Source organism: Sphingobium xenophagum NBRC 107872, from assembly GCF_000367345.1.
Lineage (GTDB): Bacteria > Pseudomonadota > Alphaproteobacteria > Sphingomonadales > Sphingomonadaceae > Sphingobium > Sphingobium xenophagum.
In genome coordinates this window covers 1-57,671 of the sequence record NZ_BARE01000017.1, presented here as the reverse complement: position 1 = coordinate 57,671, position 57,671 = coordinate 1, and the positions used below count along the sequence as shown (strand labels likewise).

Annotated in this window: 54 protein-coding genes and 2 tRNA genes (1 of these 56 running past the window's edge); 22 read left to right on the top strand and 34 right to left on the bottom strand. The window is 64.0% G+C overall.

What is annotated here, in order from left to right:
• The 4 genes from SX1_RS25015 to SX1_RS09875 all read right to left on the bottom strand — a co-directional run.
• Positions 1–34, bottom strand: partial view of a methyl-accepting chemotaxis protein gene (locus SX1_RS25015; protein WP_303620896.1) — the 5' end (the start) only. It extends 620 nt beyond the left edge of the window; the window shows 34 of its 654 coding nt (coding positions 1–34); it begins with the start codon at positions 32–34; its stop codon lies beyond the left edge, outside the window.
• An 81-nt stretch (positions 35–115) separates the two neighbouring features.
• The gene (locus tag SX1_RS09885; protein WP_017183964.1) at positions 116–1,333 is read right to left on the bottom strand and encodes an argininosuccinate synthase; all 1,218 of its coding nucleotides are present in this window, start codon (positions 1,331–1,333) and stop codon (positions 116–118) included.
• Positions 1,334–1,474: 141 nt separating this feature from the next.
• On the bottom strand, positions 1,475–2,464 hold the full coding sequence (locus tag SX1_RS09880; RefSeq protein ID WP_255209738.1) for a hypothetical protein: 990 nt from the start codon (positions 2,462–2,464) through the stop codon (positions 1,475–1,477).
• A 141-nt stretch (positions 2,465–2,605) separates the two neighbouring features.
• The gene (locus tag SX1_RS09875; protein WP_026149643.1) at positions 2,606–2,800 is read right to left on the bottom strand and encodes a DUF4169 family protein; all 195 of its coding nucleotides are present in this window, start codon (positions 2,798–2,800) and stop codon (positions 2,606–2,608) included.
• 97 nt (positions 2,801–2,897) lie between these two features.
• Between SX1_RS09875 and SX1_RS09870 the strand changes: the two genes are divergently transcribed.
• Positions 2,898–3,887: a LacI family DNA-binding transcriptional regulator gene (locus SX1_RS09870; protein WP_019052880.1), complete on the top strand. Its 990-nt coding sequence runs from the start codon at positions 2,898–2,900 to the stop codon at positions 3,885–3,887.
• 16 nt (positions 3,888–3,903) lie between these two features.
• Here the strand turns inward: SX1_RS09870 and SX1_RS09865 are convergent.
• A tRNA-Gly gene (locus SX1_RS09865) sits at positions 3,904–3,977 on the bottom strand.
• Positions 3,978–4,087: 110 nt separating this feature from the next.
• Between SX1_RS09865 and SX1_RS09860 the strand changes: the two genes are divergently transcribed.
• The 3 genes from SX1_RS09860 (at position 4,088) to SX1_RS09850 (ending at position 7,256) form a co-directional block, all read left to right on the top strand.
• Positions 4,088–5,008: a LysR family transcriptional regulator gene (locus tag SX1_RS09860; RefSeq protein WP_026149642.1), complete on the top strand. Its 921-nt coding sequence runs from the start codon at positions 4,088–4,090 to the stop codon at positions 5,006–5,008.
• A gap of 112 nt (positions 5,009–5,120) precedes the next feature.
• Entirely contained in the window at positions 5,121–6,236 is a 1,116-nt protein-coding gene (locus SX1_RS09855; protein WP_019052879.1) for a DUF47 family protein, read from the top strand.
• A 21-nt stretch (positions 6,237–6,257) separates the two neighbouring features.
• A complete protein-coding gene (locus SX1_RS09850) occupies positions 6,258–7,256 on the top strand; it encodes an inorganic phosphate transporter (protein ID WP_017183959.1) in 999 nt (332 codons plus the stop codon).
• A 62-nt stretch (positions 7,257–7,318) separates the two neighbouring features.
• On the opposite strand, the gene SX1_RS09845 is transcribed toward SX1_RS09850, so the two are convergent.
• Complete coding sequence (locus tag SX1_RS09845; protein ID WP_019052878.1) at positions 7,319–7,516, bottom strand: hypothetical protein; 198 nt, start codon at positions 7,514–7,516, stop codon at positions 7,319–7,321.
• A 140-nt stretch (positions 7,517–7,656) separates the two neighbouring features.
• On the opposite strand from SX1_RS09845, the gene SX1_RS09840 reads away from it, so the two are divergent.
• Both SX1_RS09840 and SX1_RS09835 read left to right on the top strand, forming a co-directional pair.
• Positions 7,657–9,066 (top strand): helix-turn-helix domain-containing protein, encoded by a 1,410-nt coding sequence (locus tag SX1_RS09840; protein WP_019052877.1) that lies wholly within the window; start codon positions 7,657–7,659, stop codon positions 9,064–9,066.
• A gap of 225 nt (positions 9,067–9,291) precedes the next feature.
• A complete protein-coding gene (locus SX1_RS09835) occupies positions 9,292–11,067 on the top strand; it encodes a sensor domain-containing diguanylate cyclase (RefSeq protein ID WP_019052876.1) in 1,776 nt (591 codons plus the stop codon).
• 172 nt (positions 11,068–11,239) lie between these two features.
• Here the strand turns inward: SX1_RS09835 and SX1_RS25010 are convergent, their stop codons facing one another.
• Positions 11,240–12,067 (bottom strand): cold-shock protein, encoded by an 828-nt coding sequence (locus SX1_RS25010; RefSeq protein WP_026149641.1) that lies wholly within the window; start codon positions 12,065–12,067, stop codon positions 11,240–11,242.
• Between the two features lie 239 nt (positions 12,068–12,306).
• Between SX1_RS25010 and SX1_RS09825 the strand changes: the two genes are divergently transcribed.
• From SX1_RS09825 to SX1_RS24495, 4 genes are all read left to right on the top strand, one after another.
• Positions 12,307–12,924: a ribonuclease D gene (locus SX1_RS09825; RefSeq protein WP_017183955.1), complete on the top strand. Its 618-nt coding sequence runs from the start codon at positions 12,307–12,309 to the stop codon at positions 12,922–12,924.
• 21 nt (positions 12,925–12,945) lie between these two features.
• Entirely contained in the window at positions 12,946–13,593 is a 648-nt protein-coding gene (locus SX1_RS09820) for a hypothetical protein (RefSeq protein ID WP_019052875.1), read from the top strand.
• Complete coding sequence (locus SX1_RS09815) at positions 13,593–14,153, top strand: LptA/OstA family protein (protein WP_019052874.1); 561 nt, start codon at positions 13,593–13,595, stop codon at positions 14,151–14,153. The genes SX1_RS09820 and SX1_RS09815 overlap by 1 nt, the downstream gene beginning before the upstream one ends.
• A gap of 121 nt (positions 14,154–14,274) precedes the next feature.
• Positions 14,275–14,448 (top strand): hypothetical protein, encoded by a 174-nt coding sequence (locus tag SX1_RS24495; protein WP_017183952.1) that lies wholly within the window; start codon positions 14,275–14,277, stop codon positions 14,446–14,448.
• A gap of 65 nt (positions 14,449–14,513) precedes the next feature.
• Here SX1_RS24495 and SX1_RS09805 read toward each other — a convergent pair whose 3' ends face one another.
• From SX1_RS09805 to SX1_RS09790, 4 genes are all read right to left on the bottom strand, one after another.
• Positions 14,514–15,104: a histidine phosphatase family protein gene (locus tag SX1_RS09805; RefSeq protein WP_019052873.1), complete on the bottom strand. Its 591-nt coding sequence runs from the start codon at positions 15,102–15,104 to the stop codon at positions 14,514–14,516.
• Positions 15,105–15,108: 4 nt separating this feature from the next.
• Positions 15,109–15,915, bottom strand: a complete 807-nt coding sequence (kdsB, locus tag SX1_RS09800) for a 3-deoxy-manno-octulosonate cytidylyltransferase (RefSeq protein WP_026149640.1) — start codon at positions 15,913–15,915, stop codon at positions 15,109–15,111.
• Entirely contained in the window at positions 15,912–16,871 is a 960-nt protein-coding gene (locus tag SX1_RS09795) for a KpsF/GutQ family sugar-phosphate isomerase (protein ID WP_017183949.1), read from the bottom strand. Before SX1_RS09795 ends, kdsB begins: the two co-directional genes overlap by 4 nt.
• A gap of 352 nt (positions 16,872–17,223) precedes the next feature.
• Positions 17,224–18,225, bottom strand: coding sequence for an NAD-dependent epimerase/dehydratase family protein (locus tag SX1_RS09790; RefSeq protein ID WP_017183948.1), 1,002 nt, complete (start codon positions 18,223–18,225; stop codon positions 17,224–17,226).
• Between the two features lie 181 nt (positions 18,226–18,406).
• On the opposite strand from SX1_RS09790, the gene SX1_RS09785 reads away from it, so the two are divergent.
• Both SX1_RS09785 and SX1_RS09780 read left to right on the top strand, forming a co-directional pair.
• Positions 18,407–19,537, top strand: coding sequence for a GNAT family N-acetyltransferase (locus SX1_RS09785; protein WP_017183947.1), 1,131 nt, complete (start codon positions 18,407–18,409; stop codon positions 19,535–19,537).
• Positions 19,534–20,403, top strand: coding sequence for a cupin domain-containing protein (locus tag SX1_RS09780; RefSeq protein ID WP_017183946.1), 870 nt, complete (start codon positions 19,534–19,536; stop codon positions 20,401–20,403). The genes SX1_RS09785 and SX1_RS09780 overlap by 4 nt, the downstream gene beginning before the upstream one ends.
• Here the strand turns inward: SX1_RS09780 and SX1_RS09775 are convergent.
• Genes SX1_RS09775 through SX1_RS09765 form a run of 3 tightly spaced genes read right to left on the bottom strand, consistent with a single transcriptional unit; the run spans position 20,381 to position 22,910 of the window.
• A complete protein-coding gene (locus SX1_RS09775; RefSeq protein WP_019052869.1) occupies positions 20,381–21,451 on the bottom strand; it encodes a GNAT family N-acetyltransferase in 1,071 nt (356 codons plus the stop codon). The genes SX1_RS09780 and SX1_RS09775 overlap by 23 nt on opposite strands.
• 45 nt (positions 21,452–21,496) lie before the next feature.
• Complete coding sequence (locus tag SX1_RS09770; protein ID WP_019052868.1) at positions 21,497–21,862, bottom strand: Mpo1-like protein; 366 nt, start codon at positions 21,860–21,862, stop codon at positions 21,497–21,499.
• A gap of 58 nt (positions 21,863–21,920) precedes the next feature.
• Positions 21,921–22,910, bottom strand: coding sequence for a serine hydrolase (locus SX1_RS09765; protein ID WP_026149639.1), 990 nt, complete (start codon positions 22,908–22,910; stop codon positions 21,921–21,923).
• A gap of 95 nt (positions 22,911–23,005) precedes the next feature.
• On the opposite strand from SX1_RS09765, the gene ung reads away from it, so the two are divergent.
• Together ung and SX1_RS09755 are read left to right on the top strand one after the other, a co-directional pair.
• Complete coding sequence (gene ung / locus SX1_RS09760; RefSeq protein WP_019052866.1) at positions 23,006–23,692, top strand: uracil-DNA glycosylase; 687 nt, start codon at positions 23,006–23,008, stop codon at positions 23,690–23,692.
• 7 nt (positions 23,693–23,699) lie between these two features.
• Positions 23,700–23,879 (top strand): hypothetical protein, encoded by a 180-nt coding sequence (locus SX1_RS09755; protein ID WP_019052865.1) that lies wholly within the window; start codon positions 23,700–23,702, stop codon positions 23,877–23,879.
• 110 nt (positions 23,880–23,989) lie between these two features.
• Here the strand turns inward: SX1_RS09755 and rpoZ are convergent, their stop codons facing one another.
• Positions 23,990–24,334 (bottom strand): DNA-directed RNA polymerase subunit omega, encoded by a 345-nt coding sequence (gene rpoZ / locus SX1_RS09750; RefSeq protein ID WP_026002539.1) that lies wholly within the window; start codon positions 24,332–24,334, stop codon positions 23,990–23,992.
• Between the two features lie 83 nt (positions 24,335–24,417).
• Between rpoZ and SX1_RS09745 the strand changes: the two genes are divergently transcribed.
• The gene (locus SX1_RS09745; protein WP_019052864.1) at positions 24,418–25,656 is read left to right on the top strand and encodes a phospholipase D-like domain-containing protein; all 1,239 of its coding nucleotides are present in this window, start codon (positions 24,418–24,420) and stop codon (positions 25,654–25,656) included.
• A 38-nt stretch (positions 25,657–25,694) separates the two neighbouring features.
• Here SX1_RS09745 and SX1_RS09740 read toward each other — a convergent pair whose 3' ends face one another.
• From SX1_RS09740 to SX1_RS09705, 7 genes are all read right to left on the bottom strand, one after another.
• Positions 25,695–26,063: a hypothetical protein gene (locus tag SX1_RS09740; RefSeq protein ID WP_019052863.1), complete on the bottom strand. Its 369-nt coding sequence runs from the start codon at positions 26,061–26,063 to the stop codon at positions 25,695–25,697.
• Positions 26,064–26,185: 122 nt separating this feature from the next.
• Positions 26,186–26,752, bottom strand: a complete 567-nt coding sequence (locus SX1_RS09735; RefSeq protein ID WP_017183937.1) for a hypothetical protein — start codon at positions 26,750–26,752, stop codon at positions 26,186–26,188.
• Positions 26,749–28,113, bottom strand: a complete 1,365-nt coding sequence (locus tag SX1_RS09730) for a sensor histidine kinase (protein WP_019052862.1) — start codon at positions 28,111–28,113, stop codon at positions 26,749–26,751. The genes SX1_RS09735 and SX1_RS09730 overlap by 4 nt, the downstream gene beginning before the upstream one ends.
• On the bottom strand, positions 28,106–28,843 hold the full coding sequence (locus tag SX1_RS09725) for a response regulator transcription factor (RefSeq protein ID WP_017183935.1): 738 nt from the start codon (positions 28,841–28,843) through the stop codon (positions 28,106–28,108). Before SX1_RS09725 ends, SX1_RS09730 begins: the two co-directional genes overlap by 8 nt.
• A gap of 70 nt (positions 28,844–28,913) precedes the next feature.
• Positions 28,914–29,744 carry a sulfite exporter TauE/SafE family protein gene (locus tag SX1_RS09720; RefSeq protein ID WP_017183934.1) on the bottom strand — a complete coding sequence of 277 codons (831 nt, stop codon included), beginning with the start codon at positions 29,742–29,744 and terminating at the stop codon, positions 28,914–28,916.
• A 219-nt stretch (positions 29,745–29,963) separates the two neighbouring features.
• A complete protein-coding gene (gene ald / locus SX1_RS09710; protein WP_019052861.1) occupies positions 29,964–31,079 on the bottom strand; it encodes an alanine dehydrogenase in 1,116 nt (371 codons plus the stop codon).
• A gap of 58 nt (positions 31,080–31,137) precedes the next feature.
• A complete protein-coding gene (locus tag SX1_RS09705; RefSeq protein ID WP_019052860.1) occupies positions 31,138–32,028 on the bottom strand; it encodes a peptidylprolyl isomerase in 891 nt (296 codons plus the stop codon).
• 93 nt (positions 32,029–32,121) lie between these two features.
• Between SX1_RS09705 and SX1_RS09700 the strand changes: the two genes are divergently transcribed.
• The 4 genes from SX1_RS09700 to SX1_RS09685 all read left to right on the top strand — a co-directional run bounded on the left by SX1_RS09700 (position 32,122) and on the right by SX1_RS09685 (position 37,338).
• Positions 32,122–32,212, top strand: a tRNA-Ser gene (locus SX1_RS09700).
• A gap of 333 nt (positions 32,213–32,545) precedes the next feature.
• Positions 32,546–34,819 (top strand): TonB-dependent receptor, encoded by a 2,274-nt coding sequence (locus tag SX1_RS09695; protein WP_019052859.1) that lies wholly within the window; start codon positions 32,546–32,548, stop codon positions 34,817–34,819.
• 23 nt (positions 34,820–34,842) lie between these two features.
• Positions 34,843–36,489, top strand: coding sequence for an alkaline phosphatase D family protein (locus tag SX1_RS09690; protein WP_019052858.1), 1,647 nt, complete (start codon positions 34,843–34,845; stop codon positions 36,487–36,489).
• A gap of 198 nt (positions 36,490–36,687) precedes the next feature.
• Entirely contained in the window at positions 36,688–37,338 is a 651-nt protein-coding gene (locus SX1_RS09685; protein ID WP_019052857.1) for a DUF6445 family protein, read from the top strand.
• A gap of 43 nt (positions 37,339–37,381) precedes the next feature.
• Here the strand turns inward: SX1_RS09685 and SX1_RS09680 are convergent, their stop codons facing one another.
• The 6 genes from SX1_RS09680 to SX1_RS09655 all read right to left on the bottom strand — a co-directional run bounded on the left by SX1_RS09680 (position 37,382) and on the right by SX1_RS09655 (position 44,030).
• The gene (locus tag SX1_RS09680) at positions 37,382–38,704 is read right to left on the bottom strand and encodes an NAD(P)/FAD-dependent oxidoreductase (RefSeq protein WP_019052856.1); all 1,323 of its coding nucleotides are present in this window, start codon (positions 38,702–38,704) and stop codon (positions 37,382–37,384) included.
• A gap of 70 nt (positions 38,705–38,774) precedes the next feature.
• Positions 38,775–40,181: an aldehyde dehydrogenase family protein gene (locus SX1_RS09675; protein WP_086012673.1), complete on the bottom strand. Its 1,407-nt coding sequence runs from the start codon at positions 40,179–40,181 to the stop codon at positions 38,775–38,777.
• Between the two features lie 82 nt (positions 40,182–40,263).
• The gene (locus SX1_RS09670) at positions 40,264–41,541 is read right to left on the bottom strand and encodes an NAD(P)/FAD-dependent oxidoreductase (RefSeq protein WP_026149637.1); all 1,278 of its coding nucleotides are present in this window, start codon (positions 41,539–41,541) and stop codon (positions 40,264–40,266) included.
• 11 nt (positions 41,542–41,552) lie between these two features.
• Positions 41,553–42,431: a GNAT family N-acetyltransferase gene (locus tag SX1_RS09665; RefSeq protein ID WP_019052853.1), complete on the bottom strand. Its 879-nt coding sequence runs from the start codon at positions 42,429–42,431 to the stop codon at positions 41,553–41,555.
• Between the two features lie 13 nt (positions 42,432–42,444).
• Positions 42,445–42,861, bottom strand: a complete 417-nt coding sequence (locus SX1_RS09660; RefSeq protein ID WP_019052852.1) for a RidA family protein — start codon at positions 42,859–42,861, stop codon at positions 42,445–42,447.
• On the bottom strand, positions 42,855–44,030 hold the full coding sequence (locus tag SX1_RS09655; RefSeq protein ID WP_019052851.1) for a DSD1 family PLP-dependent enzyme: 1,176 nt from the start codon (positions 44,028–44,030) through the stop codon (positions 42,855–42,857). The genes SX1_RS09660 and SX1_RS09655 overlap by 7 nt, the downstream gene beginning before the upstream one ends.
• Positions 44,031–44,137: 107 nt before the next feature.
• Here SX1_RS09655 and SX1_RS09650 point away from each other — a divergent pair, with 107 nt between their 5' ends.
• On the top strand, positions 44,138–45,079 hold the full coding sequence (locus SX1_RS09650) for a LysR family transcriptional regulator (RefSeq protein ID WP_019052850.1): 942 nt from the start codon (positions 44,138–44,140) through the stop codon (positions 45,077–45,079).
• Here SX1_RS09650 and SX1_RS22595 read toward each other — a convergent pair.
• The 6 genes from SX1_RS22595 to SX1_RS09620 all read right to left on the bottom strand — a co-directional run bounded on the left by SX1_RS22595 (position 45,055) and on the right by SX1_RS09620 (position 55,739).
• Positions 45,055–46,539 (bottom strand): sulfatase, encoded by a 1,485-nt coding sequence (locus tag SX1_RS22595; protein ID WP_255209737.1) that lies wholly within the window; start codon positions 46,537–46,539, stop codon positions 45,055–45,057. The genes SX1_RS09650 and SX1_RS22595 overlap by 25 nt on opposite strands.
• A 49-nt stretch (positions 46,540–46,588) precedes the next feature.
• Complete coding sequence (locus SX1_RS09640) at positions 46,589–47,671, bottom strand: aldose 1-epimerase (protein WP_043145536.1); 1,083 nt, start codon at positions 47,669–47,671, stop codon at positions 46,589–46,591.
• A complete protein-coding gene (locus tag SX1_RS22590) occupies positions 47,668–49,389 on the bottom strand; it encodes a sulfatase family protein (RefSeq protein ID WP_019052847.1) in 1,722 nt (573 codons plus the stop codon). The genes SX1_RS09640 and SX1_RS22590 overlap by 4 nt, the downstream gene beginning before the upstream one ends.
• 61 nt (positions 49,390–49,450) lie before the next feature.
• Entirely contained in the window at positions 49,451–50,470 is a 1,020-nt protein-coding gene (locus SX1_RS09630) for a LacI family DNA-binding transcriptional regulator (protein WP_255209736.1), read from the bottom strand.
• Positions 50,471–50,645: 175 nt separating this feature from the next.
• Positions 50,646–53,570, bottom strand: a complete 2,925-nt coding sequence (locus SX1_RS09625) for a TonB-dependent receptor domain-containing protein (RefSeq protein WP_255209735.1) — start codon at positions 53,568–53,570, stop codon at positions 50,646–50,648.
• Between the two features lie 231 nt (positions 53,571–53,801).
• A complete protein-coding gene (locus tag SX1_RS09620) occupies positions 53,802–55,739 on the bottom strand; it encodes a glycoside hydrolase family 3 protein (RefSeq protein WP_255209734.1) in 1,938 nt (645 codons plus the stop codon).
• Between the two features lie 158 nt (positions 55,740–55,897).
• On the opposite strand from SX1_RS09620, the gene SX1_RS09615 reads away from it, so the two are divergent.
• Together SX1_RS09615 and SX1_RS23785 are read left to right on the top strand one after the other, a co-directional pair.
• Positions 55,898–57,388: a sulfatase family protein gene (locus SX1_RS09615; RefSeq protein WP_043145558.1), complete on the top strand. Its 1,491-nt coding sequence runs from the start codon at positions 55,898–55,900 to the stop codon at positions 57,386–57,388.
• A 101-nt stretch (positions 57,389–57,489) separates the two neighbouring features.
• A partial coding sequence (locus SX1_RS23785; RefSeq protein ID WP_157410171.1) for a LacI family DNA-binding transcriptional regulator occupies positions 57,490–57,671 on the top strand: 182 nt, incomplete at its 3' end.

Here is a 57,671-nt window from a genome sequence, read left to right as displayed (position 1 = left end):
AGATTGACGATGTCTCCAACTCTATACCGTACATGCCCATGCCTCCGAAATGGAGGCATGGGCTACAATCGGTTAACGCTTGCCTAACCATGCGGCAGGCCGCACGCGATAGCTGTCAGCGGTCCCGGCGACCCAGCAAGCGCAGCCGCAGCGCGTTCAGCTTGATGAAGCCTGCTGCGTCGCGCTGGTCATACGCGCCCGCATCATCCTCAAACGTTACGACCTTTTCGCTGTAGAGCGAATTAGGCGACTTGCGGCCCACGACATAGACGCCGCCCTTGTACAGCTTGAGCCGCACCGTGCCGGTGACCTTTTCCTGGCTATGGTCGATCGCCGCCTGCAACATCTCACGCTCCGGGCTGAACCAGAAGCCGTTATAGATGAGTTCGGCGTAGCGCGGGGCCAGTTCGTCCTTCAGATGCGCCGCGCCGCGATCCAGCGTCACCTGCTCGATGCCGCGATGGGCGAGGTGATAGATGGTGCCGCCCGGCGTTTCATACATGCCGCGCGACTTCATGCCCACGAAGCGGTTTTCGACCAGGTCGAGACGGCCAATGCCATGTTTGCGGCCATAGTCGTTGAGCGTTTCCAGCAGCGTTGCCGGGGACATGGCGACGCCGTTGATGGCCACGCCATCACCGCGCTCGAAATCGATGGTGATATATTCGGGCGCGTCGGGCGCGTCCTCCGGGTTGACCGTCCGCGAATAGACATAGTCGGGGACTTCATCCCACGGATCTTCCAGCACCTTGCCCTCGGACGAGGTGTGCAGCATGTTCGCGTCAGTCGAAAAGGGGCTTTCGCCGCGCTTGTCCTTGGCGATCGGAATCTGGTTCTTTTCGGCAAATTCGATCAGGCGGGTGCGGCTGGTCAGATCCCATTCGCGCCACGGCGCGATCACCTTGATGTCCGGCGACAGGGCATAATAGCCCAGTTCGAAACGGACCTGGTCATTACCCTTGCCCGTCGCGCCATGCGACACGGCATCCGCGCCCACCATCTTGGCGATTTCGATCTGGCGCTTGGCGATCAGCGGCCGGGCGATCGACGTGCCGAGCAGATAGAGACCTTCATAAAGCGCATTGCTGCGCATCATCGGGAACACATAGTCGCGCACAAATTCTTCGCGCAGGTCGTCGATGAAGATATGCTCTTCCTTGACGCCCATCAGCCGGGCCTTGGCGCGCGCGGGCTCCAGTTCCTCGCCCTGCCCCAGATCAGCGGTGAAGGTCACCACCTCGCACTGGTAGGTCTGTTGCAGCCATTTCAGGATCACGCTGGTGTCGAGGCCACCGGAAAAGGCAAGGACGATGCGGTTGATCTTGTCTGACATGGCTAGCGACTCTTCTGTGCAAGGGTGGCGCGGATGATGCGCGCGGCGCGTATCAGCCAGTGTGCAAAAGTGCAACCGGACAGGCAAAAAGGGACCGGAAGCGTAGCGCCTCCGGTCCCTTTCAATCTGTCTTCAGTCCAATCAGGACGTGCGCGGCTTCAGAAGGCCGGTACGCACACCATCATTGCCGAAGCGATAGACGGTCTGGCTGCGATCGACCGCTGGAGCAGGGGCTGCAACCGGGTCAGCCGCGCGGGGCGCTGGCGGGGTTTCGATCGCCTGGCGCTCGGCCAGCAGGAACCTTGCCCGACGCAGCCGCTTGGCATGGGTGAGGAAAGGATTTTCCGCGCTGGGCGGCGCGGCCACCATCGCCGCGATCGTGCGCTCCTCGTCCGTTGCCGGGGCAGCGGGCGTGTAAGCCGTACGCGGCGCGACGGGCGCTGGCCTGACGGGTTCCGGCGCGGCCTCAACCGGCATCGCTGCGACAACCGGCATCGGCTGGGCCATCGGCGCAGGCGCAACGGCCTGATCGTCCACAACCGCGTCAGCGGGACGACGACGGCGCATCATTGCAGCGCCACCCAGTCCGGCAAGCAGCAAGGCGACGCCGCCCATGGCGAACAGAAGCGCATTGTCGGTCCGGGCTGGCTGCTCGGCCACGACGGGCTCGGCGGGAGCCTGGGCCATCGGCTCAGGCGCGACGATTGGTGCAGCGGGAGCTGGCGTCACGGTCGGCGGCGCAACAGCCGGGGTCGACTGGGCAGCAGGTTGGGCCATGGCGGCAGGTGCTACCGGCGCAGCGGCCCGTTCCACGCTGCGCGGGGCTGCGCGGCGCGGCGCAGGCGCAGGCGTGGCGGCGGCCTCCGCTTCAGCAGCGGCGATGGCTGCGGCGCGACGCTCCTCGACCGACGGGGTCGCCTGCACGACCGGCGCGCTCGGCGCGAACGTCGGCGTGGCTGGCGCAGCGGCGATGGGCGCGGCCGCGGGTACCGAAGGCGTGGCGGGGGCCGTCACGGTGGGGGTAACCGGCGGCGGGGCGATTTCCTGCGCCAGCAAAGGGGTTGCACTGAGAGCCAAAACAGCGGCGATCGCGGCCCTGGCGGGGCGAATGGGGCTTGTGTGTTCAGTCATAGCGAGAGAAGAACCCGCGACATCTTCAATCGACTGCAAGGCGACTCTCGATTCCGGGACGGAAGGAGGCGGATAAGCGGCAGATTGATTGACATGAACAATGGTTCATCTTCAAATGAACCACAGATTTACAGAACTATACTATGCTTCGTCTGAACGGCGACTTTCCCTATATGCGCCATCCAGCAAAGCGTCCTGCCGCGCCTGATCCGTGCCCTGCGCGATCCGCTCCGCCTTCGTCCGGCCGAATTTGGCGCGATTGCTGTCTGCCGTGCGCGACTTGTCGGCCCGCGCCTTCACCTTGCGCGCCTGACGCAGATTGACGACATTGCTCATGTGCCGATGACCCTTCATGTGCGGCTCGTTCAGCATCTATCATAGGAGTCGCGATCATGACTTGCCAAGCGTGGCGTCTCCCTTCCATGACAGGCTTATGACCAGCATCCACGACGTCGCCGCTTTGGCCAAGGCATCCATCAAGACTGTGTCGCGTGTCGTGAACAACGCCCCCAATGTCAGCCCGGACCTGCGCAGGCGGGTGCAGGCGGCCATCGATCAGCTGGGCTATCGCCCCAACCAGTCGGCGCGGCGGCTCGCGGGCGGACGTTCCTTCATGATCGCCTATCTCTACAGCAACCCCGCCCCCGGTTATATCAGCGGCATCCAGTCCGGCGCGGCGGCACGCTGCCGCGAACTGGGCTATCATCTGGTGGTGGAACCGATTTCGGCAGCGGGCGAGGAATGGTTCGACGTGCTGGATCGGCTGGTCGCGGCGTTGCGGCCCGACGGCGTGCTGCTGGTGCCGCCCCTGTCGGACAATGAAGCGCTATTGGCGCGCCTGGCGGAATTGCGCCTGCCCTGCGCACGGATCGCGGGATCGGTTGTCGCGGCCAGCTTCAACATCCACACGCCCGAACGTGCCGCCGGGCGGATGGTCGCGGACCATCTGATCGGGCATGGCCACCGGCGAATCGGCATCATCACCCCCCCGCTCTCGCACCGCGCGGCGCTGCGCCGGGTCGAGGGGTTTCGCGACGGGTTGAGCGCGGCGGGCCTGCCTGTCGACGACGCGCTGTTCGTGCAGGGCGGTTTCGATTTCACGTCGGGCATAGCGGCAGGCGAAGCGCTGCTGGCCCTGCCGCAGCCGCCCACGGCGATCTTTGCGACCAATGACGACATGGCGCTGGGCGTACTGACCCTGGCCCACCGCATGGGCCTGAACGTGCCGGACGATCTGTCGGTGGTCGGTTTCGACGATACCCCCGCGAGTCTCACAAGCTGGCCGCCGCTGACCACGGTGCGTCAACCGCTGGAGGAAATGGGCCGATCGGTCATCGACGCGCTCGCCAACGGACCGCTCGACGAACCGGAATTTCTGTTCACGCTGGTGGAGCGGGGCAGTTGCGGGCCAAGGCCGGGCTGATCTGCTGAGGAAGGGCTGGAGCGGGTAGCGGGGATCGAACCCGCATCACAAGCTTGGAAGGCTAGTGCTCTACCATTGAGCTATACCCGCCCGGCCGGGAAGCGCCCTGCCATCATCCTGGGGGCTTCGTCAATATCGCAATGTATGATTGCGCCAAGATCGCCCTTAACCCGGCCCGGCATTTCCTCTATCAGACGGGGATGCAAAGCCCTTCCCTGCGCCAGCTGGATATTTTCGCGCAGATGGTCGCGGCGGGCAGCGTCGCGCGCTGCGCCGATATGCTGGGCGTCACCGCCGACGAAATCGCCCGCGACATCGCGTCGCTGGAAATGCGTCTGGGCTATCGCCTGTTCGAGGATATGAGCGGGAGCGTCCGCCTGACCCCTGCCGGGCGCAAGACGGCGCAGGCCATGACATTATTGTCGCAGGACGCGCCGGAGGATTGGGACGAGACGGCTGCTCCTGCCGAAGCGCCGGCCCCGCCGCTCCAACCGCCCGCGCCGCAGCGCCAGACGATCATGCTGGCTGCCCCTGCCCCGATCTTCGGTCATTTTCAGGACGCGCTATCGGCGTTCGAGGCGGCGAACGAGGATATTGCCATCACGCTGGACTTGCATGTCCAGTCGGTGACGGACGCAGCGGCAGCGTTGCGGGAGGGGCGCGCGGACATCGCCTATTTCTATGCGCTGGAGGAGCCGGCCGGTTTCGCGTCCCGCTATGGCTGGTCGGAACCGCTCAGCCTCTATGCGGGCGCGGCCCATCCGCTGGCGCAGGCGGACAGCGTGTCGCGCGAGGATCTGGCGGTCACGCCGATGCTGGCGCTGGAGCGGCGCAGCCCCATGCGCCACATTATCGAGGATGCGCTGGCGCGCGGGCGGGTGCAGCTTGGCGCACCAGCGCTCGAATCCGATGATATGTTCGCGGTGATGACGGCGTTGCGCGCGGGCACAGGCATTTTCGCCGCCTTCGGCGCGCTGGCGCGCGATCTGGGGCGGATGGACGGGATCGAGCGGCTTCGGCTCGACAGCCAATTGCCCGCGATCGAGGTGCGACAGGCGCTTGGAGCCCGCGCGGCGGAGACACCGGCGGTCGAGGCGCTGGCGGAATTTCTATTTCTTTAGGGCCGATACCGTTGGCGCGGAAAGCTGCCGGCCCATGGATCATCGGTGCGGAAAGCCCGGCATGATGAGGTCCGATTGCGCATTGTGACAATTTCGTTACAAGGCGCACTCCATGCGCCAGATCGCCGCCCTGCCCTATACGACCCATGCCGACGGATCGATGCAGATCCTGCTGATCACGTCGCGCGACACGCGGCGGTGGGTCATTCCCAAAGGCAACCGTATCAAGGGGCTGGCCGGCCATCGCGCCGCCGAACTGGAAGCGTTCGAGGAAGCGGGCATTCACGGCATCGCCTGTCCCGCCTCGCTTGGCCGCTACAGCTATGACAAGCGCAAACGCAGCGGCGCGGCGCGCGAAGCGACCGTCGAGGTATTTCCGCTTGCCGTGACTGGCCAGTTGTCGCAATGGCCCGAACAGGGGCAACGCGAACTGCGCTGGTTCCCCGTGGCGGAGGCCGCCTGCGCCGTCGACGAACCCGATCTTCAGGCAATCATCGCCGCCTTTCGCAAGCCGCCCCGCGATCCGGGCCGGTTCGTGCGGATGCTGCTGTGGTTCAAGGACAAGCAAAGCGAAAGGACTGGAATGCTCGCCTGGTTTCATGCGTTGATGCCAAAGCAGGGCCGCTTTTTCGAACAGTTCGAAAATCATGCGGCAACCCTGGTCGCCGGCGCGGACGCGCTGGCCCGGCTGCTCAAGGGCGGACCGGACATGGACGTCCATATCAAGGAGATTTCCGATCGCGAACATGAAGCGGACGACATCATCCGCGACGTGTTGCTGGACGTGCGGCGCATCTTCGTGACCCCGTTCGACCGCAGCGCCATCACCGGCCTGATCGGCGTGATGGACGACGCGATCGACCAGATGAACCAGACCGCCAAGGCCATCGCCCTCTACGAGGTCAAGGCATTCCCGTCGCAGATGCAGGATATGAGCGCGCTGATCGTCGAATGCGCGCGACTGGCGGCCGAAGCGATGCCGCTGCTGCGTTCGCTCAACCTCAACGCCGCGCGCCTGCACGACCTGACCGAACGGCTGGTCAAGCTGGAGGGCCATGCCGACATATTGCATGAAGCGGGCCTCAAGACGCTCTATGCCGCCGCGCGCGAGGGCAATCCCATGGATTTTGTCGTCGGGCGGGAAATCTATTCCCACCTGGAAAAGGTCACCGACCGGTTCGAGGATGTCGCCAACCAGATTTCCGGCCTGGTCATCGACCACGCCTGACGATCCCGCCGGATACGCTTCATGGACCCCATTGCCCTCCCGCTGCTGATCGCGCTGATCGGCGTCGCGCTTGCCTTTGACTTTCTCAACGGCCTGCACGACGCCGCCAACTCGATCGCGACCATCGTGTCGACCCGCGTGCTAAAGCCCCAATATGCGGTCGTTTGGGCAGCCTTCTTCAACTTCATCGCCTTCCTCTTCTTTGGCCTGCATGTCGCGACCACAGTGGGCAAGGGGATCGTCGACGCCGCGATCATCGATCCGCAGGTGATTTTCGGCGCGCTGATGGGGGCGATTTCGTGGAACCTCATCACCTGGGCGCTGGGCATCCCCTCTTCCTCCAGCCATGCGCTGATCGGCGGGTTGCTGGGCGCGGGGACGGCCAAGGCCGGGCTGGGCGCGGTGATATGGTCGGGCGTGTTCAAGACCAGCGCGGCGATCGTCATGTCGCCGGCCATCGGCCTGCTGCTGGCGTTGCTGCTGGTGCTGATCATCAGCTGGATCTTCCGCCGCTTCACGCCCCATGGCGCGGACGGCGTGTTCCGCAAGCTGCAACTCGTTTCCGCATCGCTCTACTCGCTGGGGCATGGCGGCAATGACGCGCAAAAGACGATGGGGATCATCGCCGTGCTGCTCTATTCGCAGGGCATGTTGCAGGGCGAATTCCATGTGCCCTTCTGGGTCGTGATCAGCTGTCAGGCAGCGATGGGGTTCGGCACGCTGTTTGGTGGGTGGAAGATCGTCCACACCATGGGGTCGAAAATCACGCGGCTTAGCCCGGCGCAGGGTTTCTGCGCGGAAACCGGCGGGGCGATCACCCTGTTCATGGCGACGCATCTGGGCATTCCGGTGTCGACGACCCATACCATCACTGGTGCGATCGTAGGTGTCGGCGCATCGCGGCGGCTGTCGGCGGTACGATGGAATATCGCATCGCGCATCATCGTCGCCTGGGTCGTGACCCTGCCCGCAGCCGCCCTGATCGGCGCGGGCTTCTACTGGATCACGCGCTTCTTTTGATAGCCATACGGCACCGGCCATGCTGGCCGATGCCGTGCTGCTTCAGTCAGGCTGGGCGCCGATCAGGCGACGCGGCCAAGCCGGTGATAGAGATTGGCATATTTGACGGATTCCGGCTGGTCCTGAATCTCGCGCAGATAATGGACGATGGCGGTGCGGATCAGGCCGAAATCCTCCTGCGAGAAAACCGCGCGCGACCGGGCGGGCTGGGGGTGGCCGCCGGTGTCCGTCATATCTTGCGTCATCGTGTCCGTCGTCATGATCCTGTCCTTGTCTCAGCGAGCCGTCGTGCGGCGATGAACAATGAGTTAGACATATTGACGCGCAGCGGAAGGGCGATGAGTGGCCGCGTGTCACAATAGGATTTGGTCAATCTGTCAATCTATGACATTATGACTTTATGGCAGACGCGACAGACCGCAAACTCTATCTTGGCCCCAAGCTGCGCGTCCTGCGCCGCGAATTGGGCCTCAACCAGACCCGCATGGCCGAGGAACTGGGGGTTTCTCCCAGCTATCTCAATCATCTGGAGCGCAACCAGCGACCGTTGACCGCGCAGATGCTGCTGCGGCTGGCCAATGTCTATGACATCGACATTCGCGATTTCACCGCGCGCGCCAATGATGGCGGATCGGGCGAGTTGAGCGAGATATTGTCCGACGCGCTGGTGCGCGACATCGGCATTGCGCGCGACGAAGTGCTGGAAGTGTCGGAAAATTATCCCGGCGTCAGCGAAGCCATCGCCCGATTCTATCGCGCGCTGAGCGATCTGCGCCGCCTGCCGGGCGAAGCAGCGGCGGGGGAGCGCGGCCCCGCGCCGCTGGTCGCGCCGATCGACTGGCTGCGCGAGACGATCGCGCGGGCGGGCAATCATTTTGCCGAGATCGATGCGGGCGCCGAAGCCATCGCCGCGCAGTTGAGCCAGGACCCCGCGCTGTTGCAGGCCGAGTTGCGCGCGCGCCTGAAAGACCGGCACGGCATGGCCGTCCAGGTGCTGCGCGCCGATGTGCTGGCGGGGACGCTGCGCCATTATGACATGCACCGGCGGCGGTTGATGCTGAGCGAACGGCTGGCCGCGTCCGGGCGGCTGTTCGCCATCGCCTATCATCTGTGCGCGCAGGAACTGGCCAACGCGATCGCCGCGCAGGTCGCCCGCACGGCCCCGCCGGACGAGGATAGCCGCCGCCTCGCCACCATCGCGCTCACCAACTATGCCGCGGCCGCGCTGATCATGCCCTATGACCGCATCCGCCAGGCGGCGGAGCAATGCCGCCATGACCTGCCCATGCTGCGCGACCGATTCGGCGTGTCGAGCGAACAGCTTGCCCACCGCCTGACCAGCCTCAACCGCACCGGCGCGCGCGGCATCCCCTTCTTCATGGTCAGGATGGACCGGGCGGGCATCATATCCAAGCGCTTCGACGGCGAAGCCTGGCCCTTTGCCCGCTATGGCAGCACTTGCCCCCGCTGGGACGCGCATGGCGCTGGCGCAGTCGATCAGGTGAGCGTGCAACTGATCGAGACGCTGGACGAGCGCCGCTTCGTCACGCTCGCCATGGCGCTGCCCCTTCCGCCGGGCGCGCGTGGCCGCGCGGTCATCGCGCTGGGGTGCGAGGCGAAACATGCGTCGCGGATCGTCCACGCCGACGGGATCGACGCGGACAAGGACGATGCGGTCGAGGTCGGCCCGACCTGCCACCTGTGCGAACGCCGCGCCTGCCCCGACAGGGCGCTGCCCCCGGTAACGCGGGCGCTCGATTTGCATGGCTATGAACGGACGAGCGCGCCGTTTCCGTTCAGGCGGGTGTGATGGGGAGTTGTGGCTGGCGAGCGAATGACCGCGCTGCATTTGGGACGGCGTGACAACGGCCACCGTCGATCATCCTCGATCGCGCAGTTCGCCTGAAGCCGCGAAATCGGGTGGCCCCATCAAAAAGAGGCGACGGAGGAAAAGCATCAGTTTTCAATGTCATTCGTCGCATAGTCCGGGAAGGTTGACGTCTTTTTAACCAGCGTCCGGGCAAGACAGGGCGTGATGCACAGCGGCCGCCCTTTCAACGGAATTTTGCTGAGAAAGCCGATCGCCTTCGCGCTGGTGGGGGCGTTAGGGTATCTGATGCTCGCCAGTGGCACTATCGCGCTGACAAGTGACGGCCGTGATCACGCGACGGTGTGGCCCGCAGATGCCATCATCCTGGCGCTGCTGCTCAATTCGGGCAGACGGCATTGGCCATTGCTTCTGACGGCAGGGTGGCTGGGCAACCTTGCCGCCAACGGGCTCACCCGTGAATGGACCATCGGGATCATATTCTATGGTGCGATCAACATGGGCCAGGTGCTGCTGGCGGCATGGTCGCTCAGACGGTCCGGCGACACCAGGAATCTGCTCTCCGATGTAAGGGCAGTCGGGCGCTTCGTCATCTGGGCAGGTCTTTTCGCCCCCTTGATGGGAGCCGCTGTCGGATCTCTGGTCGCTTCGGTGAATTACAATGTGCCGATCGGCCCGTCATTCATCCGCTGGTTTGCCAGCAATTCGCTTGGATTGCTCGTTTGTACGCCGTTCCTGAATGCCGTTTTCGATGGAAGCTACCGTCGTTGCTTTGCGGCCAAAAGTCTGTGGGAAAGAGGCGAAACATTCGCCCTGATGGCGATCCACGCCGCCGTGACAATTTTTGTATTCGGGCAGAATCACCTGCCGATACTGTTTCTCTCCTTTTCTTCGCTCCTTCTGCTCTCATTTCGCATCGGGCGGCTCGGCACCTATGCCGGAGTTATGCTCGTTGCCATTATCGGCGCGGTGTCAGCCCTTCAGCATTTTGGCCCCATGGCCTTGATCAATGAGGGCGCGGCCTTTCAGGCCATCTTCTTTCAGGCCTATCTGGCGACGCTGTTGGTGACGACACTGCCCGTGGCAGCGATCGTTGCATCGCGCGCCGAAGCGTTGGGCAATCTGGCCGCCCGCGAGGAGACGCTGCGCCTCATCATGGCGCATTCACCCGACGTCATCCTGAGCTTCGACAATGATGGCGTGTGCCGATGGGCGGACGGTCCTGTGCGCGAATATCTGGGGCTTGGGCCGGAGGAGCTTTTTGGCAATCCCGCCGCAGCAATCGCCCTTAGCACAGGCGAAGAGCTGCTGGTGGCGTCTGGCCGCCCTACCGATGAACGGGGCACGGAGAAGGCCATCGAGTTTTCGCCGATTTTGCAACCGTCCCTCACACTGGAAGCATCGTTCCGGGATCTTACCCGTGATGGCATGATTGTCGGGCGCGTCGTGACCTTGCGCGACGCGACAGCGCGAAAGGCCCGCGAGCATGCGATAACCATTCAGGTCGAAACGGATGATCTGACCGGGGTCAAGAACCGGGCTGGCTTTCGGCGACATGTGCGCGCCGCGCTGGCCGACACCAGCCGTCCCTGTTCGGTAGCGATTGTCGATGTCGATCATTTCAAGGTCATCAATGACCGCTACGGTCATCAGGTCGGGGATGCGGTTCTCATGGAGATCGCGCAGCGATTGACCGCGGGCATAAGGCAAAGCGACATCGTAGGCCGTATCGGCGGCGACGAGTTCGCCATCCTCTTTCAATGCGACCTGGAAACAGCGAAACTGGCCTGCGAGCGTATCGCCTATTCCATTTCCCAACGCCCCATATTTTCCGATGAGACCCTGTTAGTCCTCACCTCGATCAGTTGCGGAGTAGCAGGCTACATGCCGGGCATGTCGCGCGATCAACTGTTCGAGGCAGCCGACACTGCCCTGTATCAGGTCAAGCGGGATGGACGAAACGGCGTCCGTGCAGCCGGGTGACGCGGACAATATCGCGTTCACGCGCTTGCCTGCGCAAATAAGCCTTCGCGCCTGATTGCGGCAACGTCATCGTCAAGCGGCATAGCCGCCCAACACCCCAGCATCAAAAAAGGGGCCGCCGGGCAGGCGACCCCTTCTTTATCCTCTCCCGCGAAAGCGGAAGTGTGGCCGCTTAGTCGGCCTTGGGCTGGAGGTTGACGGCGGCATATTTGCCGCGACGGTCGACTTCCAGTTCAAAGTCCAGACGATCGCCTTCATTCAGGGCGGCCATGCCAGCGCGTTCGACGGCGCTGATGTGGACGAAGGCGTCGGGCTGGCCATCATCGCGCTGAATGAAGCCAAAGCCCTTCATCGCGTTGAAGAATTTGACCGTGCCGCTGGCGCGTTCGCCGGTCAGTTGGCGCTGCGGGCCGCCACGATCGCCACCGGGGGCGCCGAAACCACCAGCGCGCGGTTCGCGCGGCGGGCCACGATCCGTCACGGGGAGCGGTTCGCCTTCGATCTTGAGATCGGTTGCCGAAACCTTGCCGCCACGATCGACCAGGGTGAAACCAAGCTGCTGACCTTCGGCCAGACCAGTCAGGCCGGCCTGTTCGACAGCACTGATATGCACGAACACGTCCTCGCCGCCATCATCGCGAACGACGAAGCCGAAGCCCTTTTGCCCGTTGAAGAATTTAACGACGCCAGTGCCTTCGCCAACGACCTGCGCAGGCATGCCGCGACCACCGCCGCCGCCGCCGCCGAAGCCGCCGCGGTTGCCACCGCCAAAGCCGCCGCCGCCGGCGCGATCACCGCCGAAACCACCGCCGCCGCCGCCGAAGCGGTCACCGCCGAAACCACCGCCGCCGCCGCCGAAGCGGTCACCGCCACCGAAGCCGCCACCAAAACCACCGCGACCACCGCCGCCGCCAGCGCCCTGATCGTAGAAATTGTCGTCGCCGAAACCGTCGCGCTTGTCCTTGCCGCGCCCGCCGCGGCGACCTCTGTCAAAACTCATGCCCTGTTAGTCACTTTCGCTTCGCCCCAAGACCAATCGGACAAACATGTCGGGCGAATGACATGCACAATCCACCGCAAAGGCGCGGTTTGGGAATCACTATATCAACTTTTCAGGGGAGCGCGAATGTTTTTACAGGCAGGGCTTCAGGTAGGACTTCGGTTGATCCTATGGCCATGTCGCACCATCGGCAAAGCCTTTGATTGCGATATCCCCGCTTTGCCCATAGAGGGGAAGCCATGACCGTCCATTTTCATGAAGAAGACCTGCCCGCAGGCGTGCTCGCCCCCGGCCCGGTTGCCGTCGACACCGAAACCATGGGGCTGATCACCCCGCGCGACCGCCTGTGCGTGGTGCAGATCAGCGATGGCAAGGGCGATGAACATCTGGTCCGCTTTGCCGCCGGGTCGGACTATGCCGCGCCCAATCTGCGCGCCGTGCTGGCGGACCCGGAACGGCTGAAACTCTACCATTTCGGGCGTTTCGACATTGCCGCGATCAAATATTATCTGGGCGTCGTGGCAGCCCCTGTCTATTGCACCAAGATCGCTTCACGCCTGATCCGCACCTATACCGATCGCCATGGCCTGAAGGAGCTGGTCCGCGAACTGCTGGGCCAGGACATCAGCAAGCAGCAGCAGTCGAGCGACTGGGGCAACCCCGTCCTGTCCGACGCGCAGAAGGATTATGCCGCATCCGACGTGCGCTTCCTCCACGCGCTGCGCACCGAATTGAACAAGCGGCTGGAGCGCGAAGGGCGGATGGAACTGGCGCAGGCCTGTTTCGATTTCCTGCCGCACCGTGCCGAACTCGATCTGGCGGGATGGCCGGAGATCGACATATTTTCCCACATGTAAGCGAATCGGATCGTCGTCACCATGTCCGTCCAGGCCGATCAGCAACGCGATGTGCGCCGCCACTGGGCGCGACCGGGGGGCAGTCATGACCGGCTGGTCGGCCTGCTCAAAAACTGGCTGCCGGTCGCGGTCGGGGTGCTGAGCGCGCTTTTGGCGACCGCGCCCTTTACCAGCGGCGACAAGGTCAGCTTCGTTCTGGACAAGAACAAAGTCGAAGTCGCCAAGGAACGCATGCGCGTGACCGAGGCGCTGTATCGCGGGCAGGACAGCAAGGGGCAGCCCTTTTCCCTGCGCGCAGGATCAGCGGTGCAGAAAAGCTCACGCGAGCCGATCGTGGACCTGAACAGCATGTCCGCGCGCATCCTGCTGTCGGACGGTCCCGCCGTGCTGAGCGCACAAAAGGGCCGTTACGACATGGAGACCGAGCGGGTCGGGATCGAAGGGCCAGTGCAGTTCGAGGCGGCGGGCGGCTATCGCCTGACCACGCGCGACGTCGGCATCGACTTAAAGACCCGGCGGATGCGCAGCGCGGGTCGGGTCGACGGGCGCATCCCGATCGGCACATTCAGTGCGGACCATCTGGAAGCCGACATGGGCGCGCGCACGGTGACATTGAATGGTCGGGCCAGCTTGCGCATCGAACAAAATGGCCTCAAAGGGCGAAACTGATGAAAGCCTCTTATCTTCTGCTGTCGGTCGGTTGCGCGGGCGCCGCGGGCCTGATGTTTGTCGGCGCCATGCCATCGCTCGCGCAAGTCGTCAGCAGGCATGACAGCAACGCCCCGGTCAACTTCACCGCCGACCGGATCGAGGTGCAGGACCGCGCCGACCGCGTCGTCGTGTCCGGCAATGTCGAAGTGACGCAGGCGGGCATGACGCTCAACGCCGCGCGCATGACGGTGGCCTATCGCAACGAGCCAGGCGGCGGCGCAAGCGGGGTGGAGATCGACCGGATCGACGCATCCGGCAATGTCGTGGTGACCAAGGCGGATCAGACCGCGCGTGGCAATGTCGCCATTTACGACCTCAACAGCAAGCTCATCACCATGTTGGGCAATGTCGCGCTGACGCAAGGGTCAAACCGGCTGACCGGCGGGCGGCTGGTGATGGACCTGAACACCGGGCGATCGACCGTCGATGGTCGCGCATCGGGCGGCGGGGCTGGCGTGACAGGCAGCGCCGGGGGCCGGGTGACGGGGACATTCTCGGTCCCGCAGCGAAAAAATTAAGCGCGGACGTTGTGGAGTTTTCCTGACGCGACGAACCGTTTGAAAGCGGGTTGATCCGGAGCGTCAACCCTGTAGCAATCATGGATTGCACATTTTCATTTGTGCTGCGATAAGCTGCCTCATGACATTGGCGGCAATCGTTTTGGTGGTATTCGCCCTCGCGCTTGGTGGCGCTATTCTCAGCGCGCGCCGCTGGAACATGACCATCGGCGTCATCAGTGGCCTGGCGGTCGGGCTGGCCGGCTGGGCGATAGCCTCGATGGGCATCATGATCTGGTTTTCCAAAAGCTACTAGCAGCCTCGATCGGCGGTCCGCCACACCCCGGCAGGCAAGAGGAAGCGGAGCGCGTCGCTATCGCTTCAAGGCCGCACGTCCCATCGCACCAGCGTCACACGGCCGTTCGCATCCAGCGCCAGCTCCCCGAATGCCCCCGTCCGCAATTTGAGCGATCCTAGCGGCAAACCGGCAGCCAGCAGCGCGAAGCGGGCCGCGCCATTGCTGGTGACGAACAGGTCCACCCCCTCCCCGCCCTCGGCAAAGCAGGCGTGCCACGCCGCGATCCGCGCTTCGGCGTCGACGATCCAGTCGGCCGGGGCGATGCCGCGCTCATCCCAGTCTGCGATCGCCTGCGCGCCGATGCGCGCCAGAACCTGCGCTTCGGGCCGGCCTTCGTCGGGCCCATGATCGATTTCGCCCAGCCAGTCGCCCGTACCGTCTGGCGCATGGCCGTTGGCGTCAGCGATCGCCTGCGCGGTTTGTCGGGCGCGCAGGAGTGGACTGGTCAGCAGGCGGGTGATGGCGAAGTCCTGCGCGGCGAACCATGCGCCCAGCCGTTGCCCCTGGGCATGGCCACTCTCGACCAGCGGCAGGTCCGTGCGTGATCCGATGCGGCAGGCCTGCGCGCTGCTGGCGAACGTGTTGCCATGACGGATGATGAAAAGACGGCGCATAGCGTCAGGGCGGCGTCGGATCGCCATGCCGGGCGATCAGCGCCTCGACGCGGCTGATGTCCGCTTCGGTATCGATGCCGCTACTGTCGAACGACGGCGGATCGACCGGCACGGTCATGACCGGGATGCCCAGTTCCAGCAAACGCAGCTGCTCCAGCCCTTCCAGATTTTCCAGCGCCGTGGGCGGGCTGGCTTCAAAGGCGCGCAGGGCGTCCAGTGCATAGCCATAAAGGCCGACATGCCGCCAGACCGGCGAGACGGGCTGGCTGGCGCGCAGGGCATCCTCCCCCCTGATGGCGGGAATGATATTTTTGGAGAACCACAAGGCCCGGCCATCTGGCGCCCGAGCGCAGGTCGTGCCGCTGAAAGGGGAGCAGGTCTTGTGATCACGCAGGGCATCGAGCGCAGCCCAATCGAGCGCGATCACCGGAGTGGCGACCTGCGCGCCCGCCTCCAGCGCGGCGATGACCGCGCCCAACGCACCCTGCGGCTGAAAAGGGGAATCGCCCTGGAGGTTAACGACGAAGCGCGGCGGCGTGGGCTGCGCCAGCGCGGCGGCCAGCGCGCGCCCCGATCCGGTGGCAATGGCGCTGTCGGTCATCACCGCATCACACCCGACCGCGCGGGCATGATCGGCGATTTCGTCATCATCAGTAGCGACCGTCAGCGCAACGCCCGCGCGCGCGCCGATCGCGGCGCGGGCCATGGCGATGGTGCGATGGAGCAAGGTGCGCCCGGCGATCAGGCGCAGCGGCTTGCGCGGCAGGCGGGATGACCCCGCCCGCGCGGGAATGACGACAAGCTGGTTCAGGCGACGCCCGCGTTCAGCAGATCGTGCATATGGACGGCGCCGATCAAACGACCATTGTCGCAAACGAACAGCAGCATGACGTTGCGTTCATGCATCAGGTGCAGTGCTTCCTGCGCCAGTTCGTCCGGCCCCACGGCCAGCGGCGTGTGCGTCATGAAGCGGCCGACCGCTTCGGTCAGATTCTGCTTGCCGGTCACGGTGCGGCGCAGGTCGCCGTCAGTGAAGGCACCGATCAGCCGCCCTTCGCGATCGACAACCGCGGTGCCGCCAAGGCGCGCGCGCGTCATTTCGATGGTCGCATCGAGCAGCGAGGCGCCTTCCCGCACGGAGGGGATGTCCGCTCCCTTGGCCATCAGTTCGCGCACCTTGATCAGTTGCGCGCCGAGACGGCCATTGGGATGGAATTTGTGGAAATCATCCGCCGAAAATCCGCGCATTTCCATCAGCGCAATCGCCATGGCGTCACCAAAGGCCATCTGCACCGTGGTCGACGTGGTGGGAGCGAGCGAATTGGGGCAGGCTTCCGGCACATCGGGCATCAGCATGCAAATGTCTGCGGCGGTGGCGACCGTGCTGTGGGCCCGCGCGGTCATGCCCAGCAAGGGAATGGCGAAGCGCTTGCAATATTGGATGATCGGGCCAAGCTCGGTCGACTCGCCCGAATGGGACAGCATCAGCACGACATCATCCGGGGTCACCATGCCCAGATCGCCATGGCCAGCGTCGGCCGGATGCAGGAAGATGGCCGGGGTGCCCGTGGAGGTCAAAGTCGCCGTCATCTTGCGCGCGACAATGCCGCTCTTGCCAATGCCAGTCACGATCACGCGACCCCGGACATTCATGATGACGCCGATCAGCCGCACGAATGTAGCGGCAAAGTCACGTTCAGAAAATTGCGCTTCCAGCGCGTTGAGGCCCAATGCAGCGACCGACAGGCTGTGGCAGGCCGCCTTCACTATTCGTCCGCCCGAACCGAACGGCACAATTTTCGAAGCAAGTGTCGACACGCGTTTGCCCTTTTTCCCGCATGTCACCGCCGGATATCCGGCTGGCACACGCGGCGACGAACCACCTTATTTGGTGCGCCGTCTATCCCTCGTTCCGCGACCCCTGGCCGGTTTGACCCCCGGCACAGGGCGACTGTCTACGCCGTTTCAGGGACTTATGGCAAATCATTTTGCAACTGCGAAAAGGAATTTCGGCGTGGTTTTGCTTCACACCGTCGCGACGCCGCGCGACAGGCCGAGTTAAGTTAACGACGAGCCGCGGAACTTTTCTCGCCTTAATGGGTGCGTTGCAACAGGATTGTCATTTTGGCTGATGATAGTCGCGATACCATGCCACGAATCGCGGCACGCCCGATTCAATTTGCGTGGTCGGGGCAAAACCGATGTCATGGGCGATGGCGCTGATGTCGGCAAAGGTGGCGTGAACATCGCCCGGCTGCATCGGCTGGAAATCGATCTGCGCCTTCTGGCCCAGCGCATCCTCCAGCACCGCGATCAGATGCATCAGTTCTTCCGGCTTGTTATTGCCGATATTGTAGAGCCGGTGCGGCGACCGGCTGCCACCAGGCTTGGGCGCGCCGTCATCGGCGGGCGGATGGTCGAGGCAGCCGATGACCCCGGTGACGATGTCATCGATATAGGTGAAATCACGCTGCATCCGGCCATGGTTGAATACCGGAATGGGATCCCCGGCGAGAATCTTCTTGGTGAAGATCCACATCGCCATGTCTGGCCGCCCCCAAGGCCCGTAAACGGTGAAGAAGCGCAGCCCCGTCATCGGTATGCGGAACAGATGGGCGTAGGTCTCGCTCATCAGTTCGTCAGCGCGCTTGGTCGCGGCATAGAGCGAAACGGGATGGTCGGCCCGGTCCTCTACGCGGAACGGCAGGCTGTCATTGCCGCCATAGACGGAGGAGGAAGAGGCATAGACAAAATGCCGCACCCGCCGCTCACGCGCGAGTTCCAGCATGTTGACATGCCCCGCCAGGTTGGAGCGCACATAGGCATGCGGATTGATCAGCGAATAGCGCACACCGGCCTGCGCGCCGAGATGGACGATCGATTCGATCACCTGATCGGCAAGCGCGGCTTGCAACGCATCATTGTCGGCGAAATCCAGCTCGTGAAAGGTGAACAGCTTGCCATGCGCCTGTTCCAGCGCGGCGATCCTGTCCCGCTTCAGCGACACGGGATAATAATCGTTCATATTGTCGATGCCGACCACGGCATGGCCCTGCGCCATGAGCCGATCGGCGACGGTCATGCCGATAAAGCCGGCCGCGCCGGTGACCAATATCGTCATGCTCTTCATTCTCCCACACGAAGTCGCGCCAGCGGGCGGCGCACCCTGTAAGTCACACCAAAGTGGCGGGCAAAGTAAAGGCCTTTTCGCGCCCCATTTGCCCGATAAACCATCCTGTGGCTTCGCGCCTAACGGGCAAAGTTTAGGCTTTCCCTAATCTTTGCCATTTAAGGCGAAACCCATGGACATGGCATTGCACCCATCGCGCCCCGTCCCCCTGCCAACGGGGGCGAAGCCGCGTGCGCGCTGGGCGGCGCTAGCGAAGGAGGCGGCGGAAGCCAATGCCTTTTATGCGCCCGACATGCTGGGCGCGGCGATCGACCATCTCGCCACCGACGCGCATGTCCGGTTGATCGAAGCGCGGGTGGGCGACCATCTGATCGGGCTGTTGCCGGTCGTGGTGCAGCCGCGCCATGGCCGCATGCCGATCGGCTGCGTGTCCAACTGGATGCACGATCATTGCTTCTTTGGCGCGCCGATGATTCGCGAAGGGCAGGAAGTCGCGGCGTGGCGCAGTTTCCTGGCGCAGCTGGATGACGCCCCCTGGGCGCGTGGCTTTTTGCATATGGAGGGGCTGGACGCGGCCGGGGCGAATGCCGCCGCGCTGGAAGCGCTGTGCGTCGAACAACGGCGCGGGCGGCGGGAGATTCACCGCTACGATCGGGCGATGCTGCGGTCGGACCTGTCAGCCGACGCCTATTGGGACACCAATGTTCGCGCCAAAAAGCGCAAGGAAATCCGCCGTCTGCAAAAGCGGCTTGCCGAACTTGGCACGGTCGAGACCCGGCTGCTCACCGAACGCGCCGACCTGCCGCACTGGTGCGCCGATTTTCTGGCGCTCGAAGCGTCGGGCTGGAAGGGGCAGGAGGGTACGGCGCTCGCCTGCAAGCCTGCCGACGCCACCTTTTTCCGTGCGGCCTGCGCGGCGGCATTCGAGGCCGGGCGGCTGCATATGCTGCGCATCGACCTGGATGGCCGGGCGATCGCGATGCTGGCCAATTTCCGCCATGGTGCAGGCGCCTTTTCATTCAAGATCGCCTTTGACGAAGCGCTGGGCCGCTTTTCGCCGGGCGTGCTGATCGAGATCGCCAATCTGCACGCGGTGCAGGATGATCCCGCGATCGGCTGGATGGACAGTTGTGCCGCGCCCGACCATCCGATGATCGACAGCCTGTGGGCGGAGCGGCGAACGATCGTGCAATATCGCATCGCGCTGCGCGGCACCGGCCTGGCGCGGGTCCAGCGCGCTGCCGCCTTCGCCCTTGTCAACGGCCTTGAAACCCTGGCCAGTCTATTGAAAGGACAGCGATGACCGCCCATCGCCCGATCGCCGCCACCCACGAAGCGACCTTCCCCGACAGCGCGCGCACGACCTTTGCCGCCGCCTATCCCGACCAGCCGGTCGCGCTAAGCCATAATCTGGTCGGCCACTCGCTGCTCAGCCTTGATGCGCTCGCCACGCTGGCGGAGCGGATGCCTGCGTCCAGCGTCGAATATAATCTGGGCAAGCTGCCCCTGGGCGTGCGGCCGGAGGATACGCCGTCGAACGGCCTGACACTGGGCGAAACGATCCGCACCATCGAAACCAACGGCAGCTGGGCCGTGCTCAAAAATGTCGAGCGCGACCCGGCCTATGCCGCGCTGCTCGATGCGGCGCTGGCCGATCTGGAGCCGATCGTGGCGGCCAGGACCGGGCCGATGCTCCACCGCGAAGCCTTCATCTTCCTGACATCGCCGGGCAGCGTCACCCCGTTTCACATGGACCCGGAGCATAATATCCTGCTCCAGATCATGGGGTCCAAGGTGATGACCATCTTCCCCGCGCGCGACGAGGCGCTGGTTCCGGCGCAGAAAAGCGAGGAATTTCATGGCGGCGGCCATCGCAATCTGGTCTGGCAGGACGGGTTCAAGGCGCTGGGCGCGCCCTACCCGCTCCACCCCGGCGACGCGGTGCATGTGCCGGTCAAGGCCCCGCATTTCGTCGAAAATGGCCCTGCCGTATCGGTCAGCCTGTCGGTGACATGGCGGTCCGAACGCAGTGTGGCGGAGGGGGAGTTGCACAGTTTCAACGCGCTGCTGCGACGGCGCAAACTTCCGGTGGGCACCGTCAGTGATCGGCCCGAAAAGCAGAGCGTCAGACGGCTGGTCTATCGCGTCATGCGGAAGCTGGGCGCTTGAGGATATAGCGCAGCGCCGCTTCTGCCGCCAGCCGCGGCGAAAACCGTTCGATCACCCACCAGTCGAGACTCTCCTGACAGGTCGAGAGGCTCTGCTTGTAGCGATCCTTGCCCGCGAGCAGGGAATAAAGCGCCAGGCCGCGCGCGGCATAATGGTCGACAGCGGCGGCGTGGCAGAGCAGGCCCGGCTTGTCCTTGCCCGTGCGCGGATCGGCAAAGGCGGACTGATAGTTGAGCGCCTGCCCCCGATGGACGAAATTGACGAGCAAGCCGACGACCCCGCCCGCGTCGGTAAAGCGCAGCAGATCGACCATGCCGCTGGCCCGTCCCTGTTCGACGATGGTGGTAACAAAGCCGCGAAAGGCGGGATCGTCCCAGGCATTGTCGGCATGACGCCCGCTGTTGAGCGCAGCCATTTCCGCCAGCCAGGGCGTAACTTCGTTAGCGCCTGCCCGCGCGACATGGGGCAGGCCGCCGCCATGATCCTTGATCGCGCGGCGGATCTGGCTGCGCGTATTGGCGCTGAGCAACGAGAGATAGTCGCCCGCCGCGCCGCGCACCCCGTCCAGATCGACCTGATAGACAGGCGAGGCGTCGACCCGGCGCTTCGTCCAGCAGGGCATGTCCAGCAGCGGCGAATCCGGCGCGATCCCGCTCAGCCGCAGCGCGCGCCAGTCACGACGGCGGCCCAGCGCGGCGATGGTGGCGGTCGCGGCCTCCGCCTCCCGCCCGCGCGCGGCAAGCAAGCCATTATATTCGACATAGGGCCGGTCGGCCTGCCCATCGCCCGACTGGTTGAGGCTCAGCGTCGCCGTGCGTCCCAGCAGGCGCGGCATCATTGCGTGACCGACCAGCGCCAGCGCGACGTCGGCCCCCGTCTCGTCCGTCACCGCCAGCAGTTCAGGGCGCACGTCATAGCTGGCCAGCCAAGCGCCTACCCAGGTCCAGCTGAGGAAAAACGCGGCATCCGCCTGCGCTTCGAGCGCCTTCCAGCGCGCGCCAAGCGCCGTCCGGTTCGGCAGGGGAAGAAATTGCGCGACAAGAGCCATTGCGCCCTCTTGTCGCAGAGCGCCGGGTGCGGTCAAGCAGTGGTGCTAGGCCGACACGCGCCGGTCGGGGTCCACCGTGCCATCGGGCCGCACCCCGGCGCGCGCGAGATCGCGGCGGATATGCCCGGTCAAATAACGGTACCACATCACGAAATCGGCGCGCAGCGACCAGAATGGATAGCGGAAGGTGGCAGGCCGGTTGCGTTCGATCAGGCCATGGCCAATCCATGCAAAACCATAGCCGACGATCGGCAGGGCCAGCGCCATCCACCAGCGCCCGGCAATGGGCGCCGCCGTCAGCAGCGCCACGACCATGCTGGTCCCGGTATAATGCAACGCGCGCGTGCCAGGACGCGCATGTTCCTGCAGATAGTAGGGCCAGAAGTCGCGAAATCGGGTGATGGCGGGCACGGCAATCCTCTCTACCGCCACCCTATCCACAGAGTTGATCGATGTTAAGGGCTGTGCGTCAGACCGTGCCTCTATCAGGCGCGAACAGAAAATAGTCATAACTTGCCCGCGCGGCCTCCGCCATGATGCGGTCGCGCGTCTCATGCCCCTTATGATCCTGCATCACGAATACGGTGATCGCGAACAGCCGTCCATCGGGCAGGCTGATGACGCCGGTATCATTGCCGGTGCCGTTGAGCGACCCGGTCTTGTGCGCCACCAGCGTACCGGGGGGCAACATGCCGGGCAGTCGCGCCTTGCCGGTGCGGCACCGTTCCATGATCGACAGCAAAGCCACCGTGCTGCGCCCCGACAGGGCTTTGCCGGTGCGAATCGCGGTGACCAGATCGGTCATCGCGGTCGGCGTGGCGGTATCGCGCGGGTCGCGGGCGAAGGCGATGTTGGGGATGTCATGTGCATCGCGTTCGCGCAACGCCGGGTCGGCCGCCATCGCAGCGGCGACATTGCGGTGGAAATTGCCCGGCTGGGGCGCAAGGCCCATGGCGCGATACAGAAGGTCGGCGGTGTTGCTGTCCACCCGCAAGCCGCGGATGCCCAGCCCCGCGACCCATTGATGCACCGCCGTCGGGCCGCCTGCCCGCGCGACGAGCAGGTCGGTCGCGTCATTGTCGCTGCGGGTCAGCATCAGGTCCAGCAGCGTGGCGACCGAAACCGGACCCGCCGGGCTGGCGAGTTGATCCTCCAGCGTCAGCGCGCCCGCGTCGACCATCGCAAAGATCCGCCCTGCCACCGCGACCTTGTAGGCGCTGGCCATCGGGAAGAGCGTGTCGCCATTGAGCGAGAGCGTTTCCCCGGTACCAAGGTCGCGCACGACGATGCCGACCGTGCCGTCGGTCAGGCTGGCAAAGCGCTGGAACTGGGCGATCAGCCGCGTTTCAGCGGTTTGCTGCACCGCTGTCTTGGCAGGGCCAAAGGCGTCGGCGTCGGGCAGCGGCGCGAGGAACAGGCCAAGGGCGGCGAGCATGGCGATGGGACGAAACGGAACCATGCGTCCCATGTCGCCAAAGCGCAGGCCAAGCGCAAGAGAGTTTACCGCGATTCGCGCGTTGACAGGCCTTTATCGGGCGGGCCATCACCCGCGCCATGAGTAGCGCGATCAAGTTGCACGAAAGCTGGCTGACCCCGCTGGCCGACCAGTTCACCACCCCGCATATGCAGGGGCTGAAAGCCTTTCTGGCGGCGGAAAAGGCGGCGGGCAAACGCATCTTCCCCAAGGGGCGCGACTATTTCCGCGCGCTCGACCTCACCCCGCTGGACCAGGTCAAGGTCGTGATATTGGGGCAAGATCCCTATCATGGCGAAGGGCAGGCGCATGGCCTGTGCTTTTCGGTCCAGCCGGGCGTGCGCACCCCGCCATCCCTGGTCAACATCTACAAGGAGATGGAGGCGGACCTGGGCATCCCGCGCGCATCCCACGGATTTCTGGAACATTGGGCCAGGCAGGGCGTGCTGCTGCTCAACAGCGTGCTGACGGTCGAAATGGCGCGCGCCGCATCGCATCAGGGCAAGGGGTGGGAATTATTCACCGATGCCGTCGTGCGGCTGGTGGCGGAGCAGGAAAAGCCCACCGTATTCCTGCTGTGGGGCGCCTATGCCCAGCGCAAGGCGGCGTTTGTCGATCAAAGCCGGCATCTGGTGCTGAAGTCCGCCCACCCTTCCCCGCTGTCTGCCCATAACGGCTTTCACGGATCACGCCCCTTTTCGCAGGCCAACGCCTTTCTGGAGGCGCATGGGCGCGGGCCGATCGACTGGGCCTTGCCGCCGCTGTGACTGGTCTGTGAAAAGCACCCGCCTGCGCATCTGTGCCGCCAAGCGCCGCTATCCGACGCAGGAGCAGGCGCAGGCAGCGGTAGAGCAGGCGACCATCATCCTCCGCCCCTATCGCTGCGACCGCTGCGGGCAATTTCACCTCACCCGCCGGACCAAAGGCAAGCGCATCGCGCGGCCTGCGGGGTGAGCGCGCGCGCTTCTCCCTGAAGGGAGAGGGAATAGCCGCCGCCAATAAGTGAGGCCCGGTCCTGCTTGCGCAGGCCGGGCCTCTTCCCTCTCCAAACTCAATCCCGTGGATCAGCCGTCGTAATCGCCGCCGATATTCTGGTTGCGCGGCGGCGCAGCGGCGGTCAGGCGCAGGGCTTCGGCCGACTGCGCGATCGAGCCGATTTCGTCCGGCGTATCGTCATCGTCAATCTGCACCTTCTGAAGCGAGGCGACAACCGAATCATGCAGTTCGGCGGGCAGCACCGTTTCTTCAGCGATTTCGCGCAGGGCGACGACGGGATTCTTGTCCCGGTCGCGGTCCACGGTCAGCTCTGCGCCGCCCGAAATTTCCCGCGCGCGCTGGGCGGCGAGCAGAACGAGGTCAAAACGGTTGGTAACCTTGTCGACGCAATCTTCGACGGTAACGCGGGCCAAACGGGCCTCCTGCAACAAATGGAATGATCAGTTGGCCGGTTAGCAGCGCCCCTGTTACAAGTCAATGAAAAGGCCATAAAGCCATGGCGCGCGCTGCCAAAAGGCGGCATGAGGGCGCGATGGCGACCCACAGGCCAGCAGGCGCGCAAGCCGACGTGCCCGACATCGCCGTCACGCTGGACGGCAATCACCTGCGCCTGATCGTCGACGGCGCAGCCCTGCTGGATGCGCTGATCGCACTGATTGCAGGGGCGCGGACGTCGCTCAAACTCTATTATTATATCTTTTCGGGCGATGACTGCGGCATGGCGGTGCGTGACGCCCTGGTCGCGGCGCGGGCGCGTGGCGTGATGGTGACGCTGATGGTCGACGGCTTCGGATCGGCGCGTACGCCTGACAGCTTCTTTGCCCCTCTGGTGGAGGCAGGCGCTCATTTCGGCCGTTTCGGCACGCGCCGGTCCACCCGCTACCTGATCCGCAACCATCAGAAGATGGCGATTGCCGATGACACGCAAGTGCTGATCGGCGGCTTCAATGTCGAAAATGGCTATTTCGGCATCCCGCCGCGCGATAGCTGGGCGGACATGGGCCTATGGATAGAAGGGCCGCAGGTCGAGGCGATGACCCGCTGGTATGGGCAGCTCTGGCGCTGGGTCTCGACCAAAAAGCAGCGGTTCCGCACGCTGCGGCGCATGGTGCGCCACTGGCACCCCTCGCTTCATCATGACCCGGCCGATCCGTTCCGCTGGCTGATCGGCGGGCCGACCCGGCGGCTCAGCCCCTGGGCGCAGGTGGTCAAGCATGATCTGGAGCATGCGCAGCGCGTCGACATGGTCGCAGCCTATTTTTCGCCGGGGCGCGGGATGCTCAAGCGAATCGCCCGCGCCGCAGGTCGCAAGGGCGCGCGGATCATCCTGCCCGCCAAATCGGACAATCGCACGACGATAGAGGCGGCGCGGCTGCTCTATGGCCCGCTGCTCAAGCGTGGCGTGAAGATCGCCGAATATAGCCCGCGCAAATTGCATATGAAGCTGATCGTCATCGACGATGCCGTGTTTATCGGATCGGCCAATTTCGACATGCGCAGCCTGTTCATCAATCTGGAGGTGATGCTGCGGATCGACGATGCCGGGTTCGCGACGTCGGTGCGCGGGCTGATCGATCGGTTGGCGCGGGACAGCCAGGTGGTAACGATGGAAAGCCACCGCGCCACCCGCACGATGCTGACGCTGGCCAAGCAATGGATCAGCTATCTGCTGGTCGGCGTGCTGGACTATACCGTCACGCGGCGGCTGAATTTCCGCGATCCCGACGCCGACTGAGGGACGGGGAAAGGGCAGTCCCCTCCCCCGTCGCCTCTTCACCGGCCATTGTCGCTCAACACGCGCACCTGCCCGACCGGATAGCCTTTTTCGGCCATTTCCTTGGCATAATCGCCGCGGGCGTCGGCCAGTTCGGCGCGATATTCTTCCCAGGCGTCCCGATTATCCTCCGCATCGGACGAGCGGCGCAGATCCTTGGTCAATTCCTTGCGCGCTTCGGCCAGGTCGGTCTGATAATTGAACCAATAATCATTCTCGACCCCGGCGATCGGCGACTGATAGGTCAACTGGTTTTCAACCTGCGCCAATTGCTCTTCATAGCTGATCGGGCCTTCACCCTGGGCGAAGGCCGTGGTGGAGGTCAGGGTGAGCAGGGCAGCAGCGGCCAGAAAAGACGAACGCTTCATCGGGTTTCTCCTCATTCCTCATGAAACATGGAGGACACAACGCCCAGACCCCGGCCTTTTTCGCCTGAATGAACTGACAGAATGGATGAAGCGCGCCCGCGTAGCGACGAACCGAGCGGCGGTCAGCGCATGATCAGATAGAATCCCGCAGGCGTCGATCCGCCATTTTCTATCACAATATCATAGCGTTCGGTAAAGACCGGCAGCCAGGCGCAGTCCGCCTGCGGCCCGCCGACCGCTTTCGCGCACAGGGTCGCGCCGTCGCTGCCCTGTACCCGGATCGACAGGCCAGCGCCGCCAGCCCCACTCGCCGGGGCAATGGAAATCTGCGCGCGCTGCCCGGCCAGGAATAATTGCCGCATGGTGAAGCTGCCGCCCGCCTCCAGCAAGCCGCGCCGGTAGGCCGGACCCAGAGCCCGCCCGCGAAAGGCCAGGGTGGACCGGGTCACGCCGCGCGTCTGCGCCTCCTGCGTCCAGAGCGCGGCGAGGTCATCCTGTCCCTCGGCCGGTGTCGCGCCCAACGCCTTGAGAATCTGCGCCACGTCCATAAGCTGCGCCGCATTGCCGCCAGCCAGCGCGGCGTCCCCCTCCATCAGCGTGCGCAGCACCGGGTCGGCGGGCAGCATGTCCGCAGCGGGCGCGGCGGGCGGCGCGACAAGCAGCAATGCGGGCAGCAACAGCCTAATCATCCCGACCCTCCAGCCGCCAGATCCTCCAACTGGACGACGAACCGCGCACCGGGCGCGGCATCCTCCACATGCAGCGACAGTTCATGCCGCTGCGCAATCGCTCTGGCAAGCGCCAGTCCCAGCCCATGCCCGCCGCCTGACCCGACATCAAGCCGAACATAGCGTTCGAAAATGCGCGTGCGGTCGGCGGCGGGGATGCCGGGGCCGTCATCCTGCACGATGATGCGCGGGCCGGGCGACAGGATCAGCGCCACCGACCCGCCGCTCGGCACATATTTGAACGCATTGTCGAGCAGGTTGGACATCAGCCGCATCATCTGCATCGGGTCCGCGCGCAGCATGACGCCGGGCGTGATCCGGGCATGAAAGCCGATACCCAATTCTTCGGCGCTTGCGCCATAAAGGTCCGCCAGCGTCTCGGCTATGTCGCTCAAATCGACTTCCGCCAGTCCACGCAGGTCACCGCGCAGCGCCTGCGTGCCCGCTATGTCGAGCAGCGAATCGAGCAATCGCACGACCCCGCGAATCTCGCCGCGCGACTGGTCGAGCGTGCGCAGCAGCGTGCTGTCCTGCGTCCCTTCCATCGCCTTCAATATGCGGGTGTCGAGGTGCATCAGCGGGGTGCGGATTTCATGCGCGGTCTGGTCCGACACGGCGCGCTGCGCCTCTATCAGCCGTTCGACCTGATCCAGCATCGCATTGGTGTTGGCGGCCAGTTCGGTCAGTTCGTCACTGGTTCCGGCGCCCGGCACCCGTGCCGCAATCCGCCCGGCCCGGACCGCCGCAAAGGTGGCGTTGACCGCCTCCACCCGAACGCGCAGGCGGCGCGCGGCAAAATGACCCGCCAGCAGGCTGAATAACGCGATCAGCGCGCCCGCGACGGCAAAGGCCATCGCCAGCCGGGCAAGCAGCGCCTGTCCGCGCATATCGCTGCGCCCGACCAGCAATTGCGCCGACGGGCCAAGCCGGGTCGCCCGCGCGAACATGCGCTGCCCATCGGGCAGGGTGACGAATCGCGCTTCGGAAACATGGGCGGACAATTTGGGCCAGCGATCAAGATTGCCCGCGATGCGCCGTCCCTGCGCGTCGGCCAGCAGATACCAGCCCTGTTCGCCATCCTGCTGTTCGACCGACAGCCGGTCGGCGATGCGCGCGCGCAATTCCGCGTCGCCGCCGCTGACATAAATATCCGCCAGCCCGGCCAGATCGGTATCGACCTCCCGCGCCAGCCTCGCCCGGCCATCATCGACGACAATCTTTTCCACGACCAGGAACAGCGCCAGCGTCGACAACAGGCTGACCAGCAGCGCCGACAGAGTGACCCGGCCAAAGACCGAGTGGAACAGATTGATCCTAGCCACCGGCCGGTCCGCTGGTCGATCCGCCGGCAGGCCCGGCCCCGACCGCGATCAGCCGGTATCCGGTGCCCCACACCGTTTCCAGCACGGGGCTGTCAAACCCCTCCTCCAGCTTGCGGCGCAGGCGGCCAACATTGACGTCGACGACATTGGTCTGCGGATCGAAATTCAGCTTCCACACATGGCGCAGCAGCATTTCGCGCGTCACCACCTCGCCAGCATGGTCCATCAGGTAACGGAACAGTTCAAATTCCTTGGGCGACAGCGCCAGGTGCCGGCCCTGCCGATAGGCGGTGCGCGCCTTGGCATGACATTCCAGATCGCCAAACAGCAGCACCGGATCATGGCTGCGGCGACTGGCGCGCCGCCACAAGGCCCGGACGCGGGCGACCAGTTCGTCCGGCTCGAACGGCTTGGCGAGATAGTCATCGACGCCGCTTTCCAGTCCTTCGACCCGATGTTCACTGCGCCCCAGCGCGGACAGCATCAGGACTGGCGCCCCTACCCCCGCGCCGCGCAGCCGGGTGACGATGTCGATGCCCGAATAGCCAGGCAGCATCCGGTCCAGAATCAGCACGTCATGGCTGCCGCTGCCCGCGCGCGTCAGGCCGGTCGCGCCATCTTCGGCCTGTTCCACGCTGATGCCCGCGCTGCTGAGGATCGCGGCGATATTGGCGCGCGCGGCCGCGTCATCCTCCACCAACAGCACGGAAATCTGGTCACTATGCCCCATAACGCCCCCCGCTACACGAATGAAGGGAAAGGCCGCCAGTGACAATGGCTGTTAGTGACGCCCCACGCCGTCAGATTTTCAGGGCGTTGCGGAACATGACGAAGGCGATGACGACCAGATAGACGCCAAAAATCTTCTTGAGCGGCTTGGCGGGCAGCGCATGAGCGACTGCGACGCCGAGCGGCGCGGTCAGCACCGACATGGAGGCAATCGCCAGCGTCGCGGGCACATTGACATAGCCCAGCGACCCCCAGGGCAGGCCGGTTTCCTTAAGGCCGATCAGCGCAAAGCCGATCGCGCTGGGAATGGCGATCAGCGTGCCGACGCCGGACGCGGTGGCAATCGCGCGGTGGATCGAGCGACCGCACAAGGTCATCACCATGATCGCGATCGTCCCGCCGCCGATCCCCAGCAGCGCGGAAAATGTGCCCAGCCCCCCGGCAATGCCGACCCGCGCGATCCCCGACGGCATGTCCTGGCTGATCACCTTGTCGCCGACCTTGGGCAGCAGGAAGTTGAGCGACATCAGGAATACGCCCCCGGCGAAGATCATGGTCAGGATGCGCCCGTCGACATGGCCCGCCAACAACACGCCCATGCCATCGCCCAGAATGATCCACGGCGCCCAGGTCTTGAGTATCTCAAACTCCACCGCCCCGCGCTTGGCATGGGACAGGAGCGAGCGAATGGAGGTGACGATGATCGTCGCCGCCGACGTGCCGATCGCGACATGGGCGATGGCATCGTGCGTGCCGCCCAGCAGGGGCAGCACGACGAACAAGGCAGGCACGACGACGAAGCCGCCGCCAATACCGAAAATGCCCGCGGCAAAGCCGGCGAACAGCCCCGCCGCCAGCATGGAAACCAGCGGCACCAGCCAGGTCATGACATCACCGTGCATCACCGCGCCCCCTGTTCCCGTGCCTGACCCTTGATCAAGCTGTTGCTAACGCCCTTGCAGGTCAAGGGGGCGAATGTCGGGGAATCGATCATCACGGGAAACCATGCCTCTCTTCGGCGAAACCGGATAAGGGACACGGAACAGCGCCCCTTGTCTGGCTAGACGAACAGGCGCGGCTAACCCGCAACAGGAACAGGCAAAAGTTGGACGGTGGCTTATCTAGGCGACCGCCTGTGCCGCCGAAACATGGTCCAGACCCAGCGCATCCGCGACCGCGCCATAGGTGATCTTGCCGTCCCACACATTGAGGCCCGCCAGCAAATGCGGGTCGCTGCGCAACGCATCCTTCCATCCCAGATCGGCGATCCGCAACGCATGGGGCAGCGTCACATTGTTGAGCGCATAGGTGCTGGTGCGGGCCACCGCGCCCGGCATGTTGGCGACGCAATAATGGACGATGCCATCGACGATATAGGTCGGGTCGGCATGGGTGGTGGCATGGCTGGTTTCGAAACAGCCGCCCTGGTCGATCGCGACATCGACCAGCACCGCACCCTTCTTCATGCTTTTGAGCATGTCCGCGCTGACCAGCTTGGGCGCGGCCGCGCCGGGGATCAGCACCGCGCCGATCACCAGATCAGCGTCCGCCACGCAATCGGCCAGATTGGCGCGGTTGGAAAAGCGCGTCTTGGCCCGCGCTTCGAAATACATGCCCAGCCGCTCCAGCACTTGCGGGCTGCGGTCCAGAATCGTCACGTCCGCGCCAAGCCCCGCCGCCATCTGCGCCGCGTTGAAGCCGACCACGCCGCCGCCGATCACCGCCACCTTGGCAGGCAGCACGCCCGGCACGCCGCCCAGCAGCACGCCACGCCCGCCATGCGCCTTTTCCAGCGCCGTCGCGCCCGCCTGGATCGACATGCGACCAGCCACCTGGCTCATGGGTTTGAGCAGCGGCAGGCCACCCTGATCGTCCGTCACCGTTTCATAGGCGATGCAGACGGCCCCGCTGGCGATCAGATCGCGGGTCTGGTCAGGATCGGGGGCCAGATGCAGATAGGTGTAGAGGATCTGCCCGGCGCGCAGCATGGCGCGTTCGCCCGGTTGCGGCTCCTTGACCTTCACGATCATTTCGGCGCTGGCGAATATCTCCGCAGCGGTGGCGACGATCCTGGCGCCCGCCTTCTCATACAGCGCGTCATGCGCGCCGATCCCGTCGCCCGCGCCCGTTTCCACCAGCACCTCATGACCATGCGCAGTCAGTTCATGGACGCTTTCGGGGGTCAGCCCGACGCGATATTCGTGATTCTTGATTTCCTTGACGGTGCCTACGATCATCCGCTCTCTCCCGCTATCATGCTGCGGCTATAGCGCGAATGGGGCGGCGAATGTTCCTTTATGGCGCGGCGCGCACCGGCACCGGCGCATTGCACAGGTCGACGCCGCCAGCGGGGCGATCGTAAAAATCATCCTTCCGGTTGGCGCGCAGCCGCAAATAGGCGGCAAAGCTGGGCGAAGCGACGTCCATCACCTGAAAATGCGGCCGTTCGGCTTCGGGCAATTCGCTCGCCAATCGCACCGACAGGATCGGCACTGTCTTTTCGTCGGCCGTGTAGAAACCCAGTTCGCCCGATCCGCGCGGCAGGCTGGACAGATGTGCCATGCCATCGACCACCCGGCCGACCACGGCGATATTGCGATCAAGCTGGCGCGGGGCCTGCCCGTTTACGGCGTAAAGCTCCGCCCCCGTTCCCGCATCGGGCGAGACGTTCCGGCCGACGCCGACAAAGCCATAACAATGCGGCAGCCACGCGCCATCGCCATCCATCGCCATCGGCCAGCCATCGACATAGCCCGTCTTGGGCGCATAGGCGTCCGCCGAGGGCGAGGGCGTGATCGCCAGCCGCACGTTGGCGATCGATCGGACATAATCGGCGGAACTGGTCGGCGACAGGCCGGGCGGCAGCGGCTTCTTCTCGGTCGCATCGCCCCATTGCACGACATAGTTATCCTGCACCCGGTTGATGCTGGTCCCGTCCCACCAGTGCGCCTTTGCCAGCGCGCGGATATTGGCGACATGGCGCGGCGCAAAGGCAGGCGCGACCTCTATCACCACGCGCTTGCCCCCCTCGATCGTCATCACCAGCAGATTTTCCGCCGCAATCGCGCGCCAGGCGCTGGCCGGGGCGGCGGCCACCACGGCGGCGGGCGTTGCGGGCGGATCAGCGGCGATGGCGGCAGAAGCGGGTATAAAAGCGAGCAGCGCGGGCGCGAAAAATCGGATCATGTCCCGATCAGAGCGTCACCGCGCAGGAAAGTAAAGCATCCCCTTGCCTAGCCGCCTTCGCCGCGATAGGGAGCGCGACTTCCAGTGCAATGCGGAGCGGTGGCCGAGTGGTCGAAGGCGCTCGCCTGGAAAGTGAGTATACGCCAAAAGCGTATCCAGGGTTCGAATCCCTGCCGCTCCGCCACCACATCTCTGCTTTCAAAGAATTCTCTAAAATTCGGCTGGTGCGAATCTATGGTTGCCGCCCTGTTTTGATCGCGGTTTGGCATGCCGCCTGCTCGCCTACCGCGGCCCTGTGCCGCGCAAGCACGCACCGCAACAAGGCATGCTGGGGTCCGCTGTCACGATCATGGCGACAGGTCCAGACGGGCCGTTTCGGCGCCATTGGGATCGGTATTGTATGACAATATAATATCGTAACTTTCACGACATTGTCATGTCCCGGCAGTCGGCGAGTCACATCCTTCCGGCAACGGCGTCCCCATCCATAAAGGGGGTTCGCATCATGACACGCCGTATGAAAATTTTTGCCGTCCTGCTCGCCAGCAGCACTGCCTTCCCCGCCATCGCCCAGACCGCTGCGCCTGACGCGGAAGTGGGCGGTGGCGAGCAGATCATCGTTACCGCCCAGAAAATCGAACAGCGCGCGATGGATGTGCCCATCACCATCTCGGCCGTCAGCGGCAAGCGGATGGAGCAAATCGGCGTTTCGGACCTTGACGAACTGTCCAACTATATCCCCGGCCTCAACATCCAGGAACAGAGCGCCAATAATCCCGGCATCGTCATTCGCGGCATCACGTCCGACAGCGGGTCGGCGCAACAGGCGCCGCGCGTCACCCTCTATTATAATGGCATCGATATTTCGCGCTCGCGCGGCTCCTATCAGGATATTTACGATATGGAGCGGATCGAGGTCATCAAGGGACCGCAGGCGACATTGTTCGGCACGGCGTCGGCGGTGGGCGCGATCAGCATGATCTCCGCCCGGCCCAAGCCCGGCTTTTCCGCCGAGCTGACCGCGGGCTACGGCAATTATGATTCCAAGCTGCTGAGCGGCTTCGTCAATGGCGGGTCGGACAAGGTCGCCGGACGCATCGCCTTTGCCTGGAAAAAGCGCGACGGCTATGTGAAGAATCTGTCCGCGACGCAGGATGATCTCTATGCGCGCGACCAGCTGGGCGTGCGTGGCTCGCTGCGCCTGAAGCCGACCGACAGCTTCACCGCCGACCTCATCCTGACCTATGACCGCCAGCGCAATTCCGGCACGCCTTTCATATCCCGCGCGCTGCCGACATCGGAAGGGCCGGGCAACCCATTCGGCGCGGCCAATCTGAGCGGTTCGCCGCTGTCGTCGACCGTGCTGGGCGGCGACAAGCTTGGCCTGCACCGCGACGTCTATGACGCGAACCTGACCTTCAGCTGGGATTTCGCCGACGACTGGACGCTGACGATGGTCAATGGCTATCGCAAGTTCGACAGCAACGAAGTCTTTGACGCCGACGGGTCGGCCGCCTGGTATCTGGAATTTGCCGAGGAGGCGAAGGGTTGGCAGGCCAGCCACGAAACCCGCTTCGCCTATGCCGGGGATCATTTCCGCGGCGCATTCGGCTGGAACCTGTTTCGCGAGGATAACCACCAGCGCGTGCCCTTTTCGACCGAAGAAGGCACCTATCTCCAGTGCGCCGCGCGCCTGATCCCCGGCCTCCCCTGCATCGCGGCCAACGGCACCGTCGCCGCGTCGCAAGCGACCGCGATCCTCACCAACGGCGCGGCCACCGTCATTCCCTACAGCTCGGTCTTTGAAAATCTGGGCAAGAATGACAGCTATTCGATGTTCGCCGACGGCACCTGGCTCGCCAGCCCGTCGCTGGAACTGACGGCCGGCATCCGCGCGCTGATCGAAGAACGCCGGTCGGGCTATGTGACCAATGTGCCCAATTCCGTGCTGACCCGTGCGCCGCTCATTCCGGGTCAGGTCAACACCAATGGTCGCGTCCTGCGGACCCAGGGCAGCTTCGCGGCCTTCCTGCCGCGTTTCAACATCCTCTATCGCTTCTCGCCCGCCCTCAACGGTTTTGCCACCGTGTCGAAGGGCCGCCGCTCGCCGACCGTCAATCTGGACGCCGCCGCCGGGGGCGTCGCCCGCATCAACCGGATCGCGGAAGAAAATGTCTGGAACTATGAAGTCGGGCTGAAGGGCAATAGTGGCATCTTTTCCGGCTCGCTGGGCGTCTACTATCAGACCTATGATAATTTCCAGGTCAGCGTGACCGGCAGCGACGGCGTGACCCGCACGGTCAGCGCTGGCACGGCCAGCAACCTTGGCGTTGAAGCGGAAGTCGCGATCCAGCCTACCAGCTGGCTCAACATATTCGCCAATGGCGGCTATATCGATGGCGGCATCGACGACAAGCCGGCCAATGGCCGCTTCGCCGGGGACCAGTTCCGCCTCCAGCCCAGATTTCAGGCGGCGGCTGGCTTCACGATCGACGCGCCGATGGGCAACGGCATGCGCGTCTTTGCGACGCCCAGCCTTACCTATCGCAGCAAAATCTATTTCGAAGTGCCCAACAGCGAAGCGATCAGCCAGAAGGGTGTGATGCTGGTCAACCTGCGCGCAGGTGTCAGCTTCGCCGAGGATCGCTACGAAATCTCCGCTTTCGTGCGCAACGCGACAGACGGGAATTACCTGCTCGACGCAGGCAATACCGGGGGCGCCTTTGGCATCCCGACCTTCATCCCCGCCGAACCGCGCTTCTACGGGGCGCAGCTGACCGGCCGTTTCTGAACGGCAGCAGGAAAGGAACCGCCATGAGCTTCACCATCGACCGCCGCCTGCTTATCAAGGCCAGCATCGTCGGGCTGGCCGCCCTGCCCGTTCCCGGCGTTGCGCAGATATTGAGCCTGCGCGGCTTCACCCATGGCGTCGCCAGTGGCGAGCCGGGCACGAATAGCGTGCTGCTGTGGACCCGTTATGTCGGGTCGGGCGACAGCAAGCTGCGCGTCGAGGTCGCGACCGACCCGGCCTTTGCAAAGGTCATGTCGGGCGGCGAAGTCACGGCCCGCGCCGATGCCGATCACACCGCGAAAATAACCGTTACCGGCCTTCAGCCGGGCCAATGGTATTTCTACCGCTTCATCGCCCCCGATGGCCGGATCAGCCGGATCGGCCGCACCCGCACCCTGCCGCAGGGGGACGTATCCCGCTTCGGCATCGGTCTCTTTTCCTGCTCCAACCTGCCCTTTGGCTATTTCAACGCCTATGGCCATGCCGCCGCGCGCGACGATATCGACCTGGTCATCCATTGCGGCGACTATCTCTACGAATATGATCGCGGCCATTATCCCAGCCTGGAGGAGGCAGTGCCTGGCCGCATCATCGAACCGGCGAACGAGATGGTGACGCTGGCCGATTATCGCCTGCGCTACGCCTCTTACCGGCTCGATCCCGATCTTCAGGCGCTGCACGCCGCCTTCCCGATGATTGCCCAGTGGGACGATCATGAACTGGCCAATGACGCCTATAGGGACGGCGCGGAAAATCATCAGCCCGACAAGGAAGGCGAATGGGCCGTGCGCAAGGCGGCGGCGGAAAAGGTCTATCGCGAATGGATGCCCGTTTCCGACGCGATGTATGACAGTTTCCAGATCGGCACGCTGGCCACCATCTTCCGTCCCGAAACCCGGATCACCGGGCGCGACAAGCAACTGGACGTGCGCGAGGCGATCGCCGGGCGCGGGGACGTTGCCAAGGCGCTCGCCGACTTCCGCGATGGCGCCTGGAGCGCGCAGGACCGTACGCTGATGGGCACGGCGCAGGAAAAATGGCTCTATGACGGGTTCGGCAAATCCAAAAAGGCAGGCACCGCCTGGCAAATCCTGGCCCAGCAAGTGATCATGGGCTATGGCCGTTTTCCGACCAACGCAGCCGATTGGGTGCCCGCCAACGCGCCGGAGATCGTGCGCAAGTCGCTGGCCGGCGCGGTCGCCGCCTCGCAGGCGGGCCTGCCCTATAATATGGACAGCTGGGACGGCTATCCGGCGGCGCGCAACCGCCTGTACGACGCGGCGCTCGGCGCTGACGCCGACCTTGTCGTCCTGTCGGGCGACAGCCACAATGCCTGGGGCTATAATCTGGGCGATCGCGGCCCCGGTCAGGGCGGCGGCAAGGACCGGGTCGGCGTGGAATTTGCGGGTCATAGCGTCACGTCGCCGGGCTTTGAAGCCTATGCCAAGGGCGTGCCGCCAGCCGACATCGCCCGCGCCCTGCGCGCGGTCAATCCGGGCATGGCCTTCTGCGACACCAGCCAGCGCGGCTATGTCTCGCTGGAGGTGACGCCGCAACAGGTCGCAGGTTCATGGCACTTCATGAAGGACATCCGCACCCGCACGACCGCACTGGCCGGTACGCACCGCATGACGGTGCAGCACGGCGCGAAACAACTGGTGGACGCCTGATCGGAACGACTCCCGCCTCCACGGACTATGTCCCATGGAGGCGGGGGCTCACTGGACTGGCGCTACTGGCCCAGAGTTGACTTTGGATAACGCTACCAATAGGCGATCCGGGACCGTTTTGGTTCTCGGCTTGCAGGGCTGCGGACCGATCTGGAGGCGGAGAGCAGGCTCGAAAGGCGGACGACGATCGAACCACAATTGCTCTATGTCGGACGCGAAAAAGTACCGGTCCTGATTGTCGACAATTATGTCGCCGACCTTGACGCGATTGTCAGTCGCGCGCGCGCGCTGTTGCCATACCCGCAAGCCACGGGTCCTTATCCAGGCGAGCGCCATTTCCTTAAGCCGGGTGATAGCCTGATGGCTGGCTATGTCGGCCCCATGCTGAACATCTTGGCGCCTCTTATCAGCGATGCGTTCGAAGCAGATATTTTGGGGGCCATATCCGCAAGCCTTTCAAGGGTCACGACGCGCCCTGAAAAACTTACGAGATATCAGAGCAACCCTCATTTTGATGACACCAGTGGCAAGATGATCGCCATTTTGCACTATCTGACTCCCACCATGGGCACGGCCCTCTACCGCCATCGCGCCACTGGACTGGAACGAATAACTGAAGACAAGCTCAGCTACTATCTAACCTCCATCGAGCATCTCGGAGCGCGCAAAAAATATATATGCGGGTCGAATGACGACTATGAAATGACCGCCGCCATCACTGGACACCCCGGCAGGATCGCGGTCTACCCAAGCAATGCTCTCCATTCAGGGATGATTCCGCCAGATCACTTCACGGACCAGGGATGTCAGGAAAGACTGACCACCAACGTCTTCATTCGCCTCGCCTAGGCCCTCGCATGGCGGATTCGCGCCACCGCCAGTTGGCACAGGATTATAGCGCGCCGACTTCAATCCTTGTCCCATCGGACCATCGCGACAGCCGATAGGGGTGGGGATCGACGCTGGGCTTGTCATTGGCGATCAGTTCCGCCGCCAGAAATCCGATGCCCGGCCCGACGCCAAAGCCATGTCCCGAACAGCCAGCGGCCAGATAATAGCCGCCAATCCCTTCGATCGGCGAAATGACCGGCACCGCGTCGGGGGTCGAATCGACATAGGCGCCCCACGCCTCATCGACTTCGATGTCCGCCAGCGCCGGGAAGCTCGCGCGGACATTGGCCAGGATCGCAGCGATGAATTTCGGATCGGGATCGGGGTCCAGCACCCGGATGTCGGAAAAGCGGCGCTCCTTGGCGGACCACCTGCTGGAAACGGATTCCGGCCCGACGAAGAAGGATTTGCCGACACCCACCTGTACGGCCCGCAGACGCTTGAGAAACATGGGCATGAACGGCTTGGCGTAGCGCAGGCTCTGGGGCGTCACTTCCAACGTGGCCTTGCCGCTGATCGTCATCGTATAGCTGCCGTCCAGCCTGCGGGTGAGCGCGCAATCGGGGGTATAGAGCACTTCGCCGACATTGGGCGCGGGGCGGGAGCGGAGCGCGGTCTGGCGCACGCTGGCCTGGGGAAAGCGCACGCCCAATGTATGGCAAAATGCTGATGCCCAGGCACCGGCAGCGCACAGGACGGCATCGGCCGCGATAAATCCCTTCTCCGTGTGAACGCCGCTAACGGCCCCATTGGTTATATCGAGCGCATAGGCGGCGCATTGTTGATGGATCGTCGCGCCGTGCGTGCGCGCACCTTCGGCAAGGACAGGCGCGGCCAGCGCGGGTTCCGCCTTGCCATCACGGGCAGCGTGGATGCCACCGCGCCATTTGCGCTTGGTTTCGGGGAAGGTTTCCGCCGCTTCGCGCGCCGACAACATGCGCGTTTCGACATCAAACAGCCGCGCGACCTCCTGCCACTTTTCCCATTCGGCCAACTGCTTCTCATCATCGCTGGCATAGAGAAGGCCGGTTCGGCGAAAGCCCAGATCCTGACCGATTTCATCGGCCAACCCGTCCCAGAGCCGCATCGACAGGACCGACAGCGGCATTTCGCGTATGTCCCGATTCTGTTGCCTGCACCAACCCCAGTTCCGGCTGGATTGTTCACAGCCGATATAGCCCTTTTCCAGCAGGGCCACCGACAGGCCCCGCCTGGCGAGATAATAAGCGGTCGCCGCGCCGACGATACCGCCCCCGATGATGACGACGTCGACGGACCGGGGCAGACTTTCGTCGCTGGCGATCTTTTTGGTTCTGGGGGACATGATGAAGTTCCAGCCTGCGTTCAGTCAATAAGGTGGGAAAGGTTCTGGCGACAGCCCCTTCAGACGTTGGTCATGACGGGCCGTATCCCAATATCGCCTTGGTTTCGAGGCATTCTTCCAGACCGAAAACGCCATATTCGCGGCCATTGCCCGACTGTTTGTAACCGCCAAAGGCGGCGTGGGCGTCCCAGGCGGGGTGATTGATATGCACCTGGCCGGATCGGATGCGGCGCGCGACCCGGCGCGCGCTTTCCAGGTCCGCCGACTGGACATGCCCGCCAAGGCCGTAAACGGTGTCGTTGGCGATGGCGATCGCGTCATCTTCCGTCGCATAGGGGATGATGCACAGTACCGGCCCGAAAATCTCCTCCTGCGCGATGCGCATGTCGGTCGTGACGTCGGAAAATATGGTGGGCCGCGTGAAATAGCCCTCGCTCAATCCTTCGGGACGACCGGGACCGCCGCAGACCAGCTTCGCCCCTTCGTCGATGCCGACGCGGATCATATGCTGGACGCGGTCGAACTGCGCCTTGTTGGCAACCGGGCCCAGAACGCTGTCCTGCGCCATCGGATCGCCAACGATCATGGTTTCCGCATGACGGCGGGCCAGCGTCTCCACCTCTTCCAGCCGGTCGACGGGGACGATCATCCGCGTCGGCGCGCTGCACGACTGGCCGACATTGCGCAGGGCTGACGCGACGCCCAACGGCACCACGCGCGCGAAATCGGCGTCGGGCAACAGGATGTTGGGCGACTTGCCGCCCAGTTCCTGCACCACGCGCTTGACCGTTACCGCCGCCGCCTGCGCCACCAATATGCCCGCACGCACCGATCCGGTGATGGATATCATGTCGATGTCGGGATGCGACGCCATCGCAGCCCCAACCTCTTCCCCGGTGCCGTTGACCAGATTGAAGACGCCGGGGGGCGTGCCCGCATCATGCATGATCTGCGCGAACAGCAGCGCGCTCAGCGGTGACAATTCGCTGGGTTTCAGGACGGTCGTGCAGCCCGCCGCGATCGCCGGCGCAACTTTGGCGGTGATCTGGTAGAGCGGCCAGTTCCAGGGCGTAATCAGGCCGCACACGCCAATCGGCTCCCGCACGATCGCGGTCGATCCCTGGTGGGTGATGAACGCATAGTCGCTCAGCGCCTCCATCGCCGCCCGCACATGGGCGATGCCGAAGGGCACCTGCGCGCCGCGCGCAAAGCTGATCGCCGTGCCCATTTCCGTGGTCATCGCGATCGCCAACGCTTCGGCCCGCTCCTCCATCAGCGCCAATATCCGCCCCAGCAGCGCGCGCCGTTCCTCGACCGGGGTCAGGGAAAATGTCGCGAACGCACGCCTGGCGGCGGCAACGGCATCATCGACATCGGCGTGGGTGCCCATGGCCAGCGAGCCGATGGCCCTTTCGGTCACCGGGCACAGGATGGCGCTCATCTTGTCGGACGATGATGTACGCCACGCGCCATCAATATAGAATTGGCGATATTCTGGGACGCTCACGCTGATCTGTCCTTATGAAGCTGTTGCCGACAGGCCCGGTACCGGGACCGTTTCAGTGCAATATGTCCTGCAATTTATAATAGGCGCCGACGAACGGCAGGAACCATGTCGGTCCGAAATGCCCCGGAATGGCCGGCCAGGCGAAATCGCCCCACGGATTGGCAGCGGGGTTGCCGTCCATCACCTCGGCCATGATCTGGCCCATATGGGTCGACATCTGCGTGCCGTGCCCACTATAGCCCATGGAATAGAAGAGACCGTCATGCTCGCCCGCGCGCGGCAGGCGATCAGCCGTCATATCGACCATGCCACCCCAGCAATAATCGATCCGGGCGTCGGACAGGCCGGGGAAAATATCGACCATCGATTTCTGGAGGATGGTCCCGCTCTTCACGTCCGACCGGGGATTGGATCTGGCAAAGCGCGCCCGCCCGCCAAAGAGCAGGCGATTGTCCGGCGTCACGCGGAAATAGCTGACGAAATTGCGCGTGTCGGTCGCGTTGCGGCGATGCGGCAACAGGTTATCCAGCCGCGCCTGCGACAGGGGTTCGGTCACGATCAGAAACGCGCCGACCGGAACGATGCGGCGGCGAAAATAGGATAATGGCCCGACAGCGGAGGTGCCCGTCGCCAGCAGCACCTGCCGGGCCGTTACATCACCCGATGGCGTGGACAGGCGATGGGCGTGGCCGTTCAGCCGCTTCATGCCCGTGACCGGGCTGTCCTCATGCAGCCGGACGCCATGGCGCGCCGCTGCGCTTGCCAGACCATGGACGAATTTGCCCATATGCATCGCCGCGCTTCTGGGAAAGATCAGCCCGCCGAAATAGCGGTCGGTGCCGACTTCCGATGGCATATCCTGACGCGACACCATATAGGCGTCCGGGTCCGCGCCCTGCGCCATCAGTTCCTGCGACCGCGCCAGCTTGTCATAATGCGCGGGTTTCGCCGCCATCTTGAGCTTGCCGACACGCTTGAAATCGCAGTCTATCGCTTCGTCCCGGACGATCTGTTCGACCGTGTCGACCGCGCTGTTGAAGCTTTGGTAGAGCCGTTTGGCGACATCCGCGCCAAGGCGGCCAACCATGCCGGCATAATCCTGCGCAAAGCCGTTGTTGCACATCCCGCCATTGCGCCCGGATGCACATCCGCCCAGTCGCCCGGCTTCCAGCAGGATGACGCGCGCGCCTTTCTTCGCCAGCGCCAATGATGCGGAAAGGCCGGTAAAGCCACCGCCCACCACTGCCACGTCATAGTCGCCTTCGACCGGCCCTTTTTCGGTGCCAGAAAAGACGGGGGCCGTGTCGTGCCAATAGGGGATAAGTTTCATGAACTGCGCCTTCAACCGAAAGACTGGCTTGCAAGACTATAGGTCCGGGCTTCTCCCGCGACGGCAGGACGCTGTCCCCGGATCATGGTCGTGACGTGGCCGACTTCGGGCAGGCCATTTGTCGTCAACCAGTCGCCCAGACCGCTATCGCCGCTAATGTCGATCCGCAGAAAAGTGCCCGCATGTTCCGCCATGAAATGGTGGATCAGTTGCCGCGCATCGCCTGCCGTTGCCGCGACGACCGGCCCGACCGCCTGACCAAAGCCAAAGCGCCGGCACATGGCAAAGCCCGTGATCACCCCGTCCCGTTCGATGACTGCGGCGGTGCCGATGCGGCTGAACGCCTCGATCAATCGGGTCCGCGCCGCGCCGAAGGCCTGTTCGTCCAGCCTGACGATGGCGGGCAGGTCGCTTGCCTGCGCCGTTCGCACCGCGCTGTCCGGCAAGGGAAGGATGCCATCCGGCAGCCGGGCCTGATGCTGGTGAACCGTGCCGACATCGCTGAACCCGAAGCTTTCATACAGGCGATGGCCCTCCACCGTCGAATTGAGCAGAAGCGCCCGGTCGCCGGTCGCGTCGAGCATCTGTTCCATCAACGTCCGGCCCAGTCCACGTCCCTGCATGGCGGGCGACACGATGATGATGCCGCAGGTGGCAAAGGCATCGCTATAAGGCCACCAGAGGATAGAGGCGACGATGGCGCCATCGGCTTCGGCCAGCAGGCCGTGGCCCAGTTCCAGCGCGACGCGCCAGTCATCCTTGCGATATGGCCAGCTGACCGCCTGCGATAGCGCCAGCGCGCCGTCGAGATCCCGGTCCCCGCCGGTCATGGGCCGCACGATGATGGAAGGATGGGTGGAAATCGCTCTATCCTCTTTCATGTCAAGCATCAGTTCAGCGCCATCAGTTCGCGCAGGCGGCGATGGCGTCAATTTCGACAAGATAGCCATAGTGGAGATGCGGGACGGGAACGACCGACCGGGCCGGGCGAACGTCGCCCAGCAGATCGGCGTAGATGGCATTGAAGCGAGGCCAGTTTTCGATGCCGACGATATAGACCGTCACTTTCAGGAGATTTTCGGCCGAACTGCCCGCTGCCTGCGCCACCGCCAGCAGGTTGCGGATGGCCAGCCGCGCCTGATCGTCAAAATCCGCTTCGGGACGGTGCGTGCCATCGGGCTCGATCGGCAACTGGCCGGAAATATAGGCAAGACCGCCATGCTTGATGGCCTGCGCATAATGACCGCCTGCCGCGGGCGCATTGGCCGTCGTCACGGGAAGCGGGCCGTCGCCGGTCGCGTCGATGCGCGTCATCACCATCCTCCGAACCGGGGCCATACGGCCTCGATCCTGTCGCCCTGCCCGCTGACGACATGATAGCTGTCATGCTGCGCGCCCGTCGCGCAGGCATGGTTGGGCAGGATGCGCAGCCGCGTGCCGATCGGCAAGTCGGGGAGCGACGCCGTCGAACCGGGCCGAAGCGTGATGATGCCATGCTCCTGATTCGCTTCGGACAGGATCAGATCGTCCATTGGCTGGCCGTGCACATCGCAGACAAGGCCATATCCCTGATCGACCGCCTGCTTGGCGGTACCGCGATCGCGCGACATCGCCATCCATCCGGCATCGACCAATATCCAGCCCTTTTCAGGCTGGTGCCCGATCACCGTCGCCAGCACCGACACCGCAATATCGTCGATCGCGCAGACGCCGATCCCGGCCATGACCAGATCGAAAAAGACGAACACGCCCGCGCGCATTTCCGTCACGCCGTCCAGCGTTTCGGCGAAATGCGCGGTCGGCGTGGACCCAGCGCTTACGACCGGGCAATCGAAACCCGCTTCGCGCAGCAGCGTGGCGGCCTGAACCACGGCGGCGCGCTCGCCTTCGGCCGCTGCACGGATCGCATCGTCGCCGATCGCGCCATAGCTTGCCCCGGCATGGGTCAGCACCCCGCGCAAGCTGCCGCCATCTTCCAGCGCCTGGGCGATGTCGACCAGCAGCGCACGATCGCCGGGCAGGACGCCCGACCGATGGCCGTCGCAATCAATCTCGATCAGGGCCGGTATCCTGTCGCCCGCCCGGCGCGATGCGTCCGCCACCGCGCGCGCCTGCTCGACCGTGTCCAGCGTGACCGACAGGTCGACCCCCGATGCGCGCAGGGCCAGCACCCGGTCGATCTTGTCGGGGGAAATGCCCACGGCATAGGTCAGGTCGGTCACGCCAGCGCGTGCGAACTGCTCCGCCTCCTTCAGCGTCGAAACCGTCGCCGGACCCGCTGGCGCGGTCATGACCCGCCGCGCGGCATCGACCGACTTCGCCGTTTTCAGATGGGGCCGCAATTGCACGCCCAGCCGCTCCATTCGCTCGCGCAACCGCGCGACGTTGCGGTCCATCCGATCCTGATCGAGGATCAGGCAGGGGGTGCCAACGGTCCTGAGCGTTTGAGCGCCCGCATCGGCGGCATATCGTGTCTTTTCATCCAACAAGGCTGGTTCCGCTTCACTCTTTAGGGGCGTGACAGGACAACCAGTCTATGGAATTTCCCCTCGTCTTCAATTAATAGATTCGTCATTTCTAATTAAGGTCAGACTTAATGCTGTCGAGTGAGGATTTCCTGTTCTTCGGGGTCATTGCCGGGTCAGCCTCGCTGGCGGACGCATCGCGTCGGCTCAACGTGTCGGCGCCAGCCGTGACCCAGCGGCTCAAGGCGCTTGAACAGCGCGTGGGCGTGCGGCTGATCGACCGTTCGTCGCGCGGGCTCATGCTGACCGATGAAGGCGAGCTTCTGGCCGCCCAGGGCTCGGCGATCGTCGACGCGATCGAGCAACTGGACGAACGGCTGGGCCAACGATCGACGAGCGTCAGGGGAAAATTGAGGATCGCCGCGCCCTATGGCTTTGGCCGGGAATTCGTCGCCCCGGCGGTCAGCGAGTTCGTCCGGTTGCATCCGGAAGCCACGGTCGCGCTGGAACTGTCCGATCATCCCGCGTCGCTGTCATCGGACAGTTGGGATGTCGTCATTCATATCGGGTCGCTGCACGGGACGACCCGGCTGGTCACGACGCTCGCCCCCAATCGCCGCATCGTCTGCGCGTCGCCGGCCTATCTTCGGGACCATCCCGTCATCAAGGCACCCGTTGATCTGCAACAGTGCCGATGCCTGGCGTTGCGGGAAAATGACGAGGACGTCACGCTATGGCGATTTTCCCGGCCCGACAGCAGCGCCGAAACGATCCGGATCAAGCCTTTCATGTCGACGAATGACGGCGCGATCATGCGTGGCTGGGCGCTTGCGGGACTGGGCGTGATCATGCGGTCGGAATGGGATCTTGCCGACGACCTTGCGACCGGCAAGCTGGTGCAGATCCTGCCCGACTGGCGCGCGCCCGACGTGGACGTGGTGGCCCTGCTAAGCGCGCGCCATGGCCGCAGCCGCCGCATCACGGCCTTCCTCGACATCATGCGCAGACATCTGCATCCCGTGCCGTGGCGGGTCAGGCCATCAAGCGGCTATTCAGCCCCGCCAACGCCGTAACGCGGCCCCGGTGAGGCTTCGGGCAACATCGCCTTCAACCGCTGGACGATGTGGGCGTAGCGTGGATCAGCCGCCAGATTGCGCGTCTCGCCCGGATCGCGATCCTCATCATAGAGTTCCGCGCCCAGCCTGCCCTTCTCCCACTCCGTGTAGCGCCAGCGGGCGACGCGAACGCTGCGACCGCCCTGCACCTGGCTATAGGCGGGCTGCGTCCACGCCTTCGACGCCGGATTGTCCAGCAGCGGCTTCAAACTGTCGCCTTCAAGGCCATCGGGCTTGGGCAGTCCGGCGATCTCCGCGATGGTCGGATAGAGATCGACCAGTTCGACCATCTTCCTCGACACGCGCCGATTGCCTTTCGCGCCGGGCATGTTGATGATCAGCGGCACCTTCACAGACCCTTCGAACAGCATCTGCTTTTCCCACTGGCCATGTTCGCCCAGCAGGAAGCCATGGTCGCTGGTGAATATGATGATCGTGTTGCGATCCAGCCCCAGCGGCTTGAGCGCATCCAGCACGCGGCCGACCTGCGCGTCCATGAAGGATGTGGCTGCGTAATAGGCGCGCACGAAGCTGCGCTGCTGGTCGACGGTCAGGTCCAGATTCTGGAAGCCGACCAGTCCGTAGGATGCGGGCAGCACCTTGGCCAGGGCCGCCGGGTCCTCCGGTTCGAACTTGACCTTGTCCAGCGGATACATGTCGAAATATTTTTTGGGCGCGACTTCGGGAACGTGCGGGCGATAGAAACCGGCGGCAATGAAGAAGGGGCCGTCCCGATGCTCTTTCAACATGGCGATGGTTTCGGACGCGACCTTGCCGTCGGTCTGCTCCTCATCCGTCCCTTCATCCGCCAGGAAAGCGAGCGCGCTGCCCAGCCGCCCGGACGGATGCGGGTTGAGGATGGTCATCCGGCCATCCCGCTCGTTGATCTTGTCCCGCCCGGCAGGATTGACGACCCGGTCCCATGATGGCGTGTCGTCAGGCCCGCTGGTCCCGATGTCGCCGGGCACGCCCTGATGATAGATTTTGCCCACGCGCCCGGTAAAATAGCCATTCTGGCGGAAATATTGCGGCAGCGTCACGACGCCGGGCAAATTGTCCCGAAACTTGGTTTTCAAATCCCAGACGCCGGTGGTGTCGGGCCGTCGTCCGGTCAGGAAGGAGGCGCGGCTCGGCCCGCACCAGGGATATTGCGAATAGGCGTTGGCAAAGTTCACGGAACGCTTCGCCAGCCTGTCCAGATTGGGGGTCTGGACGGGCTTGAAGCCGGTCGCGCTGGTCCGGGTGTTCAGATCGTCGGCGATCAGGAAAAGGACGTTCATGCGCTGCTGCTGCGGGGCGGCCTGTTCCGGCGCGCTGGTCCGGGCGACAACGGGCTGCGACATGGCGCAGGGGGCCAGCGCCAGCATTGCCGCCTGCACCCACAAACTCGCCCTCTGCCTGCGCTGCCTGCTCATCATGCTTCCCTGATCCCTTCTGCCGCAGGACGACCGCACGCCCTGCCATAAACTACAAACGAATGTCGGCGGAGAACGCCCATGTGAAACTCTGTCCCGGCGGCAGCAGCACGACGCCGCCATCGGACAGCGCATTCTGCCGCCCATACCAGGGCTCTGGACTGAAAAAGCCCTTCTCGACATTGCCCCAGAGATTGAAGGCGACGACATCGCGCTCCGCCGGACGCCGCGACTGTTGCACGATCATGATCGATCCCACGCCAGGCTGCGTCAGCGCGACGGCGGGGCGACCTCGAAAACCCGACCAGAGCAGAGGAAGTGCCGTTTCGTTGCCAAGAGAGGACAGCGGCGCGGCTTTAAGGGGGCCGACCGCGCCTGTGCCTGCGGGCCGTCCATAGGCGTCCAGCAAAAGCCGCCCTCGCCCATCGGTACTGATCCTTGCGTCAGCAGCGTCGCCCTGCCCGCCAAGCGGCAAGGCGAAGGTGATGTGATTGCCGATGGAAAAGGGCATCGCCACATCGCCAGGGTTCGTGACCTGATGGGTGACGTTGATCCGGTCGCCACGCAGCGCGTAGGTGATCGACAGGCGAAACGGGAATGGGAACAGCGCGCGGCTTTCGGGCGTGTCACGCAACGCGATCGTGACGCTCGCCCCGCTCGCCCCCTTTGGCGGGGTAACGACCGACCATGCGCCATTTTTGGCAAAGCCATGGATCGGCATCGGCCACAGCTTCCCCTGCCATTGCCAGCCGGCGGCCTTGTCAGCCTTGCCCTGCGAAGGATCGGCGGCGAAGGTGCGTCCCGTTGCAGGCCACATCACCATCGCCTTGCCCGCAAAGCCGGGCTGCGGGCAGAAATCCATGCCGCGATAGAGAAGCTCATGGCTCTTGCCCGCCCGGCGCAGCTGCAACCCGACCAGCTGCCCACCCAGCGTCGGGGCGATAACAGCCGTCAGGTGCGACCCTTTTGGCTGGAGGCGGATCAGCGTCGCCGACAGGCGCTGGTCCAGACATCCCGGTTCGTCCTGAGCCGCCATGGCAGGCGCGGCCGCAAGCAGCGCCGCCGCTGCCATGGCCAGCCCCGCCCGGCGCGGCAGGCACGTCACCGGCGGCACATCAGGCGTCCGTGCCGTCAATCCTTGATTCCCGCGTTCGCATTCGCTTCCGGCGAGCCAAGCACCGGGAACCGAACGAACGCCTTGCCTTCATCATGCGCGCGCTGCTTGGCGACGCTGTCGGGCAGGACATTGTCCTTCCTGTCCACGCGATTGGGTTCCACCAGCCAGCTGTCCGGGAACGGCGCAGCGCCGGTTCCCGCCCGGTTGCGCCGCACGCTGCCGATCGCGTTGCGTTCGCCATAGGGAATGGCGTGGCGACCGTCGCGATTGGCCAGTTGCTGGTACAACGCCTTGCGCAGATCGACCTTGGCCTGAAGATAGGCCGGATCATCGATCAGATTGTGCATTTCGTCAGGATCGCGCGCCAGATCATAGAGTTCGTCGGTGTCGTAGACGCCGTAATATTGGATATATTTCAGGTTATCGCGCTGAATGGCGAATGTACCCGGCGTCATGGGATAGGCCCATTCCCAATAATATTCATAGGTGAAGTCGGGCGCCTTCCAGTCCTTGTCCGCGACCTTGCCAGTAATGAGCGGCCATGCGCTGACCCCTTCGAACTGCGCTGGTTTCTCCACCCCGGCCAGGTCCAGGAAGGTCGGCGCATAATCAAGATTGCGTATCCGCCCGCTGTTGACCACACCGGCCGGCACCGTCCCCGGCTCATACATGACCATCGGCACGCGCACCGACGCCTGATAGGCGGTCCGCTTGTCGATCAGGCCATGATCACCGATCTGAAACCCGTTGTCGGCGGTAAAGACGACCAGCGTATCCTTTTCCAGCCCGTTCGCCTTCAGATAGGCGGCAATACGGCCAACACTGTCATCGACCGCAGCAAGCGCTCCATAATAATAGCGCAGATATTCGGTCATCTTCATATCGGTGTTGAAGAAGAAATCGATGCCGTGCCATGTGTTTCGCTGGTTATAGACCCACATCGGCTTGCCCTTGTAATTTTCGGGCGTGTTGGCGGCGCTGGCCGGAATCTTGAAATCGGTCCGATCGTATAGATGGCGGTAGCGCGGCGGCGGCAGAGGGTCCGAATGGACCGCCTTGTGGCTCAGATACAGGAAGAACGGCTTGCTCTTGTCGCGTTCCTTTTCCAGCCAGTTCATGGCGTAGTCGGTCAGCTCATCGGTAATATAACCTTGCTGCGCGACCTTCTTGCCATCGACGTTCCACATCGTCGTTTCGCCGCCCTGCACGGCTGCATCGGGATCGCCGCTCGCAGGATAATAGCTCCCCTGCCCCCGGAAACTGACCCATTTGTTAAAGCCCGGACGCGGCGTGTCGACGTCGTTGCCCATATGCCATTTGCCGATGAAGGCGGTCTGGTAACCCGCCTTCTGCAGATAGGACGGGAAGAAGGTCAGCCCGGCTTCCGACGAATTCGCATTGTCGACAATGCCATGGTTGCGCGCGGTTTCGCCCGTCAGGATGGTCGCGCGGCTGGGGCTGCACAGCGACGACGTGACCACCGTATTGGGGAAATAGGTGCCGCCCCGCGCCAGCCGGTCGATATTGGGGGTTCTGAGTTCCGGCTGCAAAAAGCCCATGCCGTCATAGCGCAGGTCATCCAGCAGGATGAATACGACGTTCCGCGGCTTGCGCGCCGGTTCGGCCTTGGCGGGACTGGCCGCCTTTTGCGCGGGGCGCGCGGACAGCAGGGTCGCGGGACATGTCGCCAACACCATACCCGCCGCCAGCAACCCGTATAGACGCAGCCTCTTCATGACCCCTCCAATCTGTTTAGAGCGGTAATATCGCAATTGGCAGCGCTGTCAATGTCGCGCCTTACATGTCCTCGCCATGCACCTCGGCAGCCGCTCCCGGTTGCGTGGACCCGCGGATGATGAGTTCGGGCACCAGTTCCTCCAGCGCGTCGGCATGGCCCAGAAGGACGGAAATGGCATTGCGCGCCATGCCCGGAATCGGCTGCCTCACCGTCGTCAGCGGCGGGTACATGGTGCGACTGCCCGGCGAATCGTCGAAGCCCGCAATCGCTATGTCGCGGGGTATGTCCAGGCCGATCTGCCGCGCCGCCGCCATCGCGCCCAGCGCCATCGCGTCGTTGGTGGCGAAAATGGCGTCGGGGGGTTCCGGCAGGGCCAGAAGCTGCTCGGCGGCGGCCTTGCCGGACGCGAAGGTGAAATCCCCCTTCACGACATAGTCCGCACGATAGGGCAGGCGCGCGTCGGCGAGGGCCGACCGATAGCCCGTCACCCGTTCGCTGGCGGCGGCCTTGTCGAACGGCGGCGCGATAAGGGCGATGCGCGACTTTCCCGTTGCAGCGATATGCGCCACCATTTTGTGGCTGACGTCCGTGTCCCTGACAGGAACGATGTCGCCATAGCCCGACAGGGTGGACGCGACCCGGACCAGCCGGGTTCCCTTGCTCTCGATCGCCCTGACGATCGCGGCGTCGTTGCTGAGCGGCGGGACCAGCATGATGCCGTCCGGGCGCAGATTGGCCGTCACCCGCTCGACCAGCCTCTCCGCAGTTTCGTCCTGATCCCTTACCTCGACCACGAGATGATAATTGCGCAGACGACATTCGGTCGATGCGGCCACCAGCATGCTCGTCTGATAGCTGCTGAAAACGTCGCTCAATATGAAAGTGATCAGGAAGGATCGACTGGCCGCCAATTGCCGCGCCGCCAGATTGGGGCGATAGCCAAGTTCGTCGATAGCCTTCATGACCCGGTCCTTCATGGCCGGGCGGACATGGGCTTCGTTGTTGAGAACTCTGGAGACGGTTTTCATGCCGACGCCGGCCTTGGCCGCCACATCATAGATCGTGACCAAAAATCTCACCTCATTACGGACTGTCGCTCGGCGAACGGCCTATGGCAGCAGGTGGGCAGATGCAAATATGGCGGCACGGACTTCAGGGCCACGACTGTCAGGGTCAAAGGACAGAACGACAGGCTCAAAAGAAAAGGCCGCCCCGATCGAAATCGCGGCGGCCCATTATCCGGCAGTGGTCCGATCAGTAGGCCATCCGCACGCCGACGCGGAAGGTGCGGCCCAGCACGTCGTAAAGATTGGCGTTGGTGCCGATATTGTTGGCCGGCGCCACCGGCGGGTTGGTGTTGAACGCATTCTTGATCGCGCCAAACACTTCCACCATGCGCGGGCCATTGTCGATGATGCGATAGCTCGCATTCACGTCGACATAGGTGACCGCCTTGACACGATTGTCGTTGATGCTGTTCGGCAGGGTCGGGCTATAGCCGTCATCCTGCGGCCCGACATAGGTGGTGCCGAACTTGCCCTTGGGAATATAGCGCGACTGCATGCCCAAAGTCAGCGGCCCGCTGGTGAAGGTGGCCCGCGTGTTGATCTGATAGCAGGACATGCTGGGATAGGCCTGCTGCGTGACGGTGCCGTTCTGGCATTTGCCGTCCAGTGGCGATCCCGCGTTGACATAGGTCAGCTTCGTATAGGCCGTGCCCAGGATGCGCAGGTCCAGCATACCGATATTCTCGATCTGCTTGCGATAGCCCAGTTCGACATCGAAGCCCTTGACCTGCAACTCGTTCGCGTTGGCGGAGATGTTGCGGATGAAGGTCAGAACCCCGTTGGCGTCGCGGGTGACGAAGGCGCATGCATCCTGCGCGCCCTGGAAGCACTGGGTGACCAGGGTGGGACCGCCCACGGCCGCGATATAGCCGGTTACCTTGATGTCATAATAGTCAACCGACAGCTGGAGATTGGGTATCGCTGCGGGCTGGATCGTGACGCCGAAGGTCTTGGTATGCGAAATTTCCGGGCGCAGGTTCGGGTTGCCGCCGGACTGGGTGGCGACCTGCGTGCTGGTATTGGTCGCCGGGTCCAGGATCGCGCTGTTCTGGACGTTGGGCAGGATATATTGCTCGTTCATGTTCGGCGCACGGAAGTCGCGCGAAATGGTGCCGCGCATCCGCAGCCAGTCTACCGGCTTGTAGACCAGGCCGAGCTTCCAGGTGACCGCGTTGAAGCTGGAGTCCGCAGGGCCAACGGCGCCGCCCGCAAGAGGCGCTTCGGGGCTGGAGAATTTATAATGGGCGTGCCGCACCGCGCCATTGACTTCCAGCGTCTCGGCAAGGGGAACGTTGGACAGCAGCGGCACATTGGCCTCGGCATAGACTTCGAACACCTTGCTGCGTCCGTGCAGGGCGCTGTAATTCTGAACGAAGCCACCGGCGGCCGATACCGGGTCGACGTCCGCCGCGATGCTTTCGGTACGATATTCCGCGCCCGCCGCGACCGAAACCGGCCCGCCCCAGGCGTCGAAAGGCTGCCCCTGGACGTTCGCGCTGACATCGTCCAGCGTGATCCTGGACCGCTGAACGGCCGTGCCAAAGGCATATTGCAGCGCGGCGTCGCTGGCTGTGCCGACGCCGAACAGGTTGAGCGGCTGACAAGCGGCGTCCGTGGTCGCCGACTGGTTGACCGCGCAGACGATCCTGCCGGCATTGGCGCCCGTGCCGTTGACGGCCTGAACCGCGCGCGAGAAATTATTTTGATTGATGACGTTGCGCGCGACATTGTCCAGCTTGCTGACGCCCCGGACATAGCTGGCGTCCCAGGTCCAGCCGCCCAGATCGCCCTTCAGGCCGGTGGCGACCCGATAGCTTTCGACATGATAGTCGACGATCGGAACCAGCAGACCATCGCCCGCCTTGCCGATGTTGACGTTCGCCAAGCCGATCTGCTGCATCTGGCTGCGCAGCTGAGCGGGAAGGAAGGGATTGTTGACCGACAGCGTGATCGCGCCGGTGTTGAGCGGCCCCGCCCGCAATGTGCCTGCGGCGTTCTGGTTACCCGAACGCAGCTGCGCGAACGTGCCCTGATTGTCCGTCTGACCGTAGGCGCTGTCCATCCACGCCTTCAGATTGTCGCTCAGTTCCGCTTCCGCCCGGAAGAGGGCGGCCAGGCGCTTTTGCGGCCCCTGAAGATCGAAGGCGCTGCTGGCAGGATTGATGCCGGGACGCGACCCGCCGATCATCTGATTGTTATTGGGCGTATAAAGCTGGCCGAAGGTGAAGGGCAGCAGCGTCGTGCCGTCGTCCGACACCTGTTGCCCGCCAAATGCGTTGGTCAGCCTGGAACTGACGATCAGGCCAGCGGGCGTATTCTGGGCCCAACGCACGTCGGGTGAGATGATAAGGGCCGGCAGGCCGTTCTGCGCGGAATTGGCGTTCGACATGACGCCATATTCCTGGGCGCACCAGCTGCGCGAGTAGCAGTTGCCCGTCCTTTTCCGGTCCTGATAATCAAGCCCGGCGATGATGTGCAGGCGGCCATCCAGGAATTTCTGGCCCACGCCGAACGAGTATTTCTGCTCATCCCCATCGCCAGCGTCCGTCACGCCATATTGCGCCGAAGCGCGAACGCCCTCCAGCTTGTTGTTGAGGATGATGTTGACGACACCGGCCACAGCGTCCGAACCATAGGCCGCCGACGCGCCGCCGGTGACGATGTCCAGCCGCGAGACCAGCGAGCTTGGAATGAGGTCGGTGTTGAACAGGCCGGTGAAGGTCGTCGCGGGAAAGCGCAGCCCGTCCACCAGCACGAGGGTGCGAACCGCGCCCAGACCGCGCAGGTTGATCAGATTGTTGCCGGGGCCGTTGCCGCCACCGCCGACGAACGCCGTCGTCGAACTGGTATCGGTGCGCACGACGGGCAGGTCGTTGATGACCTGCGACAGCTGCGTCGCGCCGGTTTGGGCGATCAGGTCCGCACCGACCACCGTAACCGGCGTGGGCATGTCCGCGCCGTTACGAACCACGCGCGAACCGGTAACGATGATGGCTTCGCTTGCGCCATCCGCTTCCCCCGCCTGCTCCTGCGCCATTGCAGCGCCGCAGCATGCCATCGCGGCCCCCGCGAGCAAGAATCCCAGATAATGACGATGACGCTGTGAAGCCACGATACCCTCCCCTGTTGCGGCGGCCTGTCAGAATTGGCCTGCCTGATTATGTGCCCCGACATCGTTTCAGACGTTTGAGGGCTCACCCGTTGATGTAGCGGTAATTTTATATGGCAGCGCTGTCAATCACATCGTTGCACGCTTGCCGACGATTGCCCGGCGAGCGATACAGTTTTGCAACAGTGCCTTGCGCGCCAGACACTTGCCTATATCGACCCGGATACTGCCAAATCATTTCAGACACAGGCCCGCCCCCCTGGGGAACAGCGCCTCCTCGTCGTCCGACAGGTCCGCGCGCTGGCGTTCGACCGCGGCCATGGATGCCGGAAGCGCGAAAGGCAGGTGACCGCAGGCCGGGCTGCGCCCCGACACTATGTCGAACAGGGCCACGTCGCTGGTGCCGAAATTGACGAGCACGGCCTTGGCATGCGGCATAAGGGCGGTAAGCACCGCGGGTCGATCCATCTCCACCGCGGCAATGACGGGCACATGCGCCGCCGCCCGCTTGAGCGCCACCAGCGCCGGATCATCGGCCCTGAAGTCGAGCCGCCCTTCATGCTGCCGCGACCCGAAAAAATGAAAAGGGTGCAGCTTTTCGAACGGCGTGGCGGCGCGCACCAGCGCTATGTCGGCCTCGGACGGGTCTTTGACGACGACATAGCCCGCCGAAGCCGCAACAGCCTCATCCACGCCATAAAGCCAGATTTTCTTGCGCCCTTTCAGCGGCAATAATCCGCCCTCGTTGCGCAGCAGTATCTGGCTTTGCCGCTGCGCCTTGTCCGCCTCGCTCTGCCAGGCGGCATTGCCGACCAGCCTGGCGGCGGCCTGTTCGTCGACATAAGGATTGTCGAACAGGCCCTGCCGGAACTTGAGCGCCAATATGCGCCGCGCCGAATCGTCGATTCGCTCGACCGAAATTGCGCCGCTGCGCACGCCTTCCAATATCGGGGTGGCATCATCGACGCCGCCGAACTGGTCGATGCCTGCGTCCACGCCCTTGGCGAATCGATCGGCGACGCTCAGCGTTTCGACGCCCCATGGCATGCCGATCGCCTGCGGCGCCTGGGGATGAGTCGCATCCGGCGACACGCAGGTCTGCGGGCAGTCGCGCGTGATCGACCAGTCGGAAATGATCAGGCCCCGATATGCCTTTTCGCCGCGCAGCAGGTCGGTCAGCACCTGTTTGCTGAACCCTGCGCCGACCGGCTCGACCGGCTTGCCGTCAATCGAGGGGCCATGCAGCGCGACATAGGTAGGCATCACGCCCTCGCTCGCTGCCGCCAGCGGGCCATCGAACGCGCGGACATGATCGGCAAATGACGCATCGGTCAGATGGACGTTGCGGCCATAATGATTGTGCCCGTCAAACCCTTCCGGCTCCGCGCCATAGCCGACCCAATGCTTGACCACGGTCGCGACGCCCGTTGGCGTCACGCCGGTCGCGCCGCCCTGGAACCCTTCCACATAGGCGCCCGCCAGGCGGGAGATGGTTGCGGGGTCGGAACCGAATGTCGCGGAAAAGCGGGACCAGCGCGGCTCGCTGCCCACATCGGCCTGGGGCGACAACGCCATATGGATGCCGACGGCGCGATATTCCTGCCGCGCAATATCCCCAAACCGGCGGACGAGATCGGCGTCGTCCAGCGCCGCAAATCCCAGCGTATCGGGCCACAGGGTAAAGCCACCGCCCGTCGTGCTCGCGCCGATCGTGGCCTGAAAATGATGGCGCGGATCAGTGCTGATCGTTGCCGGAATGCCCAGCCTTGTGCCTTCCGCGATCTTCTGCACCATATTGTTCTGGCGCGCGAATTCCGCCGGCTTCACCACGATCCGGGTGATGAAGCTGTTGACCTTTCCGCCTTCGATCATGGCGCGCACCCGCGCCATGTCATAGCCGGTCGATGACACGCCGATCGCCGATCCATGTCCCGGCAGGCTCGCATGCACCATCAGGCCGACTTTTTCCTCGATGGTCATGCGCGCCATCAGGTCGTCGACCCGCTCCTGCACCGACAGACGCGAATCCTCGTAGCGGTCTAGCTGGTTGTTGCGGTTCAGATCCCGCCACTGCGGCGCTTCAGGCGCGGCGGCAACCAGCGGCGTGGCCAGGGCAAAAAGCCCGGCGACGCAGGCCCGAGCCAGCATTACGCCCCGATACCGCTCTTTCAAGGCCATGCCCCTTCTGTCCCGCAATGTCAGTTTAATTTAGCGCTATATTGATTATATCGCAGAAGTGGGCAAGACTGCATTTGCACAAGGCAGCATATCAAGTGACGGACCGGCCAGCCCCGCAGGGTGACGCGACGGTGGCCGCAAGGGAGGATGGGATGATCAACCAACGCAAGCGCAGGTTTTTGCAGGCCAGCGCAGCCGCCGCCATCATGGCCGCGTTTCCCCGCTATGCCCAGGCGGTCGACTATGTGAAGCGTGATCCGCGCAAGCGCCACAATCTGCTGCTCATCACATCGGACGATGTGGACTGGTCGGCGCTCGGCTTCATGAACGGACGGCGCGGCCTCACCCCCAATCTCGATAGCCTCGCCGCGCAAAGCCATGTCTTTGAGCAGGTGCGGACCGTAGCGCCGATCTGCATGCCCTCGCGCCAGGCGTTCATGAGCGGCCTGTTGCCGCACAAGAATGGCGGCAACGGCTTCTTCCCGATGCGGGAGGGCACGCCGACGCTATGCACCACCCTGGCTGCCGAAGGCTATTATTGCGCCGCCAGCCACAAGATCGGCCATATGCAGCCCGCCTCCTCCTTCCCCTGGGACTTAAAGCAGGAAGGCAAGGACCGTCATCCCATGGTGCATGCCGACATGCTCCGCCTTGCCGTCACGGAAGCGCAGGCCCAGTACAAACCCTTCTTCATCAACTGCAACATCAACGATCCGCACCGGCCATTTTATGGCGCGGAAGATGCGCAGGAAATCGATCACGAGCAGACCGGCCCCTACCGCATCCCGCGGCCGCTCAAGGCGGGCCAGGTTCCGATCCCCGCCAATCTCGAAGACTTGCCCGATATTCGGGAGGAGATGGCGCAATATTGGAATTCGGTGCAACGCCTCGACATCGCCGTGGGCAATATTCTGAAGGCTCTCAAGGATAGCGGCACTTGGGACGACACGATCGTCCTGTTCGTGGCGGATCATGGCATGCCGATGCCCTTTGCCAAGGCAAGCGTCTATGACCATGGCATCCGTACGCCCGTGCTGCTGCGCTACCCCGGCATGGGAAAGCCGCGCCGCTTCGATACGCTCACGACCAACCTCGACATATTGCCGACGCTGATCGAGCTGTTGCAGGCCAAGCCGATCGCGGAGCTGGACGGGCAATCCTGGGTTCCGATGCTGAAGGGCGGCGCGGCGCAGGACAAGCCGTTCGTCATGTCCTATGTCGACTATGTGTCGAGCGGGATGCTCTACCCTTCGCGCACCTTGCAGGACAAACGCCACGCCTTCCATTACACCGCCTGGGCGAACGGCAAGACCGAACTCAAGATCGAAAGCATGTGGGGTCTCACCTTCCCCGCCATGGCGAAGGCCGCGGAAACCGACGCGCGCATCGCCGCGCGCGTGAAGCAATATGTGATGGGCTATCCCATGGCGCTCTATGATCTGGAGGCTGATCCGGGCCAGCGGAACAATCTGGTCGCCGATCCCGCCTACAAGGCCAAGGTCGATGAGATGAAGCGGCTGATGCTGGCCGAGATGGAGCGGACGGGCGATCCCCAGCTGGAAAATTTCCGCGTCTCGCTGGCCGGTGGCACCCCGGTCCTGAAGCAGGAGCCGGCCAAATTCCGCATCCGTGGCGGTGACTGATTGGCCGAACCAGCCCGGCCAATGCGCCTGGTCGTCAGAGTGTGGATTGTTTGCCAATCCACGCTTATGACGATGTCCTTCGCCAACCGACCAGGGATGACATGACGAGCCCGGACACTACCCGCAAACGCCGGAGAGGCGCGAAAGGCCCCACGATCACGGCAGTCGCGCGGGAGGCTGGCGTATCGGCCATGACGGTCTCCAACGTCATCAACAACAAGAGCTTCGTCAACCCGGTCGCGCGCGAAGCCGTTTTGAAGGCGGTGAAGGCGCTCAACTGGCT

Coding starts and splice junctions, on each gene's coding strand:
- SX1_RS09885 (WP_017183964.1), bottom strand. CDS start 1,333: ATGTCAGACAAGATCAACCGCATCGTCCTTGCCTTTTCCGGTGGCCTC.
- SX1_RS09880 (WP_255209738.1), bottom strand. CDS start 2,464: ATGACTGAACACACAAGCCCCATTCGCCCCGCCAGGGCCGCGATCGCC.
- SX1_RS09875 (WP_026149643.1), bottom strand. CDS start 2,800: ATGAGCAATGTCGTCAATCTGCGTCAGGCGCGCAAGGTGAAGGCGCGG.
- SX1_RS09870 (WP_019052880.1), top strand. CDS start 2,898: ATGACCAGCATCCACGACGTCGCCGCTTTGGCCAAGGCATCCATCAAG.
- SX1_RS09860 (WP_026149642.1), top strand. CDS start 4,088: ATGCAAAGCCCTTCCCTGCGCCAGCTGGATATTTTCGCGCAGATGGTC.
- SX1_RS09855 (WP_019052879.1), top strand. CDS start 5,121: ATGCGCCAGATCGCCGCCCTGCCCTATACGACCCATGCCGACGGATCG.
- SX1_RS09850 (WP_017183959.1), top strand. CDS start 6,258: ATGGACCCCATTGCCCTCCCGCTGCTGATCGCGCTGATCGGCGTCGCG.
- SX1_RS09845 (WP_019052878.1), bottom strand. CDS start 7,516: ATGACGACGGACACGATGACGCAAGATATGACGGACACCGGCGGCCAC.
- SX1_RS09840 (WP_019052877.1), top strand. CDS start 7,657: ATGGCAGACGCGACAGACCGCAAACTCTATCTTGGCCCCAAGCTGCGC.
- SX1_RS09835 (WP_019052876.1), top strand. CDS start 9,292: ATGCACAGCGGCCGCCCTTTCAACGGAATTTTGCTGAGAAAGCCGATC.
- SX1_RS25010 (WP_026149641.1), bottom strand. CDS start 12,067: ATGAGTTTTGACAGAGGTCGCCGCGGCGGGCGCGGCAAGGACAAGCGC.
- SX1_RS09825 (WP_017183955.1), top strand. CDS start 12,307: ATGACCGTCCATTTTCATGAAGAAGACCTGCCCGCAGGCGTGCTCGCC.
- SX1_RS09820 (WP_019052875.1), top strand. CDS start 12,946: ATGTCCGTCCAGGCCGATCAGCAACGCGATGTGCGCCGCCACTGGGCG.
- SX1_RS09815 (WP_019052874.1), top strand. CDS start 13,593: ATGAAAGCCTCTTATCTTCTGCTGTCGGTCGGTTGCGCGGGCGCCGCG.
- SX1_RS24495 (WP_017183952.1), top strand. CDS start 14,275: ATGACATTGGCGGCAATCGTTTTGGTGGTATTCGCCCTCGCGCTTGGT.
- SX1_RS09805 (WP_019052873.1), bottom strand. CDS start 15,104: ATGCGCCGTCTTTTCATCATCCGTCATGGCAACACGTTCGCCAGCAGC.
- SX1_RS09790 (WP_017183948.1), bottom strand. CDS start 18,225: ATGACGATATTGGTCACCGGCGCGGCCGGCTTTATCGGCATGACCGTC.
- SX1_RS09785 (WP_017183947.1), top strand. CDS start 18,407: ATGGACATGGCATTGCACCCATCGCGCCCCGTCCCCCTGCCAACGGGG.
- SX1_RS09780 (WP_017183946.1), top strand. CDS start 19,534: ATGACCGCCCATCGCCCGATCGCCGCCACCCACGAAGCGACCTTCCCC.
- SX1_RS09775 (WP_019052869.1), bottom strand. CDS start 21,451: ATGGCTCTTGTCGCGCAATTTCTTCCCCTGCCGAACCGGACGGCGCTT.
- SX1_RS09765 (WP_026149639.1), bottom strand. CDS start 22,910: ATGGTTCCGTTTCGTCCCATCGCCATGCTCGCCGCCCTTGGCCTGTTC.
- ung (WP_019052866.1), top strand. CDS start 23,006: ATGAGTAGCGCGATCAAGTTGCACGAAAGCTGGCTGACCCCGCTGGCC.
- SX1_RS09745 (WP_019052864.1), top strand. CDS start 24,418: ATGGCGCGCGCTGCCAAAAGGCGGCATGAGGGCGCGATGGCGACCCAC.
- SX1_RS09740 (WP_019052863.1), bottom strand. CDS start 26,063: ATGAAGCGTTCGTCTTTTCTGGCCGCTGCTGCCCTGCTCACCCTGACC.
- SX1_RS09735 (WP_017183937.1), bottom strand. CDS start 26,752: ATGATTAGGCTGTTGCTGCCCGCATTGCTGCTTGTCGCGCCGCCCGCC.
- SX1_RS09725 (WP_017183935.1), bottom strand. CDS start 28,843: ATGGGGCATAGTGACCAGATTTCCGTGCTGTTGGTGGAGGATGACGCG.
- SX1_RS09720 (WP_017183934.1), bottom strand. CDS start 29,744: ATGCACGGTGATGTCATGACCTGGCTGGTGCCGCTGGTTTCCATGCTG.
- ald (WP_019052861.1), bottom strand. CDS start 31,079: ATGATCGTAGGCACCGTCAAGGAAATCAAGAATCACGAATATCGCGTC.
- SX1_RS09705 (WP_019052860.1), bottom strand. CDS start 32,028: ATGATCCGATTTTTCGCGCCCGCGCTGCTCGCTTTTATACCCGCTTCT.
- SX1_RS09695 (WP_019052859.1), top strand. CDS start 32,546: ATGAAAATTTTTGCCGTCCTGCTCGCCAGCAGCACTGCCTTCCCCGCC.
- SX1_RS09690 (WP_019052858.1), top strand. CDS start 34,843: ATGAGCTTCACCATCGACCGCCGCCTGCTTATCAAGGCCAGCATCGTC.
- SX1_RS09680 (WP_019052856.1), bottom strand. CDS start 38,704: ATGTCCCCCAGAACCAAAAAGATCGCCAGCGACGAAAGTCTGCCCCGG.
- SX1_RS09670 (WP_026149637.1), bottom strand. CDS start 41,541: ATGAAACTTATCCCCTATTGGCACGACACGGCCCCCGTCTTTTCTGGC.
- SX1_RS09665 (WP_019052853.1), bottom strand. CDS start 42,431: ATGCTTGACATGAAAGAGGATAGAGCGATTTCCACCCATCCTTCCATC.
- SX1_RS09660 (WP_019052852.1), bottom strand. CDS start 42,861: ATGGTGATGACGCGCATCGACGCGACCGGCGACGGCCCGCTTCCCGTG.
- SX1_RS09650 (WP_019052850.1), top strand. CDS start 44,138: ATGCTGTCGAGTGAGGATTTCCTGTTCTTCGGGGTCATTGCCGGGTCA.
- SX1_RS22595 (WP_255209737.1), bottom strand. CDS start 46,539: ATGATGAGCAGGCAGCGCAGGCAGAGGGCGAGTTTGTGGGTGCAGGCG.
- SX1_RS22590 (WP_019052847.1), bottom strand. CDS start 49,389: ATGAAGAGGCTGCGTCTATACGGGTTGCTGGCGGCGGGTATGGTGTTG.
- SX1_RS09615 (WP_043145558.1), top strand. CDS start 55,898: ATGATCAACCAACGCAAGCGCAGGTTTTTGCAGGCCAGCGCAGCCGCC.